Annotated in this window: 57 protein-coding genes, 1 tRNA gene, 1 pseudogene and 1 riboswitch (1 of these 60 running past the window's edge); of the genes and pseudogenes, 32 read left to right on the top strand and 27 right to left on the bottom strand. The window is 73.1% G+C overall.

Annotated elements, in window-relative coordinates:
* The 4 genes from BLS21_RS22920 to BLS21_RS22905 form a co-directional block, all read left to right on the top strand.
* On the top strand, positions 1-320 hold the final stretch of the coding sequence (locus BLS21_RS22920; protein WP_091223888.1) for a beta-ketoacyl-ACP synthase III. The gene continues 649 nt to the left of window position 1, outside the view; the window shows 320 of its 969 coding nt (coding positions 650-969); the start codon falls outside the window, past its left edge; the stop codon is at positions 318-320.
* Between the two features lie 74 nt (positions 321-394).
* A complete protein-coding gene (locus tag BLS21_RS22915) occupies positions 395-634 on the top strand; it encodes an acyl carrier protein (RefSeq protein WP_012949533.1) in 240 nt (79 codons plus the stop codon).
* Positions 635-735: 101 nt separating this feature from the next.
* Entirely contained in the window at positions 736-1977 is a 1242-nt protein-coding gene (locus BLS21_RS22910) for a beta-ketoacyl-[acyl-carrier-protein] synthase family protein (RefSeq protein ID WP_091223886.1), read from the top strand.
* A 146-nt stretch (positions 1978-2123) separates the two neighbouring features.
* Positions 2124-3533, top strand: coding sequence for an acyl-CoA carboxylase subunit beta (locus BLS21_RS22905; protein WP_091223884.1), 1410 nt, complete (start codon positions 2124-2126; stop codon positions 3531-3533).
* Between the two features lie 182 nt (positions 3534-3715).
* Here the strand turns inward: BLS21_RS22905 and BLS21_RS22900 are convergent, their stop codons facing one another.
* Positions 3716-4216, bottom strand: coding sequence for a DUF3145 domain-containing protein (locus BLS21_RS22900; protein ID WP_091223883.1), 501 nt, complete (start codon positions 4214-4216; stop codon positions 3716-3718).
* A gap of 321 nt (positions 4217-4537) precedes the next feature.
* Positions 4538-5626 carry a GGDEF domain-containing protein gene (locus BLS21_RS22895; RefSeq protein WP_139177265.1) on the bottom strand — a complete coding sequence of 363 codons (1089 nt, stop codon included), beginning with the start codon at positions 5624-5626 and terminating at the stop codon, positions 4538-4540.
* 188 nt (positions 5627-5814) lie between these two features.
* On the opposite strand from BLS21_RS22895, the gene BLS21_RS22890 reads away from it, so the two are divergent.
* A complete protein-coding gene (locus BLS21_RS22890; protein ID WP_091223879.1) occupies positions 5815-6714 on the top strand; it encodes a maleylpyruvate isomerase N-terminal domain-containing protein in 900 nt (299 codons plus the stop codon).
* 173 nt (positions 6715-6887) lie between these two features.
* On the opposite strand, the gene BLS21_RS22885 is transcribed toward BLS21_RS22890, so the two are convergent.
* Positions 6888-8009 (bottom strand): M23 family metallopeptidase, encoded by a 1122-nt coding sequence (locus BLS21_RS22885; RefSeq protein WP_245700695.1) that lies wholly within the window; start codon positions 8007-8009, stop codon positions 6888-6890.
* Positions 8010-8119: 110 nt separating this feature from the next.
* Positions 8120-8270, bottom strand: a riboswitch (cyclic di-AMP (ydaO/yuaA leader).
* 466 nt (positions 8271-8736) lie between these two features.
* Here BLS21_RS22885 and pstS point away from each other — a divergent pair.
* Positions 8737-9837 (top strand): phosphate ABC transporter substrate-binding protein PstS, encoded by a 1101-nt coding sequence (pstS, locus tag BLS21_RS22880; RefSeq protein ID WP_091223875.1) that lies wholly within the window; start codon positions 8737-8739, stop codon positions 9835-9837.
* A 291-nt stretch (positions 9838-10128) separates the two neighbouring features.
* Positions 10129-10866 (top strand): hypothetical protein, encoded by a 738-nt coding sequence (locus BLS21_RS22875; RefSeq protein ID WP_175479713.1) that lies wholly within the window; start codon positions 10129-10131, stop codon positions 10864-10866.
* A 132-nt stretch (positions 10867-10998) separates the two neighbouring features.
* On the opposite strand, the gene BLS21_RS22870 is transcribed toward BLS21_RS22875, so the two are convergent.
* The 4 genes from BLS21_RS22870 to BLS21_RS22855 all read right to left on the bottom strand — a co-directional run bounded on the left by BLS21_RS22870 (position 10999) and on the right by BLS21_RS22855 (position 12445).
* Positions 10999-11262 (bottom strand): hypothetical protein, encoded by a 264-nt coding sequence (locus tag BLS21_RS22870; protein WP_139177263.1) that lies wholly within the window; start codon positions 11260-11262, stop codon positions 10999-11001.
* A complete protein-coding gene (locus tag BLS21_RS22865) occupies positions 11259-11510 on the bottom strand; it encodes a hypothetical protein (RefSeq protein WP_091223870.1) in 252 nt (83 codons plus the stop codon). The genes BLS21_RS22870 and BLS21_RS22865 overlap by 4 nt, the downstream gene beginning before the upstream one ends.
* A 224-nt stretch (positions 11511-11734) precedes the next feature.
* Positions 11735-11899, bottom strand: a complete 165-nt coding sequence (locus BLS21_RS26070; RefSeq protein ID WP_245700694.1) for a C40 family peptidase — start codon at positions 11897-11899, stop codon at positions 11735-11737.
* Positions 11900-12241: 342 nt separating this feature from the next.
* Positions 12242-12445, bottom strand: coding sequence for a hypothetical protein (locus tag BLS21_RS22855; protein ID WP_091223868.1), 204 nt, complete (start codon positions 12443-12445; stop codon positions 12242-12244).
* 195 nt (positions 12446-12640) lie between these two features.
* On the opposite strand from BLS21_RS22855, the gene BLS21_RS22850 reads away from it, so the two are divergent.
* Positions 12641-12979, top strand: a complete 339-nt coding sequence (locus BLS21_RS22850) for a hypothetical protein (protein WP_091223866.1) — start codon at positions 12641-12643, stop codon at positions 12977-12979.
* Between the two features lie 147 nt (positions 12980-13126).
* Here BLS21_RS22850 and BLS21_RS26320 read toward each other — a convergent pair whose 3' ends face one another.
* Both BLS21_RS26320 and BLS21_RS22845 read right to left on the bottom strand, forming a co-directional pair.
* The gene (locus tag BLS21_RS26320) at positions 13127-13252 is read right to left on the bottom strand and encodes a hypothetical protein (protein WP_281241969.1); all 126 of its coding nucleotides are present in this window, start codon (positions 13250-13252) and stop codon (positions 13127-13129) included.
* A gap of 58 nt (positions 13253-13310) precedes the next feature.
* Positions 13311-14162, bottom strand: a complete 852-nt coding sequence (locus BLS21_RS22845; RefSeq protein ID WP_091223864.1) for a hypothetical protein — start codon at positions 14160-14162, stop codon at positions 13311-13313.
* Positions 14163-14413: 251 nt separating this feature from the next.
* On the opposite strand from BLS21_RS22845, the gene BLS21_RS22840 reads away from it, so the two are divergent.
* Complete coding sequence (locus BLS21_RS22840; protein WP_091223862.1) at positions 14414-14596, top strand: hypothetical protein; 183 nt, start codon at positions 14414-14416, stop codon at positions 14594-14596.
* 65 nt (positions 14597-14661) lie between these two features.
* Here BLS21_RS22840 and BLS21_RS25665 read toward each other — a convergent pair whose 3' ends face one another.
* Complete coding sequence (locus BLS21_RS25665) at positions 14662-14808, bottom strand: hypothetical protein (RefSeq protein ID WP_217636252.1); 147 nt, start codon at positions 14806-14808, stop codon at positions 14662-14664.
* Positions 14809-14985: 177 nt separating this feature from the next.
* Here BLS21_RS25665 and BLS21_RS26315 point away from each other — a divergent pair, with 177 nt between their 5' ends.
* Positions 14986-15222 carry an endonuclease domain-containing protein gene (locus BLS21_RS26315; RefSeq protein WP_175479712.1) on the top strand — a complete coding sequence of 79 codons (237 nt, stop codon included), beginning with the start codon at positions 14986-14988 and terminating at the stop codon, positions 15220-15222.
* A 116-nt stretch (positions 15223-15338) separates the two neighbouring features.
* The gene (locus BLS21_RS22830) at positions 15339-15542 is read left to right on the top strand and encodes a hypothetical protein (RefSeq protein WP_091223858.1); all 204 of its coding nucleotides are present in this window, start codon (positions 15339-15341) and stop codon (positions 15540-15542) included.
* Here BLS21_RS22830 and BLS21_RS22825 read toward each other — a convergent pair.
* The 3 genes from BLS21_RS22825 to BLS21_RS22815 all read right to left on the bottom strand — a co-directional run bounded on the left by BLS21_RS22825 (position 15539) and on the right by BLS21_RS22815 (position 17925).
* Positions 15539-16045 (bottom strand): hypothetical protein, encoded by a 507-nt coding sequence (locus BLS21_RS22825; protein WP_091223856.1) that lies wholly within the window; start codon positions 16043-16045, stop codon positions 15539-15541. The genes BLS21_RS22830 and BLS21_RS22825 overlap by 4 nt on opposite strands.
* 812 nt (positions 16046-16857) lie before the next feature.
* A complete protein-coding gene (locus tag BLS21_RS22820) occupies positions 16858-17295 on the bottom strand; it encodes a hypothetical protein (RefSeq protein ID WP_139177262.1) in 438 nt (145 codons plus the stop codon).
* Between the two features lie 219 nt (positions 17296-17514).
* Entirely contained in the window at positions 17515-17925 is a 411-nt protein-coding gene (locus tag BLS21_RS22815; RefSeq protein ID WP_091223852.1) for an HNH endonuclease signature motif containing protein, read from the bottom strand.
* Between the two features lie 141 nt (positions 17926-18066).
* On the opposite strand from BLS21_RS22815, the gene BLS21_RS22810 reads away from it, so the two are divergent.
* The 3 genes from BLS21_RS22810 (at position 18067) to BLS21_RS22800 (ending at position 20093) form a co-directional block, all read left to right on the top strand.
* Positions 18067-18140: transfer RNA gene (locus BLS21_RS22810), tRNA-Ile, on the top strand.
* A gap of 603 nt (positions 18141-18743) precedes the next feature.
* Positions 18744-19361, top strand: coding sequence for a hypothetical protein (locus BLS21_RS22805; protein WP_139177261.1), 618 nt, complete (start codon positions 18744-18746; stop codon positions 19359-19361).
* 213 nt (positions 19362-19574) lie between these two features.
* Positions 19575-20093, top strand: coding sequence for a hypothetical protein (locus BLS21_RS22800; RefSeq protein ID WP_139177260.1), 519 nt, complete (start codon positions 19575-19577; stop codon positions 20091-20093).
* Positions 20094-20896: 803 nt separating this feature from the next.
* On the opposite strand, the gene BLS21_RS22795 is transcribed toward BLS21_RS22800, so the two are convergent.
* Positions 20897-23686: an IPT/TIG domain-containing protein gene (locus BLS21_RS22795; RefSeq protein ID WP_091223846.1), complete on the bottom strand. Its 2790-nt coding sequence runs from the start codon at positions 23684-23686 to the stop codon at positions 20897-20899.
* 472 nt (positions 23687-24158) lie between these two features.
* The gene (locus tag BLS21_RS22790) at positions 24159-24704 is read right to left on the bottom strand and encodes a CAP domain-containing protein (RefSeq protein ID WP_175479711.1); all 546 of its coding nucleotides are present in this window, start codon (positions 24702-24704) and stop codon (positions 24159-24161) included.
* Between the two features lie 525 nt (positions 24705-25229).
* On the opposite strand from BLS21_RS22790, the gene BLS21_RS22785 reads away from it, so the two are divergent.
* Positions 25230-26063, top strand: coding sequence for a DUF5602 domain-containing protein (locus BLS21_RS22785; protein ID WP_091223842.1), 834 nt, complete (start codon positions 25230-25232; stop codon positions 26061-26063).
* Between the two features lie 46 nt (positions 26064-26109).
* Here BLS21_RS22785 and BLS21_RS22780 read toward each other — a convergent pair whose 3' ends face one another.
* From BLS21_RS22780 to BLS21_RS22755, 6 genes are read right to left on the bottom strand one after another with little or no spacing between them, the layout of a single operon-like run.
* Positions 26110-27624 (bottom strand): mannitol dehydrogenase family protein, encoded by a 1515-nt coding sequence (locus tag BLS21_RS22780; protein WP_091223840.1) that lies wholly within the window; start codon positions 27622-27624, stop codon positions 26110-26112.
* A 22-nt stretch (positions 27625-27646) separates the two neighbouring features.
* Positions 27647-28759, bottom strand: coding sequence for an ABC transporter ATP-binding protein (locus BLS21_RS22775; RefSeq protein ID WP_091223838.1), 1113 nt, complete (start codon positions 28757-28759; stop codon positions 27647-27649).
* 37 nt (positions 28760-28796) lie between these two features.
* Positions 28797-29867 carry an NAD(P)-dependent alcohol dehydrogenase gene (locus BLS21_RS22770; RefSeq protein ID WP_217636250.1) on the bottom strand — a complete coding sequence of 357 codons (1071 nt, stop codon included), beginning with the start codon at positions 29865-29867 and terminating at the stop codon, positions 28797-28799.
* Positions 29864-30757: a carbohydrate ABC transporter permease gene (locus BLS21_RS22765; RefSeq protein WP_091223836.1), complete on the bottom strand. Its 894-nt coding sequence runs from the start codon at positions 30755-30757 to the stop codon at positions 29864-29866. The genes BLS21_RS22770 and BLS21_RS22765 overlap by 4 nt, the downstream gene beginning before the upstream one ends.
* Positions 30754-31740, bottom strand: coding sequence for a carbohydrate ABC transporter permease (locus tag BLS21_RS22760; protein ID WP_091223834.1), 987 nt, complete (start codon positions 31738-31740; stop codon positions 30754-30756). Before BLS21_RS22760 ends, BLS21_RS22765 begins: the two co-directional genes overlap by 4 nt.
* Positions 31741-31777: 37 nt before the next feature.
* Complete coding sequence (locus BLS21_RS22755) at positions 31778-33133, bottom strand: ABC transporter substrate-binding protein (protein WP_091223832.1); 1356 nt, start codon at positions 33131-33133, stop codon at positions 31778-31780.
* Positions 33134-33296: 163 nt separating this feature from the next.
* Between BLS21_RS22755 and BLS21_RS22750 the strand changes: the two genes are divergently transcribed.
* The 6 genes from BLS21_RS22750 to BLS21_RS22730 all read left to right on the top strand — a co-directional run bounded on the left by BLS21_RS22750 (position 33297) and on the right by BLS21_RS22730 (position 40556).
* Complete coding sequence (locus BLS21_RS22750; RefSeq protein ID WP_091223831.1) at positions 33297-34244, top strand: sugar-binding transcriptional regulator; 948 nt, start codon at positions 33297-33299, stop codon at positions 34242-34244.
* Positions 34245-34284: 40 nt separating this feature from the next.
* Positions 34285-35079: a phosphotransferase gene (locus BLS21_RS22745; RefSeq protein WP_091223829.1), complete on the top strand. Its 795-nt coding sequence runs from the start codon at positions 34285-34287 to the stop codon at positions 35077-35079.
* 178 nt (positions 35080-35257) lie between these two features.
* On the top strand, positions 35258-37405 hold the full coding sequence (helR, locus tag BLS21_RS22740; RefSeq protein ID WP_091223827.1) for an RNA polymerase recycling motor ATPase HelR: 2148 nt from the start codon (positions 35258-35260) through the stop codon (positions 37403-37405).
* Positions 37406-37412: 7 nt separating this feature from the next.
* Positions 37413-39749, top strand: a complete 2337-nt coding sequence (locus BLS21_RS22735; RefSeq protein WP_091223825.1) for a M28 family peptidase — start codon at positions 37413-37415, stop codon at positions 39747-39749.
* Positions 39750-39848: 99 nt separating this feature from the next.
* Positions 39849-40025 (top strand): hypothetical protein, encoded by a 177-nt coding sequence (locus tag BLS21_RS25410; protein ID WP_175479710.1) that lies wholly within the window; start codon positions 39849-39851, stop codon positions 40023-40025.
* Positions 40026-40139: 114 nt separating this feature from the next.
* Positions 40140-40556: a PaaI family thioesterase gene (locus tag BLS21_RS22730; RefSeq protein ID WP_091223823.1), complete on the top strand. Its 417-nt coding sequence runs from the start codon at positions 40140-40142 to the stop codon at positions 40554-40556.
* Here the strand turns inward: BLS21_RS22730 and BLS21_RS22725 are convergent, their stop codons facing one another.
* Positions 40557-41846: a hydroxyacid-oxoacid transhydrogenase gene (locus BLS21_RS22725; protein ID WP_091223821.1), complete on the bottom strand. Its 1290-nt coding sequence runs from the start codon at positions 41844-41846 to the stop codon at positions 40557-40559.
* Positions 41847-41992: 146 nt separating this feature from the next.
* Here BLS21_RS22725 and BLS21_RS22720 point away from each other — a divergent pair, with 146 nt between their 5' ends.
* The 6 genes from BLS21_RS22720 to BLS21_RS25405 all read left to right on the top strand — a co-directional run bounded on the left by BLS21_RS22720 (position 41993) and on the right by BLS21_RS25405 (position 47760).
* Positions 41993-42958: a cyclase family protein gene (locus BLS21_RS22720; protein ID WP_091223819.1), complete on the top strand. Its 966-nt coding sequence runs from the start codon at positions 41993-41995 to the stop codon at positions 42956-42958.
* Positions 42959-42968: 10 nt separating this feature from the next.
* A complete protein-coding gene (locus tag BLS21_RS22715) occupies positions 42969-44621 on the top strand; it encodes an AMP-binding protein (protein ID WP_091223818.1) in 1653 nt (550 codons plus the stop codon).
* A 29-nt stretch (positions 44622-44650) separates the two neighbouring features.
* Positions 44651-46111 (top strand): amino acid permease, encoded by a 1461-nt coding sequence (locus BLS21_RS22710; protein ID WP_091223816.1) that lies wholly within the window; start codon positions 44651-44653, stop codon positions 46109-46111.
* Positions 46108-46917: a phosphotransferase family protein gene (locus BLS21_RS22705; protein ID WP_175479709.1), complete on the top strand. Its 810-nt coding sequence runs from the start codon at positions 46108-46110 to the stop codon at positions 46915-46917. The genes BLS21_RS22710 and BLS21_RS22705 overlap by 4 nt, the downstream gene beginning before the upstream one ends.
* Positions 46914-47117, top strand: coding sequence for an HAD-IA family hydrolase (locus tag BLS21_RS22700; RefSeq protein ID WP_091223812.1), 204 nt, complete (start codon positions 46914-46916; stop codon positions 47115-47117). The genes BLS21_RS22705 and BLS21_RS22700 overlap by 4 nt, the downstream gene beginning before the upstream one ends.
* A gap of 217 nt (positions 47118-47334) precedes the next feature.
* Complete coding sequence (locus tag BLS21_RS25405; RefSeq protein ID WP_091223810.1) at positions 47335-47760, top strand: DUF6069 family protein; 426 nt, start codon at positions 47335-47337, stop codon at positions 47758-47760.
* 158 nt (positions 47761-47918) lie between these two features.
* On the opposite strand, the gene BLS21_RS24800 is transcribed toward BLS21_RS25405, so the two are convergent.
* Positions 47919-48206: a VOC family protein gene (locus tag BLS21_RS24800; protein ID WP_245700697.1), complete on the bottom strand. Its 288-nt coding sequence runs from the start codon at positions 48204-48206 to the stop codon at positions 47919-47921.
* A 157-nt stretch (positions 48207-48363) separates the two neighbouring features.
* On the opposite strand from BLS21_RS24800, the gene BLS21_RS22690 reads away from it, so the two are divergent.
* Entirely contained in the window at positions 48364-48864 is a 501-nt protein-coding gene (locus BLS21_RS22690) for a DUF2505 domain-containing protein (RefSeq protein ID WP_175479708.1), read from the top strand.
* Positions 48865-48928: 64 nt separating this feature from the next.
* Here BLS21_RS22690 and BLS21_RS22685 read toward each other — a convergent pair whose 3' ends face one another.
* Entirely contained in the window at positions 48929-49507 is a 579-nt protein-coding gene (locus BLS21_RS22685) for a universal stress protein (protein ID WP_091223908.1), read from the bottom strand.
* A 153-nt stretch (positions 49508-49660) separates the two neighbouring features.
* On the opposite strand from BLS21_RS22685, the gene BLS21_RS22680 reads away from it, so the two are divergent.
* Genes BLS21_RS22680 through BLS21_RS22675 form a run of 3 tightly spaced genes read left to right on the top strand, consistent with a single transcriptional unit; the run spans position 49661 to position 51604 of the window.
* Positions 49661-50911, top strand: coding sequence for a serine/threonine-protein kinase (locus tag BLS21_RS22680; RefSeq protein WP_091223807.1), 1251 nt, complete (start codon positions 49661-49663; stop codon positions 50909-50911).
* Between the two features lie 34 nt (positions 50912-50945).
* A complete protein-coding gene (locus tag BLS21_RS26310; protein ID WP_281241968.1) occupies positions 50946-51068 on the top strand; it encodes a hypothetical protein in 123 nt (40 codons plus the stop codon).
* 29 nt (positions 51069-51097) lie between these two features.
* Positions 51098-51604 carry a mycothiol transferase gene (locus BLS21_RS22675; RefSeq protein WP_091223907.1) on the top strand — a complete coding sequence of 169 codons (507 nt, stop codon included), beginning with the start codon at positions 51098-51100 and terminating at the stop codon, positions 51602-51604.
* 3 nt (positions 51605-51607) lie between these two features.
* Here the strand turns inward: BLS21_RS22675 and BLS21_RS22670 are convergent, their stop codons facing one another.
* From BLS21_RS22670 to BLS21_RS22660, 3 genes are all read right to left on the bottom strand, one after another.
* Positions 51608-52645, bottom strand: a complete 1038-nt coding sequence (locus BLS21_RS22670) for an ion channel (protein WP_091223805.1) — start codon at positions 52643-52645, stop codon at positions 51608-51610.
* Positions 52646-52760: 115 nt separating this feature from the next.
* Entirely contained in the window at positions 52761-53363 is a 603-nt protein-coding gene (locus BLS21_RS22665; RefSeq protein ID WP_139177257.1) for a TetR/AcrR family transcriptional regulator, read from the bottom strand.
* Positions 53363-54775, bottom strand: a complete 1413-nt coding sequence (locus BLS21_RS22660; RefSeq protein ID WP_217636248.1) for an amidase — start codon at positions 54773-54775, stop codon at positions 53363-53365. The genes BLS21_RS22665 and BLS21_RS22660 overlap by 1 nt, the downstream gene beginning before the upstream one ends.
* 269 nt (positions 54776-55044) lie before the next feature.
* Here BLS21_RS22660 and BLS21_RS22655 point away from each other — a divergent pair.
* Positions 55045-55529 (top strand): annotated as a pseudogene (locus BLS21_RS22655) (DUF222 domain-containing protein); the annotation flags it as partial.

Genomic DNA, 55529 nt, shown 5'->3' with positions numbered 1-55529 from the left:
GCTGGGCCACCACCCGGCTCACCGCCACCCTGGTGACGGCCATGGAGCGCGCCGGCGTCGGCCCCGAGGACATCGACGTCTTCGCCCCCCACCAGGCCAACCTGCGCATCGTCGAGCTGATGGCCAAGCGCCTCGGGCTGCCCGAGAGCACCGTCATCGCCCGCGACATCGTCCGGTCGGGCAACACCTCCTCCGCCTCGGTCCCGCTGGCGCTCTCGGCGCTGCTGGAGTCCGGGGAGGCCAGGAGTGGTGACCTCGCCCTGATCCTGGGGTACGGGGCGGGCCTCACCTTCGCCGGCCAGGTCGTCGTCCTGCCCTGACCGGCCCCACAGACCCCGGGCCACAGGGGCCCGACGGCGGGAGTCCCCCGCCCCACCGAGAGAGAGGACCGCGCGTGAGCGAGGACATCCAGACCGGTCTGGCCGAGATCCTGGAGGAGGTCGCGGGCGTGGCGCCCGCCGACGCCACCCCGGAGAAGTCGTTCACCGAGGACCTCGACGTCGACTCGCTGTCGATGGTCGAGATCGCCACCGCGGTCGAGGACAAGTTCGGCGTCGCCATCCCCGACGACGAGCTGGCCAACATCAAGACCGTCGGCGACGCCATGAGCTACATCCAGAAGAACAAGGCCTGAAGAAGGACCCCCCTGCCCCCCACCGCTCGCAGGCTCGCGGCGGGACCCTGCAGGGGGGCCACACCCCCGGCCCCCGGCCGAACGTCCAGGAGGAACCCGTCATGAGCACGTCCGTCGGCGACGTCGTCGTCACCGGTCTCGGTGCCACCACGCCGCTCGGGAGCGACGTCGCCAGCACGTGGGACGCGCTGCTGGCCGGGCGGTCGGGGGTCAGCCGGATCACCGACGACTGGGTGAAGGAATTCCCCGCCCAGCTCGTCGCCCGGCTGGCCGCCGACCCGGCCGGGCAGCTCGACCGCGTCCGCGCCCGCCGGCTGGACCGCAGCCAGCAGGTGGCCGCGGTCGCCGCCGAGGAGGCCTGGCGCGACTCGGGGGCCGCCGACGCCGGCGTCGCCCCGGAGCGGGTCGCCGTCGTCTTCGGCACCGGCATCGGCGGCGCGCTGACCCTGCTCGGCCAGGACGACGTCCTGGAGGAGAAGGGCCCCAAGCGCGTCTCGCCCTTCACCATCCCGATGCTCATGCCCAACGGCCCGGCCGCCGCCGTCGGGCTGGCCATCGGCGCCCGGGGCGGCGTGCACGCCCCCGTGAGCGCCTGCGCCTCCGGCGCCGAGGCGATCCGCTGGGGCCTGGACCTGCTGCGCTTCGACCGCGCGGACGTCGTGCTGGTCGGCGGCGCGGAGGCCTGCGTGCACCCGCTGCCGATGGCCGGCTTCGCGGCGATGCGCGCGATGAGCACCCGCAACGACGAGCCCGAGCGCGCCTCCCGTCCGTTCGACAAGGCCCGCGACGGCTTCGTGCTCGGCGAGGGTGCGGCCGCGCTGGTGCTCGAGCGCGGCGACGCGGCCCGCGCCCGCGGCGCGCGCATCCACGCCCGGCTGGCCGGCGCCGGCGGCACCGCCGACGGCTACGACCTGGTCGCCCCGCACCCCGAGGGTGAGGGCGCCGGCCGGGCGATCGCCGCCGCCGTCCGCGACGCGGGGCTGGCCCCCACCGACATCGGCCACGTCAACGCGCACGCCACCTCGACGCCGGTCGGCGACACCGCGGAGGCCGCGGCCATCCGCAACACCATCGGCGAGCACGCCCTGGTGACGGCGACGAAGAGCCAGACCGGCCACCTGCTCGGCGCGGCCGGGGCGCTGGAGTCGGTCTTCACCATCCTCGCGCTGCGCGAGCAGGTCGTCCCCGCGACGGCCAACCTCGACGACCCCGACGACGACCCGGCCGTGCAGGCCCTCGACATCGTCCGACGGGAGCCGCGCAAGGCGTCCCTCACCGCCGCGGTCAACGACTCCTTCGGCTTCGGCGGCCACAACATCGCGCTGGTGTTCACCACCGCCTGACCGAGGACCCGAGAAGGACCCCGCTGCCCCCGCCACTCGCGAGCTCGCGGCGGGGCGCTGCAGCGGGGCCAGCACGCCGCCCGGGCAGGCGCGTGAGCCTGCCCGGGCCGTCCCCCGCACGCCCGCGTCCGGCCCGTGGAGGTCCCGTGACCACGCTCCAAGCCGCTCCTGAGACCGCCACCGACCCGCGCGACCCCGAGGACCGCCTGGCGCGGTTCTTCGACACCGGCTCGATGTCCCTGCTGGCGCCGCGCGACACCTCCGGGGTGGTGGCGGCCCGGGGCACGGTGTCGGGCACCCGCGCGGTCGCCTTCTGCACCGATGCCACCGTGATGGGCGGCGCCATGGGGCTCGACGGGTGCCGGCACATCGTCGACACCATCGACACCGCCCTGCGCGAGCGCCTGCCGGTCGTCGGCGTCTGGCACTCCGGCGGCGCCCGGCTGGCCGAGGGCGTCACGGCGCTGCACGCGGTCGGCGAGGTCTTCGAGGCGATGGTGCGGGCCTCCGGACGCGTGCCGCAGATCTCGGTGGTCCTCGGCCCGGCCGCCGGCGGCGCCGCGTACGGCCCGGCGCTCACCGACCTGGTGATCATGGGCCCGGCGGGCCGGGTGTTCGTCACCGGCCCGGACGTCGTCCGCTCGGTCACCGGCGAGGACGTCGACATGGAGAGCCTCGGCGGACCGGACACCCACGGCCGGCGCAGCGGGGTGGTGCACGTGGTGACCGACTCCGAGCCGGCGGCGCTGGAGACCGCCCGGCAGGCCGTCGACCTGCTGGCCGCACAGGGCTCCTTCGCCGCGGCCGCGGGCGAGCCGGACGTCGACCTCGGAGCGCTGCTGCCCGAGCAGGCCAACCGCGCCTACGACGTCAAGCCCCTCGTGGCCGCCGTCCTCGACGGCCCGGCCCTGGAGCTGCACCCGCGCTGGGCGCCCAACATCGTCACCGCGCTGGGCCGGCTGGCCGGCCGCACGGTCGGCGTGATCGCCAACAACCCGCTGCGGCTGGGCGGCTGCCTGGACTCGGCCTCGGCGGAGAAGGCGGCCCGCTTCGTGCGGATGTGCGACGCCTTCGGCGTCCCGCTGGTCGTGCTGGTCGACGTCCCCGGCTACCTGCCCGGCGTCGGCCAGGAGTGGGACGGCGTGGTCCGCCGCGGCGCCAAGCTGCTGCACGCCTTCGCCGAGGCCGTGGTGCCCCGGGTGACGCTGGTGACCCGGAAGTCCTACGGCGGGGCCTACATCGCGATGAACGCCCGCTCGCTCGGCGCGACGGCGGTCTTCGCCTGGCCGGGGGCCGAGGTCGCGGTCATGGGCGCCAAGGCCGCCGTCGGCATCCTGCACCGCAAGAAGCTGGCCGCCGTCCCGCCCGGCGAGCGCGAGGCGCTGCACGCGCAGCTGGCCGCGGAGCACGAGCGGATCGCCGGTGGCGTGAACCGGGCCCTGCAGATCGGTGTGGTCGACGAGGTCGTCGACCCCGCGCGGACCAGGCAGCGACTGGTGGCCGCCCTGGCAGCGGCGCCGTCCGGCCGCGGGGCGCACGGCAACATCCCGCTGTGAGCGCACGCGACCGGGCCCGGCACCTCCGCGGAGGTGCCGGGCCCGGCGGTGGAGCGGGTGCTGGTCGTCCGGACGCCGCTTCCCCGACGACGTCCGGACGACCGGTCTGAGCCTACGACGAGAGGTGCGGGGGCGCCGCCCCGTCGTGGCCGGTTCGTGATGCAGGACCCCTGCGGCGGGGCCTAGACCACCTGGTGCAGCCAGGTGACCGGGCTGCCGTCGCCGGCGTGCCGGTAGACCTCGAGGTCGGCGTCCCAGGCGGCGCCGAGCAGTTCGTCGACGCCGTGCCGGAACGCCTCGATGGACGTGGCGTTGGCCGCGAGGTTGCGCAGCTGCTGCTCGCTGACGACGAGGTCGCCGTTGGCGCTCGTGGGTGCGCGGAAGACGCCGTGGCCGGGCACGTACGACATGCGCTCACCGTCGTTGCCGTAGCTGGCCTCCTCGGTGACCTCGAAGCGCAGCATCGGCCACGCGCGGAGCGCAGCGACCAGCTTGGCGCCCGTACCGGGAGCCCCGGTCCAGGCGACCTCGGCACGGTAGGCACCGTGCGCCGCGGGCTGGTCGGCCCACGACAGGGAGACCGGCGCGCCGATGACGCGCTCGAGCGCCCACTCGACGTGCTGGCAGAGCGCCTTCGGGCACGCGTGCACGAAGACGACACCCTGGGTAGACCGTCGCTGCACGGGGCACCTCCATCGACTCGATCGGTCTCGTCTTCCCCAACGGACGATCGATTCGGTGACAGGCTGTGTTCGACGATCTCGGACCCGGGGTCCTGGTGACAGTGTGCACGATGGTCACCCGATCGCGCCAGTGCGGACGGGACAGTTGCGTCCGGTGTGACGGGACGGTTCTGCGCTCAGCGCCTACGTGCTGGTCAGTGGCGTACTGGCGAGTTGCGGCCGGGAATCCCCGATCCACCGACACCCCACACGCCGTCCACAGGATCTCCCCCGCGGGTCCACAGGAGGTCACGGTACGAACGGGAACGCGCCGGAATCCGCTCACGCTCGGTAGCTGCGATCCGCGGGCAGGACCTGCGTCGGTTCAGAGACGAACGCGGTGACCCGGTTGCCGCCGGCGCCCTTGGCCCGGTACATGGCCTGGTCGGCGCGGCCGAGGACCTCGTGCCCCTCGTCGCCGGGCCGGACGTCGGTGACGCCGACGCTCGCGCTGACGCCGGTGCCGGCACCGATCCGGGCCACGGCGTCCCGCAGCCGGGCGGCCAGGGCCTGACTCCCGCCGGGGTCCACCTCCGCGAGGACGGCGAACTCGTCGCCGCCGAGCCGGGCCACCGTGTCGCTCCCCCGCACCACGCCGCTCAGTGCGGCCGTGACCGCCCGCAGGACGGCGTCCCCGGCGGCGTGGCCGCTGCGGTCGTTGACGCCCTTGAAGCCGTCCAGGTCGACCAGGCAGACCACCCACCCCTCCTCGGCGCCGGCCGCGACACGGTCGAGCCGGTCGAGGAACGCGCGACGGTTGAGGCAGCCGGTCAGCGCATCGGTGGCCGCCAGCACGGCGGACGTGCGCAGCAGCAGCTGCTGCCGCTCGTAGGACTCCCACTGGTTGGCCGAGGCCATCGCGCAGAGCACCGTGTAGGCGGCCATGACGACCGCGATGAAGGACCCCGAGGAGTCCAGGTCACCGCCGGCCACGCAGACCAGGTAGGCCCCGGTCATCACGGCGCCCACGGCGACGACGCCCCATGGCGGGTAGGCCACCGCCAGGAAGCCGAGGGTGATGAACAGCAGCGCGTACAGCGGGCTGCCCGCCCCGCCGTCCACCTGGGTGCCGGCAGTGACCAGCCCGGTGACCGCGAGGCTCCAGCCGTAGAACAGCAGGCTGCCGCGGCGGTCGCGGACCATCGCGGCCACCGGGAGCACCAGCAGCAGCGGCGCCGCCAGGACCGCGGTGCCCGCGAGCGCCAGGAGGACGGCGGTGCGCGTGGCGGTGCCCGGGGTCAGGAGCGCGTAGCCGATCACCGCCAGGGCGCTGACCTCGGTGAGCCAGACGCCCAGGCGCACATGACGCACCCAGTAGGCGGCGCGGTCGTCGTCGGCAGCCAGCTGCCGGTAGAGCGCGGCACGCAGCACGGCCCGGCGACCGCGCCCCCCGCTCCCACGGGGAGAGCGGCGGTCCGGGACCGGCCTGTCGTCCATGGCCCCAGCATCGACGCGGGGTGGCTGCCCCTTGACCGACCTCACCCCCGGAGGGTGGCTCACCGGACGGCGGCGAGACCCACGCCACGCCTGCCGCCGTCCCCCCGGGGTAGGAGGCGGCCATGCAGCCGACCCAGCACCGGGGCATGGCCGACGCCGGCCGCGACACCGTCGGGCCGATGGTGCTCGGCGCGTGGGACGCCTTCCTCGAGCAGGCGGCGGAGGTCGACCTCGGGCGGCCGACCCGGCTGCCCGGCTGGCGCGCACACGAGGTGTGCGTGCACCTGGGCCTGTGGGACGACCACGCCGCGCTGCCCGACCTCATCGTCTCGGCGCGGGCCGGCGGGGTGGGGACGCCGCCGGACGTCGACGCCACGAACGCGCGGGTGACCGCCGCCCACCGGGACGCCTCCCGGGAGGAGGTGCTGGCCGCGCTGCGCCGCAACCGGGAGGCCACCGCCCGGTACCTCGCCGAGGAGCCGGCGGAGCTCGACACCGCACCGGCGGTGGCCGTCGTCGGCCGGCTGCCGCTGCTCAGCGTCGTCCTCGGGCAGGCCTACGAGCTCGCGGTGCACGGCCTGGACCTGGTGCCCTGCGGCGCAGCCCCTCCGCCGCCCACGGTCCTGCAGTCCGGGCTGGCCGCGCTGGCCGACGTGACCGGCGCGCTGGCGGCCCGCGAGGGGGTCCGCGGCGGCGCGACGCTGGCGACGCCGGAGGGCGGCTGGGCCTTCGCCGCCGACGGCTCCGGCTGGACGGTGCGCCCGACCCCCGCCGGCGACGTCCGCGGCACCGCGGTGGAGGCGCCGGCGGACCTGCTCCTGGAGGCAGCCTCGGGCCGGGTCAACCCGGTGGCGGCGCTGGCCCGGCGACGGCTGCGGGTGCACGAGCTGGGCGGCCTGCTGGCCCTGGCGCCGATCGTGCAGTCGGCGCCGGGCATCCCCGGCGGCCCGATCCTGGCGCTGGCGGCGCAGACTCTCGGCGGCGTGGGCGGCCTCGTCGGCCGGCTGCGCGGACGCCGCTGAGAGAGCCCCCCGGGCCCACACCAGGCCCCGTCCAGGGGCTCGCCGCCGGTGCCGCCCGGGGGTCGGCCCCGTCCATGGGCTCGTCCCGAGCGTGCGAGCGAGGAGGACGGGGTCCTTCTCCGAGGGGTGGGGAGGACCGGGTTCTCCCACGGTGTGGAGGACGGGGTCCCCCCTCAGCAGGCGCCGCCCAGCGCGATGCCGTGCGACTGGAGCCACGGCATCGGGTTGACCCGGCTGGCGTAGAGCCCGCCCTGGTGCACCTCGAAGTGCAGGTGCGGCCCGGTGGACTGGCCCTTGTTGCCGACGTCGGCGATGTGGTCCCCGGCCTGCACGACCTGACCGGCGCCGACGTAGAACTGGTTCACGTGCCCGTAGAGGGTGATCTGCCCGTCGCCGTGCTGCACGTACACGGCCTGGCCGAAGCCGCTGGCCGCGCCGGCCTGCAGGACGACGCCGTCCTCGGGCACGTAGATCGGGGTGCCGATGGGGGCGGCGATGTCCACGCCCTGGTGCATGGTCCCCCAGCGCGGGCCGTAGCAGGACGTCACCCGGCCGGCGGTCGGCATGCCGGACGTGCCCGAGGCGCTGGCCAGCGTCTGCTGCTGCTGGGCCTGGCGAGCGCTCCACGCGGCCGCGGCGTCGGCAGCGCCCTGCGCGGCGAGCAGCCGCTCGCCGGCCAGGCGGAGCTCCTCGTCGAGGCGGGCCTTCTCCGCTGCGCGGGCGTCGTAGTCGGCCTGGGCCCGGGCGAGGTGCTCGTTCGCCGCGCGCTCGGCCTCGTCGGCCTTGCGGGCGAGCTCGCCGAGCTGCGCGACGGCGGCCCGGGCGGCGCGGTCGGCCTCCTCGACCCGCGCCTGGACGGTGAGGAACTCCTGCAGCCGGTCGGCACGGTGGTCGCCGAGCTGCTCCATGGTGGCGGCCTGCTGCAACAACTCGGTCGGGCTCTGCGCGTCGAGGATGAGCTCGAGGTCGCCGTAGCGCTCCTCGGCGCCCATGTAGGCCTCGCGGCCCAGCTGGGCGATGTCCTCCTCGGCCCCGGCGACGTCGGCCTGGGCGGCGGCCAGCTCGGCGGCGGTCCGCTCGGCCTCGGCCTGGCCCTGGGCCAGCTGGGCGCGGGCGACGAGCGCGGCGTCCGCGGCGGCCTCGGCCTCGATGGTCATCCGCTGGAGCTGCTCCTCCGCGGCCTTGACCTGCGCCTCGAGGGCGGCGACCTGCTCCTCGAGCGAGGCCTGCTCCGAGGCGGCGGGGGCGGGTGCGGCCCCGGCGACGACGGGCGTGCCGGCCAGGAGCCCGGCCACCGCGGTGGCGACGAGGACGGCTCGACGCGGACCACGCGAGCGACTCCGGGATGAGGTGGCGCAGCGGACCACGGCGTTCAGGCGGTGCAGGGTCGCCAAGGCGACGGTTCTCCCATCCTCGCTACCGCCTACCGAGTTAGCTGACGGGTTCGGGCCGGACGGCGCCCTACCTGCCTGCGCAGCACCTGCGCAGGCAGGACTCACCCCAGGTGTTCGGTGGGTCCCCGGTCCACCTCGGCCCCGGATCGGGACGTCGGCGGTTCGGCGGGGCCGTGCCGAGGCCCTCGGTTCCCGAGGAGCTGAGCCCGGCAGGGCCGTCGGGGAACCTACACGGATCCGGGCCTCGGGTCACGATCGGGTAACGGAGCCGGGGCGCCGGCTTGCCGCTGGAGCACCGTCTCCACTACGCGGCGTCAGCGCGCAACCGCGGATCGGTGACCGGTGATGCAGGCGTGACGCGCGAGGCGACCAGCACGAACGCCGGAATCCCGCGGATTCCCGGCTCGACCGGCTCCCACACCCCGCTTTCAGTGTGATCTCGACCACGGGGCCACCCGATCGGGGGGCTGTGGACGTCGCCCCGGCATGGTCCACAGCCCTCGCCGCCGGGTGCGCAACCCGTGTAGTGGCGCCTCCGGGTGCCGATCAGTCGGGGACAGGAACGCCGCCTAGGGTCGTGTCCGGACGCCCGGCGCGCGGTGCGGGGCCGGATGGCAGGAGGACGCGGGTGTCGGCCCGGAGGAAGGTCGCCGCTGCCGTCGGGGTCGCCGCGGTGGCCGGGGCAGCGGTGGCGCTGTCGCAGTACGTGCCCCCCAACGAGCGCGGCCAGGGCGCGGGAGCCGCCGGTGACCTCAGCGGCTCCCTCGTGGGCGCCGGGGCGAGCAGCCAGCAGGCGGCGATGCAGGGCTGGACGGCCGGGTACTCGGCCGTCCAGCCGGGCGTCACCGTGGACTACGACCCGGTCGGCTCCGGAGGTGGCCGGGAGCAGTTCGTCGCCGGAGGCATCGACTTCGCCGGCTCGGACGCGCCGCTCGACGAGGAGGAGCTCGTCGCGGCACGGGAGCGCTGCGGCGGCGAGGTGTTCGAGCTGCCGAACTACATCTCGCCGATCGCTGTGGTCTACAACCTCCCGGCGGTGGCGGAGCTGGCCCTCTCCCCCGAGGTCCTGGCCGGGGTCTTCGCCCGGCAGATCACCCGCTGGGACGACCCGGCGATCGCTGCGGACAACCCCGGCGTCGCGCTGCCTCCTCTGCCGATCACCCCCGTGAACCGCTCCGACGAGTCCGGGACGACGGAGAACTTCACCGAGTACCTGGCCGCCGCGGCACCCGGGGCCTGGGCGTTCGAGCCCGACGGCGAGTGGCCCGTGGAGGGCGGCGAGTCGGCCCAGGGCAACTCCGGCGTGGTCGCCGCCGTCGCCGGCGGGCAGGGGACCATCGGCTACGCCGACCTCTCCCAGGCCGGCGACCTGGGCGTGGCCCGCATCGGCGTCGGCGGCGAGTTCGTCGCGCCGACGCCCGAGGCCGCGGCCGCCGTCGTGGAGGGGTCCGAACCGCTGCCCGGCCGCGGTCCGTACGACTTCGCCCTGGAGCTCGAGCGGACGACGGCCGAGTCCGGCAGCTACCCGATCGTCCTGGTCAGCTACCACCTGGGCTGCATCGCGTACGCGGACCAGCTGACCGCCGACCTGGTCGCGGACTTCATGACGTACGTGACCAGCGAGGAGGGCCAGGACGCGGCTGCCGAGGTGGCCGGCTCCGCGCCGATCTCCGACACGTTGCGGGCGGAGGCGCGGACGGCGATCGACGCCATCACCACCGCGTCCTGAGACGGCCCGCGCATCTGGCAGGCTGGACACCGCGGGGCGGTAGCTCAGCCGGTCAGAGCATGGGACTCATAATCCCCCGACGCTTCCGCATCTGCCTGGGCCTTTTGGTCAGTGCTGGCTGGTGGTTCGCCACGTGTTCAACTCCGTCCACCACGGTCCAGGAAGTTCTATCCGGTGTTCGGATCGTGTTCGGACGGGCGGTCCGGACGGACCACCCCGTTACCGTGTCCAGGACTAGACACCTTCGACGTTGGGGGACGCGAGATGCGTACGAGGATGCGAGGCCTGGCCGTGGCGCTGGTGACCGCCGGGCTGCTGGCCGGCTGCGGCGGCGACGACGGCGGCGACGGCGACCAGGCCGAGCCCGAGGCCACCGAGGCTGCCGGGCTGCCCGAGCCCACGAGCCCGGAGGAGATCCGCGAGGGCGTGAGCGCCGCCGACTGCGAGAACCCGGACGTGGCGCTCACCCAGGCCGAGTGGACCGAGTTCTGCTCCCCCGAGGGGCCGGTCAGCGAGCCCCACCAGTGGGACAACGGGATCGCCGCGCAGGTGGTGTCCGTGACCACCGAGGCGGACCCCGAGTACGACAACCCGTACAACGACACCCACGCCCTGGTGACGGTGCGCTTCACGAACAACGGCACCGCCGCCTTTGACTGGGGCGGCGACCCGAACGTCATCATGGAGGGCGGCCCGGACGGCGACCTGCTGTACGGGGCCAACCGGTACCCGGCCAGCGGCTATATGTACGACGGGGACAACGACCTGCCCCTGCAGCTGCGGCCCGGCACCAGCGCCGACAAGATCTTCAGCGCCTACCTGCCTGGTGCCGAGCTGGGCACGCTGGCGTTCCAGGTGACCCCGGTGTGGAACGGGCCGATGACGCCGTGGACGTTCACCGACGTCCAGACGCTGCTGACCGACGCCCCGCCTCCGCGGCCGGCCGACGAGTGCATCGGCTACGGGTGCAGCCCCGAGCAGGACGAGGCGATCAACGAGGCCGAGAGGGAGGCCAACGCCGGGAACTGACCGTCACCCCCGCCCGGTAAGCCCCGGGCATGAGGAAAGGCCCCCCACACCTGCTGGTGTGGGGGGCCTTCTCTCAGGCGGGGTCGCAGCCGGGGCCGAAGCGCCCGGCCAGGTCCGAGGAGCGGCCGCCGGTCAGGCGGTCCCCCCGGCGGCCCCGCGCACGACGGCGGTCAGGTGCACCGCCCCGGGCGGCTGCTGCGCCAGCCACGCCCGGATCTCCGGGGTGGCCTCCTCGACCTCCAGGAGCACCACGTGCCGCCCGTCGGCGACCTGCGCCTCGCCGGCGGCAACCAGCGGCCAGTCCTCGGGCACGCTGTCCAGAATCGCCGCGGCCTGCTCCGGGGTGACTCCGGCCATGCTGCCGTCCATGCGCTCTCCTTCGGTCGTGCTCGTCATGCGGACTCCAACAGGTAGAGCTTCCACCCGCCGTCCTCCTGCTTGTAGCACTTGTACGCGACGACCCCGACGGACTCCCGCATGAGCCGCCGGCCCTCGGCCTCGCACTTCGCCTTGGTCGGGTACCAGCCGTAGGGCAGCCACACCGGGACGCAGCACTGCTCCTGCGCCGTGGTGGCCGACTCCTGCGCCGCGGCGACCGGGGCGGCCTGCGGCGTCGAGGCGACCAGTCGTGTCCGCACCTCCATCGGTTCCCCCTCCGAGGGCCCAAGGGGGACGCCCGCCGTACCCCCGTGCGCCGGGATGGTGCTCGGGGGGGGGGTACGACAGGATCCCATGCTCAGGCGGGCCGCTTGAACCCCACCGGGCTGCCGGCCTAGTCGATGGCGGTCACGTGCACTGGGTAGCGCGAGCTGGACGCGTGCACCACCTGGCCGTTGCCGATGTAGATGGCGACGTGGCTGACCGGCGATTAGTAGAACACCAGGTCACCGGGCTGCAGGTTGGCGCGGGACACCGACGTCCCGAACGTCGACTGAGCCTTCGACGTGCGGGGAAGGTTGACCCCTGCCTGCTTCCACGCCGCGACGGTGAGACCCGAGCAGTCCCACGCGTTCGGGCCGTTGCCGCCGTACACGTACCGGTCGCCACGCTGGGCGAGCGCGAACGCTACAGCCGCTGCACCCTTCCCCGAGGACGGCACAGCCGCCGGGGCCGGCGCGGGCGCGGGGCCGGGGACGACGGGACCGGGGAGACCACGCCCGGGGCCGGGCCCGACCCGGACAGGGTCAGCACCTGGCCGACCCGGATGACGTAGGGCGCGCGGATGCCGTTGGCGTCGGCGATCGACCGCCAGCCCGGTCGGGTGGCGGCGCGTGGACTGGGAGACGCACTGGCGGATGAAGTGGGACCGGGAGGATCGGGAGCGGCTATCGGCCGCCTCGACGCCGCCGGTCAGTCGGCGGGATCGTCCGCTCGGTCACGACTTCGGCTTCAGTGCGTCGAACACGGTCTGCCGGGCCAGCCCGGACAGGGCGATCAGCTCCTTGCGGGTAAACTCCCCGGTGGCGTCCGCCTCCCGGAGCCCCTCCTGCAGCTCATGCAGAGCCGCGTCGCGGGCGGCCTGCGCCTTGGCGAACTTCGCCGCAAGGCGCTCGACCTTCCTGCGGGACTGGCTGGCCACGGGGGTCCTCCTGGGGTGCGGGTGCCTGGCGGCAGCGAGTCTAGAGCTAGGGAGAGCCCCACCAGGTCGGATGGTGGGGGCCCTCGGTAAAGCGTGTCAGGCGCGGCGGCGGACGGTGACGGGGGCGATGGGGAGCAGGAAGTAGACCCGGGGGTGCCCGGCGTCCTGGTCGCGAACCGAGGTCCAGGCGGCCACGTGGCGGTCAATGTTCGAGTCGTACTCGACGTCGAACGCGGCCCACAGCCGGTCGCCCTCGTCGTCGAGGACGACGTCGCCGATCGCCAGCTCGCCGGCCGGGATGGTCTCGACGACCTCGGAGGGCTCCCCGACGGTGGACTCCGGGAGGCCACCGACCTCGCCGCGCTCGCCGAACCCCTCGACCTTGCTCTAGATCTCCGGGTGCTGCTCGAAGGTGTGGTCGCGCAGGCGGGGCCGGTGGCGGGGGCCTCGGTGTCGATCGCGCCGATGAGGCGGACGCCGCACAGGCTGTGCTCGTCCCCGGCGATGGCGACGTGGACGACGTGGCGCAGGTAGACGGTGGTCCGGGCGGTGGTGGCGGTGTTCATCATGGCTTGAATCTAGTTCTAGACGGCATCAGGCCGCAACACCTGCGGGTCTACTTCTGGACATAGATTGGTCCCGCCCGTCAAGGGTGCCGGACGGGGCCGCGAGGGAAGGGGGTCAGTCCTTGGACCTGCGCTCCTTGCTCTTGGCGTGCCGGATGCCGCCGGACACCGCGGCCGTGATCAGCGCGTAGAGGAGGGCGAGGCCGATGGCGGACAGGATGATCCACGACAGGAAGGTCACGGTGACTCCTAGCTCAGATGAGGGACACGACACCGGGCGGGTTGGCGGTGGGGAGGGGTCAGGCGGTGGCCACGCGGACGTTCGTGCTCGACCACATCTCCCGGACCCCGGGCTCCCCGTCGGCGTCGAGGTAGGCCACCTCCAGGCGGCCCGCGCCCATCTTGGACGCCCCATCCACGGTGACCACTCCGACATTCCAAAGGACGAGGCGAGAGCCCTTGACCAGCTTCCCGGCCCGGCTGGGCTCGGTGGCGACCTTCGGGGCGGCCGGCTTCTTGGCCTTCGGGGCCTTCGGTGCCGGGGCCTCGGTGGACTCCGCGGCCGGGGCGACCTGCTCGAGCACCTCGGCCCGGTAGTGGCTCGTCGTGCCGTACCGCTCCTCGGTGACGGTGCCGTCCTCGAACACCAGGACGTACAGCGTGCCCGGCATCTCGTTCCCGGTGGCCTTCCGGGTGGTGACCTCGGCGACGGTGCGGACCGTGCCGTCGGTGAACCGGCAGGAGACGGCGCGGCCGTGCTCGTCCAGCTCGGTGACGAGGCGGTCCCCGACAGACACCCGGGCCAGGGTCGAGCGCAGGTGCTTGGGGATCGCGACCCGCTCGACCGGGGCGGCCGGGGCCTCGACCACCGGAGCCTCCTCGACCGGGGCCTCCTCGACCGGGGCGGGCTCGGGCTCGGTGGCCTCCACCTCGAGGTCCCCGGCGGCCTCGGCGGCCAGGGCCGCGTCCTGCTCACCGTGGGCCCGCCTGGCGGCCTCCTCGTTGCGCCGGTGGGCCTCGGGGCGCGCCCACTCGCGGCTAGAGCACTCGGCCACGGGCTCGCGGCCGGCGTCGGTGACCCGCAGGACGGCCCAGGTGCCGTCGATGCGGTCGGTGGTGTAGCGGACGGGGGTGGCGGTGGGAGCGGTCACGGTGTCCTCCGGGGTGTGCGATGGGTGAGTGAGGGGTGGGGGCCCCGGCTGTTGCGAGCGGCCGGGACTCCCGGGGTGGTCCGGTCAGGCGTTGGCGATGGCGAGGTAGACGGAGCCCTGCGTGATGACCCACTGCACGTCCGCGCCGGCCTCGACCTGCTCGGCGTGCCAGGCCGATGGCGTCCTGCCAGCGGGCGGCGCGGCCCAGGGCCGGGCCCTCCTCGCGGATGCGGCGGAGATACTCCAGGCAGATGTGCGCCGGCACCGGCTCGCCGCGGTGGGCGACGATGTGGGCGTTGACCGGCTGGGCCAGCTCGTGGATCCAGGCGGTCCGGCGCTCGGTGGCGGAGAGCTTCGGGGTGGTGGTCGTCGTCATGTCACACAGTCTAGATCTAGACGAACGGCGCTGCATAGACCTGCGCGTCTACTTCTAGATTTGACGTGCGGAACCCCCCACCCCGAGCGAACACGGGGCGGAGGGTTCGTTGCGTGACGCTGCTCAGGGGGTGGGCTCGATCCTGCGGGCGCGACCGGGGCCGGGGCCCATGACCTCCTGCCCCTCCCGGTCCACCTCAGCCAGGCACAGGATCCGCCGGCAGTCGAGGCACAGGTCGGCGAACACCGACCGGCGAGGTAGCGATGTCACACCAGCCGGATACGACTACTCCATGCCACCCGTTGACCACACTTGCGACGGAACCGACAAGCAACGCTGCGGCTGCGGCAAGCGGAAGTCGAGCCGGATCCGTCGGGACAACCTCCGGCGCGCATACGGCATCACGCCAGAGGAGTACGACGCGCTCCGCAAGGCCCAGGGCTACCGGTGCGCGATCTGCCGGCGGCACGAGGACGAGCTGCCGGTGCGCACGGGGGCCGGCCGCGGCGGGACGGCAGCCCGGCCGCGCCGAGTGCGAAGCTGGTCGTGGACCACTGCCACGAAGGCGGGGGGAACCGCGGGCTGCTGTGCGTCGACTGCAACTGGGGGCTGGGCAACTTCGCCGACGACGTCGCCGGGCTGCGGGCCGCGGTCCGCTACCTACAGCGGCACGCCGACGACTAGGTAGTGCTCATCGGAGCCCTTCGGGGGGTGGTGTGGTGGGGCGGGGAGTGGAGCCCGCCCCGAGGTCGGATCGGTGCGGGCTCCCTGCCGGGTCAGGCGGAGGCGGACCTCACGGCATGCCCGTCCCCGACCGCCACCGGTTCGACCCAGCCCGCCCGGTGTGGGCCCTCCACGACGACGGCCGGTGGTACGAGGCGTTCCAGACCTGGTGGATCCGGCAGGACGACGGCTCGTGGCGGGCGCACGTCTCCTACACCGTGGCCCCGGGCTCGACGTTCCTGCGGGCCGTCGACGCCGACCAGGTCCGCCCCAGGGACTAGCCGGCGGCCCGGTCCTCCTGGCGCTCCGCCTGGCGGATCTCCGCATCCATGTCCGACCTCTCGGCCGCCCGGCGCTTGCGCCCGTCGGCCGCGGCGGACGCGGCGGACGCGGCGACGGTGAGCACCCCACCCGTGGTCACGCCGATGAAGGCCCAGAAGGCCAGCGACATTTCGTCGAACCGCTCCCCCGCCGAGGTCAGCGCGGAATCCAGGAACGACACCAGCCAGATCACCCCGAAGACGGCGGCCAGGAGGAGCACCGTCAGCCCCACCCGCCGGGCGTTGAGCCACCAGTCCACCCGGCGGTCCAGCCGCCGCCGGTCCCGCTCGGCCAGGCTGCGCACCTCGGTCAGCAGCAGGGCCTGCAGCTCCTTGGCCGCGTCCGGGGGCAGCTCCTTGACCAGCGCGGCGTGGTCCCGGATGCGTTTGCCCAGGGTGGGCCAGCGGGCCGCAGACACCAGGGCCACCAGCAGCGGCACCAGTGCCGTCACCCACGCCGTCACGCGCCGGAGCCTAAGCGGGGTCACCCAGCGCGGCCGGGACACCCCTCGGGGTGTCCTTTTCTCTCCCCCGGCCCGGGGGGTGGGGGGTCAGCGGAGGCCGGCGGACGCCGCAAGCTGCTCGGCGATGGCGGCGTCGGCGAGCGCTTCGCCACCTCGGCTAGTGCGGTGCGTCGTCGCTGTTTCGCCGCAGGTTGCGACCCGGGTCCGTCGAAATACTCGGGTCTTGCCTCAACTTCCGACTCATGGGTCAAGATCACACTCTGTCACACCGGCCGGAAGGTTACGGTGTGACGCTTCTGGAGACCTCGGGCATGGGTGGCGCTCTCGACATGACCCGCCGCCAGAGCTACCCGCGGTGCGGCTCTCCTATGACCAGTAATTGATCACATACCGCGCCGATGTTCGACAGTACCTGGCTAAGACCATGAACGTGATGCTAGTTGCGTTATCTTTATGAATCGTCGGGTTCTCAAGATTCTCTTGGTCAAGGTCGAAGTTCTCCGTCTCTCCGTTGCTGACTACCTGCGTTATTCCGCACTTGGCCCAATTTAGCGTAACGGCGCGCCTAGTCCAGGTCCAGGATCGATGTACGTAATAAGTGCGATTTCTGCGAAGATGTTACGGCCGGGATTGATCCGAATCATCCACGATTCGGCGGCAACACCGTCGTTCATGACGACGGTCAGCCAGCCAGAGGACTGCTCTATCAAGGGCATGGCCAATGCGCTCCCGCCATCCGTACCAAGCCAGTGGATCGGCCACTCTCGGGATCTGACGCTTAGCTAGTCTCCCCGGGTCGCGTCACGTTTACGTCACCCACGCGTCACCGCGCACGTTCCTCCACCCGGTCGGCCGGGGCCGGCGGACCCGGCCAATTGCTCGGCGATGGCGGCATGCAGCTCCCGCAGCGCGTCCACGTCGCACCGATTCCGCCGCCACGCCAGGTACAGGCGGTCGATCTGCCCGGCCTGCCGCTGCCGCTCCGAGGTCGGTTCGCCGGGGTCGCCGTTGACCAGGAGCGCGGTGGTTACCCCGCCCTGCCGCAGCCCGGTCCGGCGGTCGTACCGCTCCACCGACGGGCGGCCACCGCGAGGGTTGGCGATCTTGACCAGGAGGCCCGAGGCGGCGACCCGGGCGACTGTGCCGGTGCAGCGCCGGGTGCGGGAGAACCCCTCCCGGTGGGACTCGATGGTCACCGGGTCACCTGGGGCCAGGGCGGTCAGCTGCTCGACGGTCAGCCTCTCGGCCACGACCTGCACTCCTCCCCTGCGATCCGGTCGCCGTCGCCGCTCGGGGAAGAAGTGGCACACCGATGGTAGGCGGCTCGGGGCGGCGGATCACCCCGCGCGGCCCCCTCGGCTGCCCCCCCCCCCCGCGGGCGGCCGGATGACCACTCCGACGACCCGGCGCGAGTTCGGCAGCGGGGACCGTTAGGTGCGAGTCCGGCGTGTCGGTTTCGCGCCGACGTGTCAGATGACCGCGGCCGAACAATCGACGGTGCGGGCCAGCCGCTTCCTTCGATTCGCGGCGGCCAGCTGCACCATGCGGTGCGTGCCGTGGCGGACGGAGTCCAGCCGGTTCTGGCTGGGCGTGCCCCACCGGAGGTTGTCCGCCCGGTTGTTCTGCGAGTCCCCGTCCAGGTGGCGGGCCTCGTGGCCCCTCGGGCGCGGGCCGTGGAACGCCTCGCAGACCAGGGTGTGCACCGTCCGGCAGGTCTTGCCGGCGTCCGTGCACAGCCACACGTGCCGATAGCCGTTGGTGTCCGAGATCCAGCCGGCCAGGACGACCGGCTCCCGGGACCGGCGGCGCGAGCGCACACGGCCCAGGTTCGACACGTTGTAGGCCGGGACACCCCGGACTGGCTTCCACTGTTCCCGCATCCGCGGACCCCCTCAGCGCGCCGTTGGCCGCAGAGTAGGTCCACCTGGCGACAGGTACGCTCCGAACACCTCGGGGCCCGTGCACGGATGGGGTTCGGATGCGGACACCGGGGGACCTGCGGCAGAGCGTTTCCGCAGGTGGGGGCGGTAGCTCAGCCGGTCAGAGCAAGGGACTCATAATCCCTGGGTCGTGGGTTCGAGCCCCACCCGCCCCACAAGCGGCCTCCTACCTGTGAAAACAGAAGGAGGAACATAGGAGAGACTCCCGCACAGCGCTCGTACAGCGGAGCGCAATTCTCATACGGCGGGACACCACGCCTCCGCGGTGGCTGTCGGTAGAATCCAGTCCCTGGTCGAGGACTCGCGACGAGACCTGCATGCCAAGAACCGCAGCCCAGCAATGATCGACTCCTACCCCACCATCGGTCGAGCGTCCGGGACCGTCTGATTCAGCACGGCATGCCGACGTGATCGCCCGGGGGTGCGTCGAGGCACGCCTCGTCGACCTGATTGAACCCCTCCCCCTGCGGCTGGCTGCGAAGCACTACCGCTGAACGCCTGCTCGCCTATCCGGTGATGCAATGGTGACGTTCGGGTGACGTCCGTGGCGGCAGCATCTGTGGACGGGGACCACCAGCGGTACCTCTGGACGTAGGACCACGATCATGCCTGCATTTTCTGCAGCGGCCTCCGCTGGAGCCTTGGCCGCTTTTCCCTGCGATTCTGCAGATCGCTCGCCACTTCGCGGATCAGAGGGCGGGCCCAAGACCTTGCGATGCCGAAACCGGCATCGCCGGCTGAGAATGCGCCTGGTCGCCGTGGCCGCTGGGCTGCTCGCTTCGCTGACATTCGCAGCGCCGGCCCAGGCCGACGCCTTCGGGCTCGACCTGCCGAACGACCTTGTCGGCGGTGTCGGGGGCATTCCGGACAACTTCACCCACACGTACTGCTTCGACGGCAGCGGGTGGACGAGCGAGTGGCAGAACCTCGTGCACGGCCGGATGGCCAACCTGGACACCCAGACTTCGTACACCGACCTGTTCCCGCAACCGGGCCCCTGTGCGAACATCACGGACGTCTGGTTCCAGCTGAGCACGACGATGGGCACCTCCACCCGCGGTGATTACGAGTGCCGCCTGTGGAACAACGGGCCGGACGGGAAGCCCGACTCCGGCGACGAGCGGTGCGAAAGCGCCATCATCCGCATCAACTCCAGGGCGGGCGTCCTGACTGATGACCAAGAGCGGCGCAAGACAATTTGCCATGAGATCGGGCACTCCGTCGGACTGAAGCACGGCAACAACCCGGCCAATAACACGAATCATGAATACAACGACTGTATGAAAAATGGTACGGTGCCTGACGGCAACATTTGGCGGCAGTACAATGACCACCACGTCGATCACGCCAACTCCCGAACCCCCAGCGAGAGCTAGTTGGTGAAACCAATGAGTCAGCACAAGAGAACCGTGGAGTCCTCTTGGTCGTTTCCGGCACCGGTCTCCCGGCCGGCGCCGGAAACGCGGCGGCTTCGAAGGAAGGCGGGATTGCTGCTGCTGTGCTCGTTGCTCCTCGGCGGGGTGTCCGCCTGTGCACCAGCGGACCGCTTCGAGGCTTCGGCCCCAGCGGCGACGCAGAGTCGGCAAGATGTGCGCGAGTTCCTCGCACGGCTGGGCAGCTACTCGGCCGACTACGAGCCCGGCACAACCCCCGCCGACCTCGCCGCCCGCTCCGACGCCGTCGCGGTGGCGCGGCTGACCGGAATCCGGGAGGGGCGGGTACTGGGTTCCTCCCGCTCTGACCCGGGACGCACGGACAACCTGGTGTTCGTGTTCGAGCTCGAACGAGCCCACCGGGGAAACGTCCCGGGGACGCTGTACGTCGAGGTGCCCAAGCCGGGGCAGGACCCGGCAGCGACGTTCGACGCGAGGACTCCGCGTGGAGCCAGGGCCCTGCTGTTCTTAGAGCTCGTGCCCGCGGCGGCAGACGAGCCGGTGGTTCCCGCGGAACCCCCCCTTCCCTCGGGCGCGCCGCTGTGGTGGTTCACCACCCCCCAGGGTTTCCTGTTGGAGCTCGACGGAGAGGTGACGGCGCCGTTGGAGGCCGAGCGGCCGATCTTCCCCGCTGGTGATCCAGACCCGGCCGACCTGCTCGCGTGGTTGCCATGACGCTATTAGGAAAACAATCGGGTCGCGGCACGGAGGCCGTCCAGGGGTGACACCACTCCAGAGTGAGCGCATGATGGACGATTCAACAGACGTACGGCCGAGGTTCTCCAGTCGGCGCCCCGCGCATGACCTAGCTGTAGTGATCAGGTAGTTCATTGACACGGCGGATTGGCGGTTGGCCATCACGGGCGGTGTGGGTTCGGTGATGGCTGCAGGTGTGCAGCCATCCAGGGGAGGCCGCTCGGCGGTCGGCCGCGCTACTGACGCTGAGCGGAGGCCCATCCGGCGGTCATGGTGCGGTTACAGCGTTTGACTTTTCAGGCGGCCCAGGGTGATGGGCCGGCCCCTTCGGCGGCGATGCCGAATGGGCGCAGGCGACGGCCCAATCCCGCCTGCGGAGCAGCCGCCGTTGTCGGGAGCACCCGCTGGGCGATGATGCCGCAGGCGGCCACCTGAGGGGAGCCCAGCGCCGCACCGCATCGGCGGTCGGGCCAGCCTCGTCATCGTGGATTGGGCGTAGGCGAGTCGGCCGTGGTCTCGAGGACGACGTGGCTGAGGCCGTGCCGCAATGATGCGTCGTGATGCTGGCTGCCGCTACGCCCGTCACCAGTAGCTCCGGCCCGGTCGACCGAGAGTGGGACACGTCATGAGGCTGTCTGCTTAACCCGAGTACTCGACCTCTTACGCTTAACGCCGACCCGTATCGACGCAGCCGAGCACAGCGCTCAGTGCGTGAGTACTCATAATCCCTGGGTCATGGGCTCGAGCCCACCCGCTTCGCAACGAGTCGAGCATCGGCAGGACTACCCCTCGAGCTCCACGTGGACCGGCGGGGACTCTGTGTCGGCCACAAGCTCGTGCGCCTGCACGAACGCCTGCACGACGTAGCCGCCGGGCTCGAGCTCGAGCTGCGCCCTGCGCGAGTGCCAGGTGAAGCGCCCGCGCTCGTCGGTCTCGACCGGGTGGACCTGTGATCGGCCGTCCTCGTCGGTCAGCTCGATCACGACCGGCACCCCGCCGAACGCCGGCCTCAGTTCGCCGCGTACGGAGACGGCGCCGTGCCCGGCGTCGTCGTCGGCCTGGAGCGACAGGTCGGCGCGCCGGCGCGCCTGCGCGAGCACGTGGATCCCCCCGATCGCCTCGAGGTGCTCGGCCCGCATCTCCGTATTCGGACCCTCCTCGTAGTCGCGGTAGACGGCTCCGGTGACGCGCACCCTGACCTCCTTCGGAATTTCGTGGTCCTCGCGGTTCCCGTCGTCCTCTCCGGACCAGCGGCCGCGATCGGTGACCAGCGCGACCCGCATCTCCTTCGTCCCTCGCGGGGGCAGCCACAGCCAGCTGTGCTCGAGGGTCAGCTCCCAGCCCGGCTCGACGCCCTCGCCGCGCAGGTGCACGAGTGCCCACTCCTTGAGGGGGTTCTGCACACTGACCGGGAAGTAGATCGGCTCGTGCGGGCTGGAACCGACCGTGTTGAACATGAACACGTTCTCCTGCGCGGTGTTGTCCCCGATGTCGATCTCGCCGAGCTGGGTCTCCACCGCGACCCTGAGGCACGTGTGCTCCCCGGCGCGGGGATACCAGTCCGCCGAGACCCGGCGTCGGTCGTTGCCCGGCAGCGACGCGATCGAGTGCACGCGCAGCGGGACCCACGTCCCGGCGTCACCGATCGCCGGTGGGCTGTTCGTGTAGAAGGTGACCTCGACGTCGGACGCCGCGACCGGACCGGTGTTCGCCACGCTCGCGTAGACGCGGTTCCAGTGGTTGACCCACGGCCGGTCGCCGTTGCCGGTCGGGTTGCTGGTCCCGGCTTCGAGCGCGCCTTCGTAGGTGTCCCACCCGTTCGCCTCGCTGTCGACCCAGATGTCGTTGGTCTGCCAGCTCGAGTCCCACGGGCGCAGCCGCAGGTTGACTTTGCCGTTCGGGTCCGCGGTCACGTCGTCGGTCCACTGGACACGCACGCTGTAGGTCAGCGGCCGGTCCTGGACCTTGGACTCGACCGAGATGCGGATCCGCCGGGCCGCGTCGACGACGTCATCGCCGACCTGCATGAGTTCCGGGGACAGCAGCGTGATCTGGCGATAGTTCTGGTTGAGGTTGTTGGTGCTGTCGACCGCCTTGGTGACGATCACGCCGCCCTTGTGCGCCGGCTCGGCCCCAGGGAACTCGACGTGCGTGTCGAACAGCAGCTGGGCCGGGTTGGCCTGCGCCGCCGTGACGGCGGGCCCGAGCACCGCCCGGCTGTCCGACGACGTGTCGAGGTCCGCGGGAAGCACGGCCGGCTCCTGGCGGACCTCGACGTAGTAGACGAGCCCGGGGAACACCTGCAGCCGGATGATGTGGAAGCTGTTGTCGGCGGTGTCCTCCGTGGCGTCGTGCGCGCGCACCGTGTAGACCTGGTTGTGGTCGGTCGTCCCGGACCACGTCAACGCCTTGACGTTGGCCTGACTCGGATCGGCCACGTCGGACTCGCGCTTGTACCAGCCGAGCCGCTCGACCATGTTGTGACCGGAGAACAGCGGCATCCGGTTGTGCTCGCCCATCATGTCCCAGAGCACGCCGTCGTGGATGAAGCCGGTGGCGCTGTACAGGTCGCCGGATGCGATGGCGTGGCCGATCTCGTGCGTTCGCCGGCCCCAGTGGGCGTCCCAGTGGATCACCCACAGGTAGGTGTTGGCCGCGAGGTTCACCGTGTGACCGCTGTTGTCGGTCACCTGGTTCCAGGTCCCCGTCGCCTGCCCGCGCAGGAAGTCGGTGGCGAGGCAGAGCATGATCCCGCCGTAACTCGCGAGAGTCCATCCGGCGTCGGCGGCGCGCTTGAGCCCGTCGTGGAACAGCTCCCTCGTCTCCTGCATGAGCGCCTGGCCGTCCTGCGCGGCCTGCAGCGCCGCCTCGGCCGCCGGGCGGTTGGGATCGTTGGGCGGCAGGGCGTTCAGCGCGTTCTGGGCCGCCGTGATGTCCGACTGGCGCCAGAAGTAGAAGTCGTCGGTCTCCGGGAGCGCGAGCCAGTCCGTGTAGTCGAAGTCGAAGTCCGTCCGGTTGAACGACATCTGCCGGAACGCCGGATTGACCAGGTGCTCGAAGGAGTCGATCTGGCGCCGGCGTTCCTCGGCGGCCGTCATGCCGGGCGACGTCGGGCTCTTGTCGCTCGGATGGCAGAAGACGACCAGGATGCGCTGCCCGCGGCCGCTGCTCGTGAGCCCGGCCCCGGCGGTTCCGCCACCGGCGAGCACGAGCGGCGGCCCTTCATCGCCGACGTACCCCTCCCGCGGCTCCGGCGCCGGTCGCAGCGACCGCCGGTAGGAAACGCCACGGTCGAGCACCTCCAGCCGCAGCCCCTCGAGATCGAAGCCAGGCTCGGCCGGCATGCGCACCGTCACCTTGTGCGGCGTGACCTCGATGACGCGGATCTCTTGGTCACCGAGGAACGCGCGGACGTCGTTGTAGGCGTGGCCGAGGCCGGTGCCGTGGATCTGGACGAAGCTCCCGGGGAGCACCGAACGCGGTGTGACCCGGGCGATCGCCGGCTCCTCGTCGAGCTCGAGGCCGGTGGCTCTGTCGGATTCCGGCTGCACGTCGAGCTTGGCATCGCTCATGGCTGTCTCCTGCCTGGTGGGAGAAGGACTCGCTGGAGGGGCCACGCCCCCTCTCCCACCGAGAACTGTCCTGGGGGTGAGCTGGGGAGGCGTCGTCTGAGCACGTTGCTGATGCCCGGTGGGGTCTTTTCTGCCGGGTAGTGACTCGGACACCTCTGCGTGCGACGCGGCGGTGTCACATCAGCGTCTCTGTGCAGCGTCACCGGTCTGTCACCGATACATCACAATGAGCTCAAGAGGCAGCATGACCTGGAACCATCTACCCCAGAGCCTGGCTGGCCGCTCCGGGATGAGCTGCGGCGGCGCTGGGCTGTGGCGAGGCGCGTCAACACCCCGTTCCGGGAGTGGAGAAAGAACCGCGCCGTCGTTTCGTGAGCAGTGACCGGCTGCAGGCCGGCGGCGGTGACCCTCTCAGGACGCTGGAGATCCTGCGGACGTGGCCCGAAACGAGGGCCACGTCCGCAGGACGACCTCAGTACGGCTTCTGACCGATGATGTTGCCTGCCGGGTCGTAACGGCACACGACAACGGTGTCCCATCGACCGTTCTGGAACCCGCTGGCAGCGCCGCAGCCGACCTTCGTGGTGTTCCGCCACACCATCTGTGAGTAGTGGCCCCACTTCTGGACGGGGTTTGCCACCGGTTCGGGCTTCGCGTCGTACAAGGCCTTCTCCGCGTACCAGGAGGCCATGGCGTTGAGGGGGTCGGGTGCCGTCGCTCCGCTTCCCGAACGCCAGGCGTAGTAGAGGTTCTCCCCGTACGGGGTGTTGGGGTCGTGGACCAGGCCTTGGCTCTGCACGGTGGGCAGCAGCTTGTCGGCGTAGGCCTGTGCCGTTGCGGCGACGGTGTTGTCCCAGGCCAGCGACGGGGTGCCCACTTCGGCGCGGTACTGGTTGTGCTGTGCCACGAACGCGTCCTTCTGGCCGGTGTTCAGACCAGCCGACGCCGTACCGGGCAGACCGAGCACAACGGCCGCGCTGACCCCGATCGCCCCGAGGGACCTGGCTGCCTTGTTCATCGTTGCTCCTCTCGCGTTGCCGGCCATGCGCGCCCTCGCGGGCCTGGTAGCCGCTGGGCCACGCATCTCGGCATCAGGGGGTAGCACCGCAGTCACGGTGCGACGTCCCGAACCTGCTCGGCGAGCGTCATCGGAGCATCACCCCCGCATCACTGCTCCGGGAGCGGGCAGCTCCGGACCTGGCCGCGAGATCCGACAACCCCGGCTCCTCCTCGGGAGGCGGGGAGAGCTGGTGCGTCGTGGCACCACCCGAGTGCTCGGTGACCCACGCTCCGAGCGACCTGCGCCCGAGAGGTCAGCACGGGCCCCCGCACAGCCCGGGAGTGATGCCCCCGTGATGCCGCAGTGACGTCCCTTCCCTAGCGTGCCGGCGAGTGGATCACCCGAACGCCGGGCGACCAGGCGCGTCGACGACCGGCCCACCGCCAGCTCCTCGAGGCCACCTCACGTGCTCCGGGGTCTCCTCCGAGCCGGCGCGATCCGCGGGTCCCGCGGTCTGGGCCGCCCTCAGGAAAGGAGAGGACCATGCGGGTCCATCGACCCCTCCGGAACGCGGTACTGACCGCCGCGGTCACCTGTTCGGCACTGTCCGTCCTCACCGGTTGCCGCGCCGAGAGCGCGCGGTCCGACACCCCCGTGCCGGCCAGCGCCGGCGACACGGTCGTCGGCCCCTCCCAGGGGCTCGGGAACGGCCACGCCAGGACCTACGTCACCCTGGACGGCGACGGGCGACCCACCGAAGTGGGCGTGCGACTGTCGAGCACCGCCCTGGAGGGACTGCCCGAGTCGGGGAGCATGCTGATGCTCGACCTCCCCGATCAGGCCGCCACCACCGCGTTCGACCACGTCATGCTCAACTGGAACCCCCAGGGACACCACCCCGTCGAGCTGTTCGGCAAGCCGCACTTCGACTTCCACTTCGACATGGTCGACATGGCGGCCATGCACGGCATCACCCCGGACGACCCCGGCTACGCCGCCAAGGCCGAACACCTGCCCGAGGCCAGGTACATGCCGGAGGACTACGAGGTCCCGAAGGACGTGCCCGTCGCTGCCCAGGCCGTACCGGGCATGGGCGTGCACTGGTTCGACGCCAGCGACACCAGCCTCGTCCCCGGCACCTACGACTTCCAGCACATCGTCCTCAACGGCAGCTGGGACGGCCGCCGCACCTTCGACGAGCCCATGATCACCAAGGAGTTCCTCATGAGTGGGCCCGACGTCGAGCTGCCGCTCAAGCAGCCGCAGGCCTTCCAGAAGAGCGCCTACTACCCGACCACCTACGCCATCGACGTCGACGAGCAGACCGGGGACTACGTCGTCTCGCTCGCCGGCATGACGGCCCGCACCGCGTCGTAGTCGGCGTCCACCACCTCGCCGGCGCGGACGGCGACGCGCCCCGGCGTCAGGACCCGGTGCTGCCCAGCGCGGTCGACGGCGTCCGCCCCCGGTCGACCAACTCCTCGAGGGTGGCCCGGGCACCGCGCTCGTACAGCGAGGTCAGCGCCGCGAGGTAGGGGCCGGTGAACCGCTCGTCGTCGACCAGGTCCCCGAACAGCTCCCGGTCGGCGATGAAGGCGAGCGGGTCCTCCCGCTGGCGGAGGGCGGCGGACCGGAGCGACTCCCGCCTCCGGTCGGCGATCTCGATCGGCTCGCCCTGCTCGTCCACGCCCTCGGAGTACCGCGCCCAGCCGGCGACGACCGCGGCCGAGCGGCGCACCTCCCCGCCGCGGGCGAGCTGGTCCCGGACGACCGGGAGCAGCCACTTCGTCAGCCGCTCGGAGCCGTCGAAGGCCAGCCGCGCGAGGGTGTCGCGGATGGCGGGGTTGGAGAAGCGGGCGATGAGCTCCCGCCGGTAGTCGTCGAGGTCGATGCCGGGGACCGGGAGCAGGGTCGGGGTCGCCTCCTCCTCCATGTAGCCGAGCAGGAACGCCTGGAAGAGCGGGTCCTGCGCCGCGTCGTGGACCAGCCGGTAGCCGGCGAGGCGGCCGAGGTAGGCCAGCCCCTGGTGGCTGGCGTTGAGCAGCCGCAGCTTCATCCGCTCGTAGGGGTCCACGTCGTCGACGACCTGGACGCCGGCGTCCTCCAGCGGCGGGCGCCCGAGGCTGAAGCGGTCCTCGAGGACCCACTGGGTGAAGGGTTCGCAGACCACCGGCCACCCGTCGTCGACACCGAACCGCCGGGCCACCTCGGCCCGGTCGTCGTCGGTGGTCGCGGGGGTGATCCGGTCGACCATGGAGTTCGGGAACGGCACCTCCCGCTCGACCCACGCGCCGAGCTCCGGGTCCCGCAGCCGGGCGAAGGCGGCGAAGCTGCGGCGGGCGACGTCCCCGTTGTGCTGGATGTTGTCGCAGGACACCACGGTGAACGGGGCCAGCCCGCGGTCGCGCCGGCGCACCAGCGCTTCGGTGACCAGGCCGAACGACGTCCGCAGCGCGGCGCCCGGCCGGAGGTCGGAGACGACGTCGGGATGGGTCGCGTCGAACTCACCGGTGACCGCGGCGATGTTGTACCCACCCTCGGTAACCGTCAGCGACACGATCCGGGTCGTCTCGGCCGCCATCTTCTCGACGACCGCCTCGGGGTCGTCGGGCGCGAGGAGGTACTCGACGATCGATCCCACGACCCGCGGCTCCATGGCGCCGTCGGGGTGCTTGACGACGAGCGTGTAGAGGCAGTCCTGGGCGGCCATCACCTCGGCCATCCGGCGGTCGGAGGGCAGCACCCCGACGCCGCAGATGCCCCAGTCCCGCGCCTGTCCCTGCTCCAGGAGCCGGTCGACGTACATGGCCTGGTGCGACCGGTGGAAGGCGCCCACCCCCAGGTGCACGATCCCGGTCCGCAGCTGCGTCCGGTCGTAGGACGGCACGGGCAGCGAGCCGCCGAGGGACGCCAGGGTCGCGGTGCTGAGCTGTTGCACGGTGAGTCCTCCCGCCCGGCTCTCAGGCCGTGATCCGGCGCCCGGTCGACGGGGAGAAGAGGTGCTCCTTGCCCGGCTGGATGCGCAGGTGCACCCGCTCCCCCTTCGCGGGCGGCCGGGCGGGGTCGACCCGCGCGACGATGCTGTCGGCGAGCGGGCCCGAGGGCTCGCGGAGCTCGGGCAGCGTCCCGTGCAGGAACGCGTCGGAGCCGAGCTCCTCCACCACCCCGACGTCCACGGGGAAGGCGCCGACGTCGCCCTCCGTGGCGAGGTCGAGGGACTCCGGCCGGAAGCCGACGACGACGCGGTCGGCCCCCTCCGCCGACAGCGCGCTCAGGGCCGTGGTGGGCAGCGGCAGGCGCGCCCGCCCGAGCACCGCGTGCCCGTCGTCCAGCCGGAACTCCGCGATGTTCATGCCGGGGGACCCGATGAACCCGGCGACGAAGACGTTGGCCGGCTCCTGGTAGAGCCGCAGGGGCGTGTCGCACTGCTCGAGGACGCCGGCCCGCAGCACCGCCACGCGGTCCCCCATCGTCATCGCCTCGACCTGGTCGTGGGTGACGTAGACCGTCGTGGTCCCCAGCCGACGCTGCAGCGCGGCGATCTGCGTGCGGGTCTGCACCCGCAGCTTGGCGTCGAGGTTGGACAGCGGCTCGTCCATGAGGAACACCTGCGGCGAGCGCACGATCGCCCGGCCCATGGCGACGCGCTGGCGCTGCCCGCCGGAGAGGGCCTTGGGCTTGCGGTCGAGGAAGGTCTCGAGGTCGAGGATCTTCGCCGCCTCCCGGACGCGCTGGGCGATCTCGTCCTTGCCCACCCCGGCGATCTTGAGCGCGAAGCCCATGTTGTCCGCGACGGTCATGTGCGGGTACAGCGCGTAGCTCTGGAACACCATGGCGATGTCCCGGTCCTTGGACTTCAGGTGCGTGACGTCGCGGTCCCCGATGCGGATCGCCCCGTCGTCGACGTCCTCCAGACCGGCGAGCATCCGGAGGCTGGTCGACTTGCCGCAGCCGGAGGGGCCGACCAGGACGAGGAACTCGCCGTCGGCGATCTCGAGGTCGAGGGCGTCGACCGCGGGCTTCTCGGCGCCCGGGTAGATGCGGGTCGCCCGGTCGTAGGTGACGGAGGCCATGGGATCTCTCCTCGCTGGAGCCAGAGGTCAGGGGGCGTCAGGTCTGGGGGTGGACTACGACCTTCACCGACCGCGGGTCGCGGCGACCGGCCGTCAGCGCGTCCTCGGCCTGGTCCAGGCGGTAGGTGCCGGTGACCAGGCGGTCGAGGTCGATCCGCCCGGCGGCGACCAGCGCGATCGCCGTCGGCCAGGTCCCGGCGTAGCGGAAGGTGCCGGTCACCTCGAGCTCGCGCTCCTGCACCACCGACAGCGGCAGGGCCAGCTCGTCCCCGCCCATGCCGACGAGCACCGCCCGGCCCGCGCGGTCGAGAGCGCGGATCGCGTCAGCGGTCGCGACCGGGTGCCCCGAGCACTCGAGCAGCACCTCGGGCGGGCGCGGCAGGTCGGTGACGCGCGAGGTCCGGGCGTCGACGACCTCGGTGGCCCCGAGGTCACGGGCCAGGGCCAGCCGGGCGGGGTTGACGTCGGACACCACGACCTCGGTGGCGCCGAAGGCCAGCGCCGCCTGGACGCTCACCAGCCCGATCGGTCCGGCACCGGTGACCAGCACCCGGGAGCCGGCGCCCACCCGGCCTCTGCGGCAGGCCCAGATGCCGACCGACAGGGGTTCCAGCAGTGCGGCGGCGTCGTCGCTGATCGTCTCGGGCACCGGGTGGGCGAAGGCCGCGTGGACGACGACGTACTCGGCGAAGGCGCCGTCGATCGGCGGGGTCGCGAAGAAGCGCATGCCCGGGCACAGGTTGTAGCGCCCGGCCAGGCACTGCGGACAGGTCAGGTCCGGCACCCCCGGCTCGACCGACACCCGCTGCCCGACCGACAGCGTGGCGACGCCGGGGCCGAGGGCGGCCACCTCCCCCGCCGCCTCGTGGCCCAGCACGAGCGGGGACTCGACGACGAACCGGCCGATGCGCCCGTGGTCGTAGTAGTGCGTGTCCGATCCGCAGACCCCGACCGAGGAGACGCGGACGACCACCTCACCGGGCCCCGGCTGCGGGACGGCCCGCTCCTCCACGGCCACGTCCCCGGGGCCGCGCAGGACCGAGGCCCGCATCGTGGCCGCCGGACCGAGGTCGCCGGTCCCCGGCACCGTCCCGGTCGCGGCGCTCACTTGACCGCTCCGAGCGAGAGCCCCTGGACCAGCTTGTCCTGGGCGGCGAAGCCGGCGACGAGCACCGGCAGCGACACCACGAACGCGGCCGCGCAGACCTGCGCGAGGAAGAGCCCCTGGCTGGTGACGAAGCCGGTCAGGTAGACCGGCGCGGTGCCGGCCACGGTGCCGGTCAGGGTCCGGGCCAGCAGCAGCTCGTTCCAGCTGAAGATGAAGCAGATCAGCGAGGTGGCGGCGATGCCCGGCAGGACGATGGGCGCCACCACCTGGCGGAGGGTGAGCAGCAGCCCCGCGCCGTCCATCGAGGCCGCCTCGAGGATCTCGACGGGGACCTCGGCGAGGAACGAGCGCATCATCCAGACCGCGATCGGCAGGTTCATGGCCGTGTACAGGACGATGAGCAGCCAGATGTTGTCCAGCAGACCGCTCCACTGGGCGAACAGGTAGATCGGGAGCAACCCGGCGACGATCGGCAGCATGCGCGTGGACAGGAAGAAGAACATCACGTCGGTCCACTTGCGCACCGGCCTGATCGACAGCGCGTAGGCGGCCGGGATGGCCAGCAGCAGCACGATGATCGTCGAGACCACGCTGGCGGTCAGCGAGTTGAGCAGCGACGGCCAGGGGCTGGTGCCGGTGCCGACGCCGAAGAACTCCCGGTAGCCGGCGACGGTCAGCGGCGCGAAGAGCGAGGGCGGGTTGGTGGCCGCGGCCTCCTCGCTGTGGAACGACGTCAGCACCATCCACAGCACGGGCACGACGAACAGGAAGCCGATCAACCAGGCGGCGAGCCCCAGCAGGGCACCGGACCGCGGCTTGCGCGGCCGGCGGGGCCGGCCCTCGGGCGTGCGGGTGGCGGCGACCGGTGCGACGTCGGTGACGGAGCTCATCGCGCGTTCTCCTCCTGGAACAGCGTCGACACCGTCCGCAGCGCCAGCGTGGCGATGACGATCGTGCCGATGACGACGACGACGCCGGCTGCCGAGGCCCGGCCGTAGTCGTGGGCCTGGTAGAAGGTCTGGTAGATCACGTACGGGAGGTTCGCCGTGCCCAGGCCGCCCGAGGTGATCGTGAAGACCGCGTCGAAGTTCTGCACGATGTAGATCGACCCCAGCAGCCCGCCCAGCTCCAGGTAGCGGCGCAGGTGCGGGAAGGTCATGTAGCGGAAGATCTGCCAGCTGCTCGCGCCGTCGATCCGCGCGGCCTCGATGACGTCCAGCGGCCGGCTCTGCAGGCCGGCCAGCAGGATCAGCATCATGAACGGCGTCCACTGCCAGATGAGGGCGACCTCGACCGACACCAGCGGCGCCGCGGTGATCCAGTCCGGCTGCGGCGCGTCGTCGGAGCCGAACAGCCGCCAGATCGCGGTGAGCGTCCCGTTGAGCAGGCCGTACTCGGGGTTGAACAGCGCGTGCTTCCACAGCAGCGCCGCGGCCACCGGGACGATGAGGAACGGCGTGATCATCATGGTGCGCACCACGCCCCGGCCGCGGAACTGCCGGTCCAGCAGCAGGGCGATGACCATGCCGAGCAGCAGGCTGACCAGGACGACGACCGCGGTCAGGATGACCGTGGTGACGATCGCCTGGCGCATGTTGACGTCGGTCAGCACGCTCGCGTAGTTGCCGAACCCGGCGAAGCCGCGCTCGTCCGGGTAGTACGCGTTCCAGTCCATGAACGAGACGATCAACGTGACCACGAACGGCAGCTGGGTGACGACGATCGTGAACACCAGCGCGGGCAGCAGCGGCGCCCGGCGGGCCCAGTCGGCGGACCGGCGGAGCGCTCCGCCCGGCGAGGGCGACGGCGGTGCCGGCGGCGGTGTCGGCGGTTGCTGACCGCGCCCGCGGCTGGTCTCGAGAGCGGTGCTCATCCCGCTGCCTCCCCCTGGGATCGTCCTGCCGGCTCGGTCACTTCGACTCCCGCTCCTGGTAGCGCTCGGCGACGTCCTCGGCGAGCTGCTGCCCCCGTTCGAGCGCCTCGTCCACGGTCGTCCGGCCGGCGATCGCGGAGCTGACGTCCTGCGACACCTGGGTGGCCAGGTCCGGGAACTCCGGGATCCCCATGAACTGGATGCCGGGTGCGGGGCGGGGCTGCACGCCGGGGTCGTTCGGGTCGGCGGACTCGATGGCCGCCAGCGTGGGCTCGGCGAAGGCGGACGCCTCCGCGAGGTAGTCCGGGTTGGAGTAGGTCGACGCCCGCTTGCCGGCGGGGACCTTGGACCAGCCGAGCTCCTCGCCCACGAGCTGCTCGTACTCCGCACTGGAGGCCCAGGAGATGAACTCCCACGCCGCGTCCTTCTTCGCACTGGCCTGCTGGATGCTCCAGGACCACGCGTAGAGCCAGCCCGAGCTGTCGGTCTCGACCACCGGCGCGGCGACGTACCCCATCTTGCCCTTGACCGGCGAGTCGGCGGCCTCCAGCGACCCGGCGGCCGAGGTCGCGTCGTACCACATCGCCGCGTTGCCCTGGACCACGTTGTTGAGGCACTCGGTGAAGCCGGCCTGCGGTGCACCGACCTCGCCGTGCTCCCGGACGAGGTCCACGTAGAACTGGGTGGCCGTCCGGAACTCCTCGCTGTCGACCTGCGGCTGCCAGTCCTCGGTGAACCAGGTGCCGCCGAAGGTGTTCACCACCGTGGTCAGCGGCGCGAACAGCTGACCCCAGCCGGGCTGGCCGCGCAGGCAGATCCCGGCCATCCCGGGCTCGATGCCGTCGACCTCGGCCGCGATGTCGGCGACCTCCTGCCAGGTCGGGTTCGCCGGCATCTGGATGCCGGCCCCGTCGAGGACGTCCTTGCGGTACATGAGGAACGAGGACTCGCCGTAGAAGGGCTCGCCGTACAGCCGGCCGTCGTCACCGGACAGCGACGCCGTGAGCGGGCCGAGGACGTCGTCCTGGTCGAACTCCGCGTCGGCCGCGACGTACTCGTCCAGCGGGGCGATCCACTCACTCCGGGCGTAGATGGGGATCTCGAAGTTGCTCAGGGTGGCGACGTCGTACTGCCCCGCCTGGCTGGAGAACTCCTGGCTGATCTTGTCCCGGACGTCGTTCTCCGGCAGCACCGTGTAGTTGACCGTGATGCCGGTCTCCGCGGTGAAGTACTCGGCGGTGAGCTGCTGCAGGTCGACCATCTGCGGGTTGTTGACCATCAGCACGTTGATGCTGTTGGCCCCGCCGGCGGCGGGACCCCCGCCCCAGCCGGCACACCCGCCCACCCCCACGGCCAGTGCGGTCGCCGTCGCAGCGGCGAGTGCAGGTCGCACGTGTCTGTGCACGGTGCAGTCCTCCCCGGGCCGACCACGCGCTCGCTCATGTGAGCAGAGGGGGTCTCAGATGTGTGTGGGGTGAGTCTCATCACACGATCGGGTGACGTCAAGGGGTGTGCCATAGTGAGCACCGGAACGCTCACATGAGCAGGAGACGCGCATGGCAGAGGCGCACGACGGCCCGGCCCGGGTCGTCCTCACCGCATCCGTCGCACGCCGGTACTACCTCGACGGCCGGTCGAAGGTCGAGATCGCCGAGGAGTTCGGCCTGAGCCGCTTCAAGGTCGCCCGGCTGCTCGACGCGGCCCGCGCGAGCGGGCTGGTGCGCATCGAGATCCGCCACCAGGGCGAGATCGACGTCGACCTGTCCGCGCGGCTGCAGGACCGGTTCGGGTTGCAGCACTCGGTCGTCATCGACACGCCCGACGACGACGCCGACTCGCTCCGGGGGCACCTCGGGCGGGCGGCGGCCCGGCTGCTCGCGGAGATCATCACGCCGCAGGACGTGCTCGGTCTGGCGTGGGCCCGGGCGGTGAGCGCGATGGCCCGGGCGCTGCCGCCACTGCCCGGGACCCCGGTCGTCCAGCTCACCGGGGCGCTCTCGCTGCCGGACGGACCCGACACGTCGGTGGACGTCGTCCGGGAGGTGGCCAGCGCATCGGGCGGCGCGGCGCACGTCTTCTACGCGCCCTTCACGGTCCCCGACGCGGCCACCGCGCGGGCTCTCCGGCGTCAGCCCGAGGTGGCGCGCGCCTTCGCCCAGCTGCCCCTCGTGACCAAGGCCGTGGCCGGGGTCGGTCTCTGGAAGCCCGGCCAGTCCACCCTGTACGACGCCCTGTCCGAGGACGACCGCGCGGCACTGCACCGCCTGGGGGTCTGCGCCGACGTGTCCGGCGTCTTCCTCTCGGCCGAGGGCGAGGCGATCCGGACGGAGCTGTCCGAGCGGATGATCGGCATCGACGCGGAGCAGATGCGGGCCATCCCCGAGGTGGTCGTCGTCCCCTACGGCGAGTCGAAGAGCCCCGCCGTCCGCGCCGCGCTCCGCAGCGGGCTCATCGGTGGCATCGTGACGCACACGGCCCTGGCCCACGCCGTCCTCGAGGAGTGAGCGCCTGCGCCGACCGGCCGTGGACGACCTGAGGAGGCCGATGCCGGGCGAGACCGAGTCCGAGGTCCTCCTCCTGGGCGGCACCGCCAACCGCGGACAGGTGGTGCGCGTCGGCGACACCGTCCGGCGGCCCCAGCGCGCCACGAGTCCGGCCACCCACGCCCTGCTGCGCCACCTCGCCGACGTCGGGTTCGACGGCGCTCCCCGGTTCCTCGGCGTGGACGAGCAGGGGCGGGAGGTCCTCTCCTACGTCCCCGGGACGGCCATCACGCCGCCCTACCCCGCCTGGGCCCTCAGCGACGAGGCGCTCGTCAGCGTCGCCCACCTGCTGCGCGACTACCACCGGGCGGTCAGCACCTTCTCCCCGGTGCCGCACCTGTGGCCGCCGTCGCCGCCCCCACCCTTCGCCGGGCAGCTCATCAGCCACAACGACGTCAACCTGGACAACGTCGTCTTCCGCGACGGGCGGGCCGTCGCGCTGATCGACTTCGACCTCGCCAGCCCGGGCTGCCGGGTGTGGGACGTCGCCTGTGCCACGCGACTGTGGGCCCCGCTGCGGCCGGACCGCTACATCGACGACAGCAGGCGCGGCCGGGCGCTCGACCGCCTCCGGCTCTTCGCGGACAGCTACGGCCTGGACCGGGGTGACCGGGAGGCCCTCGTCCCCGCGGTCCTGCACAACCACCAGTGGCTGTACGACATCGTCGGGACGGCGGCCGCGAACGGCCACCCCGCCTTCTCGGAGTACCTGGCCGGCGGGGCGATGCGACGGGCCGAACGGACGCGCCGCTGGTACCTCGACAACGTCGACGTGCTGCAGCAGGCGCTCGCCTGAGAGGCGGGGCAGGTCATGTCCCTCCACACCAACGTATAGCGCGCGGGGGGACTTGCGGCAAGACCCGGGACGGGCCGGAGAATCGCCGGCCGAGGCCCGGACCTGCGGGAACGGGAGTCGCGAGGTGCCTGTGCCGTCGTCGACCCACGAGTCGCGGGGGAATCCGATCGGAGCTGACGTGACCTCTCTGACCACCAGCGTGTTCGCCCTCCCCGACCGGTCCCCCAAGGCCGACCCCACGCTGATCGCCGGTGACGAGCAGCACTTCACGGCCGTCGCGGAGAGCCTCCAGCGGTCGATCGCCGACCTGTCCGACCGCCTCGACGCCGAGCGCAGGGCGCCCGGCGGCACCGGCCAGGCGGCGCTGGACCGGGACCTGGAGGTCCACCGGCTGACCGCCCGCCTGCGCGCCCTGCGCCGCTTCGGCCTGGACCTGTGCCTGGGGCACGTCGTTCGCACGGACGACCCCGAGCCCGTGTACGTCGGACGGCTCGGTCTCACGGACAGCACGGGCCGTCGGCTGCTGGTGGACTGGCGCTCCCCCGCGGCCGAGCCGTTCTTCGGAGCGACCCACGCCGACCCGATGGGTCTGGTCAGCCGCCGCAGGTACCGCTGGACCCGCGGCCGGATCACCGACTACTGGGACGAGGTGTTCACCGCCGACGGGTTCGACGGGCACGCCGCCGCGCTCGACGACCAATCCGCCTTCATCGCCAGCCTGGGCAGCAGCCGGTCACCCCGGATGCGGGACGTGCTCGGCACCATCCAGGCCGACCAGGACGCCATCATCCGCGCGGGGTCCCGCGGCGCCCTCGTCGTCGACGGCGGTCCGGGCACGGGGAAGACCGTCGTGGCGCTGCACCGCACCGCCTACCTCCTGTACTCCGACCCGCGCCTCGGGCACCACCGGGGCGGCGTGCTGTTCGTCGGTCCGCACCAGCCCTACCTCTCCTACGTCGCGGACGTCCTCCCCAGCCTCGGCGAGGAGGGCGTGCTCACCTGCACGCTGCGCGACCTCGTCCCGGAAGGAGCCGCCGCCGGCGTGGAGGCCGACCCGGAGGTGGCCCGCCTGAAGTCGTCCGCGGAGATGGGGACGGCGATCGAGGCGGCCGTCCGGTTCCACGAGGAGCCGCCCCGCGAGGGGATCACGGTCGAGACCCCCTGGTCCGACGTGGAGCTCGGTCCCGACGACTGGGCCGAGGCGTTCGACGCCCGCGAACCCGGGACGCCGCACAACGAGGCGCGCGAGCAGGTGTGGGAGGCGCTGCTGTCGATCGTGGTGGACGCGCACGACGGCGAGGTGGACGACGACGTCGTCCGCAGCGCGCTGGCGCGGGACCGGGAGCTGCGCACGGCGTTCGAGCGCGCCTGGCCGCTGCTGGAGGCGACCGACCTCGTCGGGGACCTGTGGTCCGTGCCGGCCTACCTGCGGAGGTGCGCGCCCTGGCTCAGCCCTCACGAGGTCCGGGCCCTGCAGCGTGGGGATCCCCGGGCCTGGACGGTGTCGGACCTGCCGCTGCTGGACGCGGCCCGGCAGCGGCTCGGCGACCCGGGGGCGTCGCGGCGGAAGCGCCGGCAGGACGCCGTGGTCGCCGCCGAACGCGAGCGCATGGCCGGCGTCATCGACGAGCTGATCGCGGCCGACGACTCCGAGCTGCTGCTGATGACGAGCCTGCGCCACCAGGACCTGCAGGACGCCCTGGTCGACGACGCCGCCCTGCCCACCGCCGACCGGGACGCGCTCGCCGGCCCGTTCGCGCACGTCGTCGTGGACGAGGCCCAGGAGCTGACCGACGCGGAGTGGCAGGTGCTGCTGCGCCGCTGCCCGTCGCGGAGCCTCACCATCGTCGGCGACCGCGCGCAGGCGCGGCACGGGTTCCCGGAGTCGTGGCGGGAGCGGCTCGCACGGATCGGGCTCGACGACGTCACCCTGGCCTCCCTGACCGTCAACTACCGGACGCCGGCGGAGGTCATGGCGGAGGCCGAGCCGGTCATCCGGGCCGTGCTCCCGGACGCCAACGTGCCGACGTCCATCCGCAGCACCGGCGTCCCCGTCGTCCACGGGTCCACCTCCGGGCTGGGCGCGGTGCTGGACACCTGGCTCGCCGCGCACCCCGAGGGGACCGCCTGCGTCATCGGCGACCCCACGGTCGCGGAGAGGCCGCGCGTCCGGTCGCTGAGCCCGGAGCTGGCGAAGGGGCTCGAGTTCGACCTCGTCGTCCTCGTCGACCCCCAGGCCTTCGGCGAGGGCATCGAGGGAGCGGTCGACCGCTACGTCGCGATGACCCGGGCCACCCAGCGACTCGTCGTCCTCACGAGCCCCTGACGCCGGCATGACGACTCCTCCGGGACTCCGGGCACCCCGGCCGGCCGGCGTCCTCGCGCTCGTCGGGGTCCTGACCGTCGCCGTCGTGTCGGTGCTGGTCCTCGCTCCCGCCGCGCCACGGGGCTCCGGGGCTCCGGCAGAGGAGTTCAGTGCCGCCCGGGCGATGGACGAGCTCGGGCAGGTCGCCGTCGCCCCGCGTCCGGTCGGGTCGGTCGAGCACGCCCGGGTGCGCGACCGCCTGCTGGCCGTCCTCGACGCCCGGGGGTGGCGCACCGAGGTGCACCAGGCCGTCGGGGCCACCGACCTCGGCCGGCCCGGCACGCAACCGGTGGCGCTCGTGCGCAACGTCGTGGCGTCCCTGCCGGGTTCCGACCCCACCGGGACCGTGCTGCTCGCCGCCCACTACGACACGGTCGCCGCCTCACCGGGAGCCGGCGACGACGGCCTGGGGATGGGAGTGCTGCTCGAGATCGCCCGGGCCCTGACCGCCGAGAGGGTCCCACCACCCCGCAACGACGTCGTGGTCCTGTTCACCGACGCCGAGGAGGCGGGGCTGCTGGGCGCCGAGGCCTTCACCCGCGAACGGGCTGCCTCCCTCGGGACCACCGTGGTCCTCAACCACGAGGCGCGCGGGGCCTGGGGCACGCCGGCGACCTTCCGGACGACGTCGCCCAACAGCGCCCTGCTCGACGCCCTCGCCGGCTCCCCCGGGGCCATGGCGGAGTCCGCCGCGGAAGCGGCCTTCGAGGCCCTGCCCAACGACAGCGACCTCACCCCCTTCGCCGCGGCCGGGCTGCACGGGCTCGACACGGCCATCTCGGCCGGCGGAGCGCACTACCACTCCCCCGTCGACGACCTCGAGCACCTGAGCCCCGCCTCCGTGCAGCAGATGGGCGAGGTCAGCCTCGCGGTGACCCGGCACCTCACCGCCGCCGACCTGGCGGCGGTCCCCCGCGGCACCGAGCAGGTCGTGACCACCCTGCCGTGGGGGCTGCTGCGCTACCCGCAGGGGCTCGAGGTCCCGCTCGCCCTCGGCGCTCTCGTCCTCGCCGTCGTGGTGCTGGTCATCCGCCGGGGGCAGCGCGCGCTGACGCTGCCCCGCACCGCACTCGGCGCTCTCGGGGCGGTCGCGGCGCTCGCCGTCGCCGGCCTGGCCGGGTGGGGTGTGTGGCAGGCAGCGCTCGCCATCGACCCCGGGCAGGCCTCCGCGGTGGTCGGGGAGCCGTACCGCCCGGTGCTCTACCAGGCGGCGGTGCTGTTGGCCGCGGCCGGTGCGGTGCTGGCGGTGGTGGGGCTGCTGCGCCGCTGGACGGGGCCCGACGCCACAACCGTCGGCGCCCTGGCCGTCCTCGCGGTCACCGGGGTCCTGGTCGTACTCACCGTCCCGGGCGTCTCCGGGGTGCTGGTCCTGCCCACCCTGTGCGCGGCGGCCGGGGCCGTCGTGCACGACCTCGTGCCACGGCGGTGGGCCGGTCTGCGCGCCGCGGCCGTGTTCTTCGCGTCCGCCGGCGTCGCCGTGCTGCTGGGTCCCGGCGCCTGGCTCGGCTTCGACGTCGGCCTGGGGCTGGGCGGGCCGTTCAGCGCGGTGCTCGCCGGGCTGCTCGTCCTCCTGGTGCTGCCGGTGGTGCGCTCCGCCCGGCTGCCAGGGGCCGACCGGCGGGGGGCCGGACGAGGGGGCTGGCGGACGGCGGGGACGCCGGTGGCAGCGCTGGTCCTCGCGGCGGCGCTCACCGGAGCCGGACTGGTCGTCAACCGCGAGGGCGCGACGCCACCACGGCAGGAGCGGCTGCTCTACGGCCTCGACGCCGACACCGGACGGGCGACGTGGGCCTCCCTGCGCCCACCACCCAGTGCCTGGAGCGCCGCGCTGCTGACCGAGCCGACCGCCGCGCTCGACGACGTCCTCCCCCACACCGACGGGCGGGTGCTCGCGCACGGGCCGGCACCGGCCGTGGACCTGCCGCCCCCCGAGGTCGCCGTCCTGTCCGACACGCGGCGAGGCACGGAGCGCGAGCTCGTCCTCCGCCTGCGCTCGGCCCGCGGCGCGCCCGCGGTGGGCCTGTGGGTGGACGCCGCCGGCGCCTCCGTGCGCCAGGCCCGCGTCGCCGGGCGCGACCTCGCGGTGCACGGGCCCCGTGGGCCCTGGGACCTCGGGTTCGTCCTGGCGGCGGTGCCGGCGGACGGCGTGGAGGTGCGCCTGGTGCTCGACCAGCGCGCCGACACGCTCACCCTCCGGCTCGGCGACCGCAGCACCGATCTCGGCGTCGTACCCGGGTCCACGCCGCCGCACGGGCGCGTGCTCGTCACCCCGGAGCTGTGGGTGACGCGGACGGCCCGGCTCTGAGGACGACCCGCAGCCCGACGACGTCGTCGTGCCGGCCGCCCGTCGACGCACCCACGGTGGATCGGCACGGGCAGGCTCCACTCGTGCCAGGCTCCGGGGATGGCCTTCGACCTCTACCGAGCCGATGGTGAAGTGATGCGCTTCGGTGACGACGCCCGCTTCAGCTTCACCGCCACCGGTCACCTCGTCGTGTACGACGCCCAGGGCAACAAGACCCTGTTCAGCCACCACAGCTGGAACTGGCTCGAGGAGCCGGTCCCCCCGCCCGCGGGGTGATCGACCTCGTCGGTCAGCCGCCCCCGCGCCCCGGCGCAGACACCGGGTGGGGCCAGGCGGCTGACGACCGGCGCGTGCGAGGCTCGGCGGGTCCCCCGACGAGAGGTGGCCCGCATGCCGTCCGAGACCGAGACCGCCGCCCGCGTGCAGGCCGTCCTCGACATCCCGCTCAACCGCTTCCTGGGCATGCAGCTGCGCGACCCGGCCGACCCCGCCGCCGGCCTGTGGTTCCCGGTCGGCCGCTCGGCGCAGAACCAGGCGGCGGTGCTGCACGGCGGCGTGGTGACGACGCTGCTCGACACGGCGAGCTACCTCGCGCTGCTCCCCCGGCTGTCCGACGCCGAGCACGCGGTGACCCACGACCAGACCGTGTCGCTGCTGCGTCCGGTGGCCGCCGACAAGCGGGTGGACGTCACCGCCACCGTGCTGCGCCGCGGCCGCGCGGTCGCGTTCATGCGCGCCGAGGCCGTGGTGGACGGCGAGCTGGTCGCCACCGCCCAGGTCACCAAGAGCGTCGTCCGCCTCGGCTGATCACCACAGCGACATGGACCGGCGGAAGATGCCGGCGATGTCGTCCTCGGTGACCTCGCGGGGGCAGGTCGCCAGCAGCCGCTGCTGCTTCATCGTGCCCTCGACCAGGTCCGGGATGTCGCCCTCGCCGAAGCCGACCGCGCCCACGCCGTTGGGGATGTCGATGTCGCGCATGAGGTCGGTCAGGACCATGGGCAGGAAGTCGACCGCCTCGGTCGGGATCCCCGCGTTGGGCGCCAGCAGCTGGGCCGCCCGCACGTGCCGCTCCGGCGAGGCCTCGAAGGTGAAGCGGAAGGCCTCCGGCGCGGTCAGCGCGACCGACATCCCGTGCGGGACCATCGGCTCGTCCGCCGGGTAGTCCTTGGGGTGGAAGTCCTTCACCTGCCCGGCGATCGGGTAGGCGTTGGCGTGCGGGATGTGCACCCCCGCGTTGCCGAAGCCCATGCCCGCGAAGGTCGCCGCCATCGACATGTCGGTGCGTGCCTGCACGTCGTCCCCGTGCCGCACCGCCCGCCGGAAGGAGCCGGCCAGCAGGGTGAGCGCCTTCTCCGACCACATGTCCGAGATGGGGTTCGAGCCGCAGTAGGGCACCCGCTGCTCGGGCGTCTTGTGCTCGTAGGTCGTGTACCAGCGCGCGGTGTAGCTCTCCAGGGCGTGGCACAGGATGTCCATGCCCGACGCCGCGGTCACCCCGGGCGGCTGGGTGAGCGTGAGGTCCGGGTCGATCACGGCCAGGGTCGGGCGCAGCATCGCGTGGCTGATCCCGGTCTTCACCCGCGCCGCGATCACGTCCATCACGCAGATGGTGGTGCTCTCCGAGCCGGTGCCGGTGGTCGTCGGGACGGCGATCAGCGGCTTGAGGGGCTTCGACGGCGCCTGACCCTTCCCGACCGGCACGTTGACGTAGTCCATCAGCTCGCCGGGGTTGGTGGTCAGCAGGTCGATCGCCTTGGCCGTGTCGATGCAGGAGCCCCCGCCGACGGCGACGAAGGCGTCCCAGGGCCCGGTCGAGCGGGCCTCCTCGATCGCGGCGACCAGGCTGACGTCGGTCGGCTCGACGTGGACGCCGTCGTACACGTGCGCCTCGATGCCGAACTGCGCCATCTGGTCGGCCACGCGCTGCGGGATGCCGGTGGCCGCGAGACCCGCGTCGGTGACCACCAGCACCCGCCGGACGCCGTACCTGCTCAGGTCGTGGCCGATCTCGTCGGAGGCCCCGCTCCCGAACTTCAGCTGCGGCGCCCCGTAGGTGAAGACGGACTCGGGGTGGGCGGGCGCGACGGTGCTCATGACGTCCCTCTCTGCGGTCGGGGTGCGGCTGGGTGGCGTTGCGCCGAATGTTGCACGTGGTTGTGGTCCGCACCACACCGACGGGATAGTCCACGACACCGATCCGTCCGCCACCCGGCGGCCCGCTCCCAGCCCAGGAGGTACCCGTGACCGACGCGCCCCCCACCGTCCCCGCCCTCGACGACCTGCTCGCCGACGCGCCGACGAACTGGGGCAAGTGGGGCCCGGACGACGAGGTCGGATCGCTGAACTACCTCGGCCCGGAGCAGGTGCTCGCCGCCGCCCGGCTGGTCCGCTCCGGCAAGGTCTTCACCCTGCAGCGGCTGATCGGCGACCCGAAGGGCGACCCGGTGTGGCCCGGGCGCACGCCCGCCGAGCGGACCCAGATCCTCGACGAGTCGACCTGGGACTCGCCCGACGCGCCGCAGTACCCCGGCGGCCTGCACTACGCCGACGACAAGATCAACGCCTTCCTCCAGGGCTCGACGCAGTACGACGGGCTGGGCCACGTCTGGTACGGCGGGAAGATCTGGAACGGCTACGACGCCCGCACCACCATCGGCGGTCTGGACAAGGCCAGCGTCGAGCCGATCGCCCAGCGCGGCGTCGTCGGCCGGGCGGTCCTGCTCGACATGGCCCGCTTCCGCGGCAAGGAGACCCTCGACAAGGGCGAGACCTTCACGCACGAGGACCTGGTGGCCTGCGCGCAGGCCCAGGGCGTGGAGATCCAGAAGCGGGACATCCTGATCATCCGGACCAACTTCCTGCAGCTGTTCTTCGAGCAGGGCGAGGCCTTCTACGAGGGCTTCAACGAGCCCGGCCTGGTGTACAGCCCCGAGCTCGTGCGGTGGTTCCAGGACATGGAGATCCCCAACCTGGTCACCGACACCATCGCCAACGAGGTGACCACCGACCCCAACACGGGCGTCGCCCTGGTCCTGCACAACGCGCTGATGCGCAACCTCGGCGTCACGCTCACCGAGATCGCCGACCTCGAGCAGCTGGCCGCCGACTGCGCCGGGGACGGCCAGTACGCCTTCCTCTACGTCGCCGCCCCGCTCAAGGTCGCCAAGGGCAGCGGCTCCCCCGTCAACCCCGTCGTCATCAAGTAGGGCTGCCACCGTGAGCGACTACGACGAACGACCCTGGCTGGCGCGCTACGGCGATCAGCCGGCCGACTACGAGATCGAGTTCGGCGACGCCCTGAGCATGTTCCGCGCGGGGCTGGCCCGGGACCCCTCGGGCGACGCGCTGCGGTACTTCGACGGCGTCGTCAGCCGCCGGGAGCTCGACGAGCTCAGCGACGCCCTGGCCAGCGGCCTGCTCGCCAACGGCTTCGCCCCCGGTGACCGGCTGGCCGTCTACCTGCAGAACGTGCCCCAGTTCGTCATCGCGATGGTGGCGGCCTGGAAGGCCGGCGGGATCATGGTCTCGATCAACCCGATGAGCCGGGCCCGTGAGCTCTCCTACCTGCTCCAGGACTCCGGAGCCACGGTGCTGGTGTCCCTGGAGTCGCTGTACGACCAGGTCGCCCGCGACGTCGTGCCCGGCACCGACGTCCGGCTGGTGCTCACGACCAGCGAGCTGGAGTTCCAGACCCGCGACGACGAGCGGTTGTTCGCCGGGGTGAGCCGGCAGCGCCACGAGGGGACGACGGACCTCGGCGAGTTCCTGGCCGAGCACCGCGGGCAGACTCCGCCCCCGGTGCAGCTGGGCCCGGACGACGTCGCGTTCCTGACCTACACCTCGGGGACGACGGGGGTGCCCAAGGGCGCCATGAACACCCACCGCAACGTCGTCTTCACCGCGCAGGTCTACCGCGACTGGGTGCACGCCGGGCGGGACGGCGCGATCTTCGGCATCGCCCCGCTGTTCCACATCACCGGGTTGATCGGGCACATCGCGGTCAGCATGCTGGTGCCGGCGCCGCTGGTGCTGGCCTACCGGTTCGAGCCGCAGGTCGTCCTCGACGCCTTCCTCGAGCACCGGCCGGCGTTCACCATCGGCGCGATCACCGCGTTCAGCGCCCTGCTCAACGCGCCCGGGGTCAGCCGGGACCACTTCTCGTCGTTCACGTCGATCTACTCCGGCGGCGCGCCGATCTCGCCGGCCGCCGAACGACGGTTCCTCGAGGCCACCGGCAAGCAGGTGCACAACGCCTACGGCCTGACCGAGACGACCTCGCCGATGACGGTCACGCCGTTCGGCTCGCCGTCCCCCGTCGATCCCGAGTCGGGCGCGCTGTCGGTCGGCGTCCCGGCGCCGAGCACGGTCGTGCGCATCCAGGACGACGACGGCAAGGACCTCCCGCTCGGCGAGGTCGGCGAGATCGTCGCCGAGGGGCCGCAGGTGGTGGCCGGCTACTGGGGCAAGCCGGAGGAGACCGCCGCCAACCTGCCCGGCGGCGCGCTGAAGAGCGGTGACGTCGGCTTCATGACCCCCGAGGGCTGGGTGTTCATCGTCGACCGCAAGAAGGACATGATCAACGCGTCGGGCTACAAGGTGTGGCCGCGCGAGGTCGAGGACGTCCTCGCCGAGCACCCGGCGGTCCGCGAGTCCGCAGTCGTCGGCGTCCCCGACGAGAAGCGCGGGGAGACGGTGCGGGCCTTCGTCAGCCTCGTGCCCGGCGCCAGCGCGACGCCCGAGGAGCTCATCGCGCACTGCAAGGAGCGCATGGCGGCCTACAAGTACCCGCGCAGCGTGGTCCTCGTCGACGAACTGCCCAAGACCGTCACCGGCAAGATCCTCCGCCGGGAGTTGCGCGGAGGGTCCTGACCGGCCGATCCGACCCGCGAGGGGAACGCGTGAGCACGCAGGCGAGGCACTCCATCTGGCGGCGCATGCCGGTCGACCGGATGGAGGAACTGGAGGCGGAGAGCGGCGCCGGCGCGCTGACCAAGAGCCTCGGGCTCTGGCAGCTGACCGCCATCGGTGTCGGCGGCATCATCGGCGTCGGGATCTTCTCCCTCGCCGGGCTGGTGGCGCACGGCGACGCCGACAACCCCGGCGTCGGGCCGGCGGTGCTCATCGCGTTCCTCGTCGCGGGTCTGGCCTCGGCGGCCGCGGCGCTGTCCTACGCCGAGTTCGCCGGCATGATCCCGCGGGCCGGTTCCGCCTACACCTACGGCTACGTGGCCCTCGGCGAGGTCATCGGCTGGTTCATCGGCTGGGACCTGCTCCTGGAGTACATCGCGATCGTCGCGGTCGTGGCGATCGGCATCTCCGGTTACCTGGAGGCGTTCCTCGACGGCTTCGGGGTCGCCCTGCCGGCGGCGGTCACCGCGTCCGCCGAGGAGGGCGGGGTCGTCAACGTCCCCGCCGTCGTGATCTGCCTGCTCGTCACCGCCATCCTCAGCGCCGGGACCAGGACGTTCGGCCGGTTCGAGCTGATCGCGGTGGGGATCAAGATCCTGCTGATCCTGTTCATCATCGGGCTCGGCGTCTTCTACATCGACACCGCGAACTACGACCCGTTCATGCCCGCCGGCTTCGGCCCGGTGCTCACCGGTGCGGCCACCGTCTTCTTCGCCGTCTTCGGCTACGACGCCATGAGCACCGCCGCCGAGGAGGCCCAGGACGGCAGGCGGCACATGCCCAAGGCGATCGTCCTGTCGCTGGTCATCGCGATGGTGCTCTACGTCCTCGCCACGCTGGTGCTCACCGGGATGCAGGACTACCGGGAGATCGACCCGACCGCGGGCTTCGCCTCTGCGTTCACCAACGCCGGCCTGCCGGTGATCGCCAGCATCATCTCGGTGTTCGCGGTGCTGTCCATCCTGACCGTGATGCTCACCTTCCTGCTCGGCGTCACCCGGGTGTGGTTCTCCATGAGCCGCGACGGGCTGCTGCCCCCGTGGTTCGCCCGCACCGACCGCCACGGCACCCCGCAGCGCGTCACCTGGATCGCCGGCATCGGGTCGGCCGTGCTCGCCGGCGTCTTCCCGATCCGCGCCGTCGCGGACCTGACGAACATCGGCATCCTGTCGGCGTTCGTCGTCGTGTGCGTCGCCGTCATCCTGTTCCGCTACACCCGGCCCGACGCGCCGCGCTCGTTCCGCCTGCCGCTGATGCCCGTCGTCCCCGCGTTCGGCGTCCTGGCGTCGCTGTTCCTCATCGCCCAGCTGCACTGGGAGACCTGGCTGCGCTTCGGCGTCTGGCTCCTCATCGGGCTGGTCCTCTACTTCACCTACGGCCGCCGGCACTCGCTGCTGAACCCGGACAGCCCGCTGCACCGGCGCGCGGTGGCCGCCCCGCCCCGCGAGTGACCGCCGGCGGAGGGGACGCCGGGCCGGCTGCGGCCCGCGCCGCCCGGGCGCTCCGGACGCACGCTCCCGAGCTCGCCGACCTGCCGCTGCGCGAGCTGGGCCGCGGGCTGGACAACACGGCCTTCGCCGCGGGGGAGCTGGTCCTCCGGGTGGCCGACGGTCACGACGTGCAGCGCGAGGCGGGCCTGCTGGGAGTCCTCGCGCCGCGGCTGCCGCTGGCCGTCCCCGTCCCCGTGTTCGCCGACGCGGACGCCGGGGTCCTCGGCCACCGGCTGCTGCCGGGACGGTCGCTGCTCGGCCGGACGCCGGCGCCGGGCACCGCCGCCGTGCTCGGCCGGTTCCTGCGCGACCTGCACGCCACCGACCCGGACACGGTGCGCGGGTTCGTCGACGAGGACGACGCCGACCCCGCCGAGTGGCTGGCGGACCTCGACGGGCCCGCCGAGCTGCTGCGCGTGGTCCGGTCGAGCGTGCCGCGGCCGTCCGCACTGCGCGTGGTGGCCCACGCGGACCTCGGCGCCGAACACCTCCTCGCCGACGGGACGGGCCTCACCGGCGTGATCGACTGGTCGGACTGCGCGGTCACCGACCCGGCCCTGGACTTCGCCCGCCTCCACCGCGACTTCGGGCCCGCCTTCCTCGCCGAGGCCCTGCAGGCGTACGGCGGCCTGCCCGGCGCCGGCCCGCGGATCGAGTTCTTCGCGCGCTGCGCCGCCCTTGAGGACCTCGGGTACGGCCTGCGCACGGGCCGTGCGGAGTACGCCGCGGCCGCCCGCCGCAGCCTCGCGTGGCTCTTCCCCGCATGAGCCTGCGAGCCGCGGTGGCCAGGCCCGACCCGGAGGTGTCCGCCGCCGTCTGCTCGGCCCTCGGCCTGCCGCCGCACCGGTGCGTCTTCGTCGACGACCAGCAGGTCGACGTCGACGCCGCGGCGCGGGTGGGGCTCCGCGCCCACCTGTACCGCGGCCCCGGCGAGCCGGCCGCCCTCCTGCAGCACGGCTCCGGCTGACCGGCGCCGACGACGGGCTCCAGGACGGCGGCGTGCCCGTGCCCGCCGCCACGCCGCGCCTCCCGCGCGGCGCGACGGGGGGCCTGCTCCGGCTGGCGGACCGGCGGCGGGGACGCCTCGGGAGGAATCCTCGGCGACCGTGTCGATCCGGGCCGCGGCCGTTCGACGTCCTGGTGAGAGGCCGGTACCGAGCCGGCCGTCGCCCTCGGAGGACGTCATGACCGGCACGCTGACCACCACCGCCACCACCCGCCGCGGCACCGGCTCGATCGCCGGCGCCGGCCTGGCCGCCACGGCGGTCGCCGCCCTCGCGACCACCACCGTCGCCGCCGCGGGCTCCGCCGCCGGGATCAGCCTCGACGTCAGCGGGGCGCCCATCCCGGTGTCCGGCTTCGCCGTGCTGACCGTCGTGTTCTCCCTGGTCGGCGTCGTGCTGGCCGCCGTGCTGGCCCGTCGCGCCCGCCGGCCGCGCAGCACCTTCGTGCGCACCACCGTGGTGCTCACCGCGCTGTCGCTGGTCCCCGACGTGGTCGCCGACGCCACGACCGACACCCGGGTGCTGCTGGTGGTCACCCACCTCGTGGCCGCGGCGATCGTCGTCCCGGCCGTCGCCCGTCGCCTGCCCACCACCCACCAGAGGTGAGGGGTCGGGGGACGGCTGACCGACGACCTGGTGACGATCGTGGCCACCCGCGCGGCCCGGGTCCGCGGCCGCCTGGCCGCGAGCAACCACTCCAGGACCACCCGCGGCGCCGACGGCGGGAAGCCCGTCCGGTGTGCGAGCGCCGCGGGGTGTCCTGGCTACCGGCTCGCCCCGGGCTCGTAGGTACCGAAGCTCCACTCCGTGCCGCCCGGGTCGAGCACGCGGGCGCGACGGGTGCCCCACCCGGTGTCCTCCGGCGCGAAGACCTCGGTGGCACCGGCGGCGAGCGCGCGGGCGTGGATCGCGTCGACGTCGTCCACCAGCAGGTGGAGGCCCTGCCCGGTGGACCGGCCGGCCAACGCCGGCTTCGTGTACGGGGCGTCGTCGCCGTCGTCGCCGTCCTGGCGACGGACCGTCGCGAATCCGACCGCCTCGAGCCAGAGCAGGGCGGCTGCGGCGTCGGGGTGGCTCAGGTACGCCTACGGCCTGGCCGGCACGGCGGGACCGTGGCGCCGGGAGGAGGCGCATGGGGGCCGGGTCGGCGTCCTCCTCCGGCGTTCCGCCTCGACGGGCGCGGACGCGCGGGCCGTCGCAGGATTGCACGTGCCCATCGACCACACCGCCACGTTCCCGGCCGCCCCGGACGACGTCCTCGCCGTCCTCACCGACGAGGCCTTCCTCCGCGACTACGCGCAGGCCCTCGGCGCGCGGCTCGAGTCGCTGGAGAGCACCCCGGACGGCGGCAGCCCACGCACCGTGCTGCGGCTCGTCGTCCCCACGCTGGGCGTCCCGGGGGTGTTCACCCGGTTCGTCGGCCGCGAGGTCACCGTCGCCGACCGGCGCAACTGGACGACCGACGGCGACGGGGGGCACCGGGCCGTCCTGCAGGTCGAGTCCCGCATCCTCGGCCGGACCGCGGCGGTGCGCGGCGAGCGGCGGCTGCGGCCGACCGCCCAGGGCACCCGGTCGACGGTCACCGGGGAGGCGGAGGTCGACGCGCCGGTGGTCGGACGGCAGGCCGAGGCGGCCGTCCGCGAGCTGGCGATGGTCGTGCTGCGCCGTGAGGACGACGTGCTGCGCCGCTGGCTGGGCTCCCCGGACTGAAGGAGGACCTCCCTGCCCCCACCACTCGCCAGCTCGCGGCGGGCCCCTGCAGGGAGGCCGTTCGTCAGGGGCCGCTGAAGTCGGCCGTGGCCCCACGGAAGCGCCTCCGCCGGGCCTGCACCCGCTCCCCGTCGTGGTGGCGCCGCAGGTGCAACCGCTCCCGGTGCGACTCGGGCGAGTGGACGACGGTCACCGGACACGACGCGTGCAGGGTGCACTGCATGCTCGTCGACCCGAGCAGCATGCTGGAGAACCCGCCGTGCCCCCGGCTGCCGACCACCAGCAGGTCCGCGCCGGCCGACTCCCGGATGAGGGCGTCCGCCGCCGAGCCGAGGACGGCCGTCACGTGGATCTCCGGGTGTGGCTCCGGGATGTCACGCAGCACCTCGGCGAGGAACCTCTCGGCACGCTGCACCGCCTCGGCCTCCGCCTCGGCGTAGGAGAACTCACCGATCGCGTCGAAGTCCATCCAGGCCTCGGGCGGGCGGTGGGCGATGACCGCCTCGACGGGCACGCCACGGCGGACGGCGTCCTCGATGGCGAACCGCAGCGCGGCCCGCGCTCCCGCCGAGCCGTCCACACCCACCACGACGCGTGGCCCTCGCGCCTGCGGCTGGTCGACGCTCTCGGCCTGCTCGGTCATGTCGGCCTCCTCCGACCGGCCGGCCGAGGGCCCCGGTGCCCACGGACGACCGGCACCGCCGAGCATGCGCGGCCTCCCGGGAGTCGACAAGGCCCTCGGTTCCCGCGCGCGATCGAGGGCGCAACGACGCCCGCCCCGGCGTACCGTCCGCCCATGACCGCGGAGCCGTCCGCCGATCGCCTGCTGGCCGGGCGTTACGCACTGCAGGAGGTCCTGGGCCGCGGCGGCATGGGCGTCGTCTGGTTGGCCACCGACCTGCGGCTGGATCGGCCGGTCGCCGTCAAGGAGGTCACCTTCGCCCTGCACCTGTCCGACGAGGAGCGCCGGGTGCTGCGCGAGCGCACGCTGCGCGAGGCCCGCACCGCCGCCCGGCTGGACCACCCGTCGGTCACCGCGGTCTACGACGTGGTCGAGGAGGACGGGCGGCCGTGGCTGGTGATGGAGCACGTCGAGTCCTGCAGCCTCCAGCAGGTCATCGACGGCCAGGGTCCGCTGCCGTGGCCGGCGGTCGCCCGCATCGGGCTGGACGTGCTGGCCGGGCTGACCGCCGCGCACGAGGCCGGGGTGGTGCACCGCGACGTCAAGCCGGCCAACGTGCTGGTCGCCCCCGACGGGCGGGCCTGCCTCACCGACTTCGGCATCGCGACCGCCACCGGCGACCCGACGCTGACCACCACCGGCGCGATCATCGGCTCGCCGTCCTACATGGCGCCCGAGCGTGCCCACGGCGAGCGGCCCGGCCCGGCCGCGGACCTGTGGTCGCTCGGCGCGACGCTCTGGACCGCGGTGGAGGGGCGCCCGGCCTTCGCGCGCGGCGAGCCCATGGCCACCCTCATGGCCGTCGTCGCCGAGGACCCCCCGCCGCCGACCCACGCCGGCCCGCTCGCGCCGGTGGTCCTCGGTCTGCTGGAGAAGGACCCGGCGCGGCGGATGACGGCCGAGCAGGCGCGCCGGGAGCTGCAGGCCGTCCTCGACGGGGCTCCCCGGACCGACCCCTGGTCCCCCGGGCCGGCCCCGCCACCGGCGGAGCCCGCGGCGGACGGCGACCGGCTGGAGCGGATCGACGCCGCGGACCTCAAGGCGCTGGCGGCCGCGTCGGCGACCGCGCTCGGGGCGGTGGCCCGCGACGCCCGCGACCAGGCGCGGCACCTCGCCGAGCGTCGGCGGGAGCGCAAGCGCCGGACGGGGACGTCGGAGACGGCCGCTCCCCCACCGGCCCCGCCCGTCGAGACGCCGCCACCTCCTGCCCCGCCGCCCGTCGCGACCCGGCCGAGGGAGCAGCGACCGCGGCGGCGCCGGTTCCGCCGCCGCTGGGTCGTCGTCCCTCTGCTCCTGCTCGCGCTCGTGCTGCTCGCCGTGGCGGTCGGCGTCGTCGTCCTGTTCGGCACCCTGTACGGCTGGTGACGCGAACCGGCCCCACCTCGGGCAGGCTCGAGCCATGACGACGCCGTCCCCGGACACCCCGCAACCGCGCGACATCGCCCTGGAGATGGAGACACCCGAGCAGGCCGCCGACCTGGAGGCGCAGAGCGAGCCCGAGGAGGGCCCGGACGGCGAGTGACCGGCCGGCCCGCGGGTAGCGGGCCGACCATGCGCAGCCGCGACGTCCTCACCTACGCCTACGAGCAGATCGAGGAGACGTTCACCCGCACCGTCGAGGGGCTGGAGCCCGACGACCTGAACCGCCGGGTGCAGCCCGGCGCCAACCCGATCGGCTGGCTGGCCTGGCACCTGCTGCGAGTGCAGGACGACCACGTCGCCGACGTCGCCGGCACCGAGCAGGTGTGGACCGCCGAGGGCTGGGCCGGCCGCTTCGGCCTCCCCGTGGACGACGCGGCGATCGGCTACGGGATGGGTGACGACGAGGTGGACGCCGTCCGGGTGCCCTCGGCCGACCTGCTGCTGGGCTACTCCCGTGCCGTGCACGCGCGGTCCGCGGAGTTCCTGCGCGGCCTCTCCGACGAGGACCTCGACCGGGTCGTCGACACCCGCTGGGACCCGCCGGTCACCCTCGGCGTGCGGCTGGTCAGCGTGCTGTCGGACGACCTGCAGCACCTGGGCCAGGCCGCCTACGTGCGCGGCCTGCTGGGGCGTTGAGGATCAACTGCCGGCGCGCAGCCGGTCGTCGTCGATGCGCCGACCGGCGACGTAGTAGAGCGTCGTGCCCTCGGGCACCGGGGTGCCCCAACCAGGGCTGACCACCAGTGGCCCGCCGTCGGTGCGCAGGGCCAGCACCGTGGCACCGAAGGTGCGGCCGAACCAGGTCTGGCAGTCGCCGAACGTGCGGTGCGCGAAGCCGCTCGGGACGCGGGTCGAGTACGTGTTGCCGTGCCCCCCGCTGGTCATCAGGTCGCTGTAGACCTGCGCGATGCCGGGGTCGGTGGCCTCCTCGGTCAGCAGGAAGGGCATGTGCCACTGCACCGCCTGGACGTCGGGGTGCACGTAGCGCAGCGTGTCCAGCCGGCCGAGGTCGCGGAGGGCGGCGACCAGGTGGATCCGCGGGTTGGCGTGGGTGACGGCGAGCGCGACGGCCAGGGCCTCGTTGTCGTCGCGGACGTCGACGACCGCCGTCCGGGCGCGGGCCACGCAGGCGCGGGCCATGACCTCCTCGGAGGTCAGGTCGCCGCGGACGAACTGCACGTCCAGCCGCTCGGGCAGCGGGTCCTCGGGGACGTCGTCGTCCCAGGCGCAGAGCACCACGCGCGCGCGGCCCTCGGCGCACAGCTCGGTGACGATGCGCGCCGTCCGCCCCGGCGTGTAGCCGAGCAGGACGACGTGGTCGGCGAGGTCCAGCTCGACCAGCCCCCTCAGTCTCTTGCCCCTCACCGACTGCAGCGCGGCGGACAGCTGCGTGAAGAGCAGGGTGAGCGTGACGATGCCGCCGACGATGACGTACGCGCCGACGACGCGGCCGCCGGGCGAGGCCGGGTAGACGTCGCCGTAGCCCACGGTGGCCGCGGTGACGACGAAGTACCACCAGTAGGTGCCCGGCGAGGCGATGCCGGTCCCGGCCGGCTCGACCACGGCCATGGCCGCCCAGCTGGTCAGGAAGACGACGACCGCGACGGCCAGCGGCAGCCGCCACCCGGGCAGCCTCACGCGCAGCAGGCGCGTCAGGCGCGCCAGCAGGAACGGCACCTGGGACCTCCCGACGACGACCGGGGCAACGTAGCGGACGTGATCACCGGTCGACGGCCGATCGCCGCGTGGGCTCACCCGTCGTGAGGTGACGTCGCCTTGCTGCTGGGCCGCCTCAGGAACCGGTGGCGTCCGCGCGGATGGCGGCCACGAGGCCGTCGAGCCCCGGGACCTGGTAGCTCCAGAAACCGGTGACGAGGGCGCGGGCGTGCTCGCGGTCCCCGGGGCTGCGCAGGATCCGCGCGAGGGCACGGCGGGTGTTGTCGAACACGAGGTCGAGCAGCTCCCGGTGCACCGCGCTCAGCGGGACGCCGAGGGACCGCTCGACGTGGGCGACGAGCCGCTGCACGAAGGCGGCCGGGTAGTCCGCGAACGGGGTGCCCTCGGCCCGGTCGAGCAGCACGACGACGGCCAGGCGGTGGTCGAGCCAGAACTCGAGCAGCTCGGCGGCCGCGGCGGCGCCACCCTCGGCTCCCCTCGCCAGTGCCTCGATCCGCACGTCGAGCAGCCGGTCGTGCCGGACGGGGAGGTCCGCGGGGACGACCGCGTCCAACAGGGCCGCCTTGGAGGGGAAGTACCGGTACACGTTGGCCGGCGCCGTCCCGGCCGCGGTGGCGATCCGGGCCACGGACGTGCCGCCGTACCCCGCGTCGGCGAAGCAGCGCAGGGCCGCCGCCTCGATCCCCGCCCGCACGGCCGGCTTGAGCACCTGCGCCATCAGGCCGCCCGCTCCAGCCAGCCGAGGTCCGGCCGGAGGTCCGCCCACGGAGCGGCCTCCTCGAGGGCGAGGGCGAGCTGCAGCAGCAGCCGGTCCGCGCCCGGGGCCGCCGCGAAGTGGATGCCGACCGGTACGCCGTCGAACCGGCCCAGCGGCACCGACATCGCTGGACACCCCGCCGTGTTGTGGATCGGCGTGTACCCGACCGCCTCCTCTGTGCGCCGTACCAGGACCCCACGGCCCGCTGCCGGCGCGAGGTGACCGAGCGGCCAGGGCAGCCGCGCGAGGGTGGGGCTGAGGATGACGTCGCAGCGCTCGAACAGGCCCAGGTACGCGCGGTTCGCCTGCACGAGGGCCCGGTCGCACTCCGCGTCCACCTCCGGTCCCAGCGTCCCGGCCCACGCCATGAGCTCCAGGGTGAACGGCTCGAGCTCGTCGGGGCCCGGTGGTCGGCCGAGCAGCGGGACGACCGACCGCGCCACCTCGGACATCGTCCGCGCCGCGGCCACGAAGAACGCCCGGCTGAGCGCCTCCCCGTCGACGCCCGGCCACTCCGCAGGGACGACGTCGTGCCCGAGGGCCTCGCACAGCGCGGCCGCCCGGTCCAGCTCCCGTCGGACGGCGGGCTCCGGCTCCTCACCCATGAGCGTCGGCACGAGCACCGCGATGCGGAGCCGGTCGTGGCCCGGGCGGTCGACCAGCCCGACCGGCGGGTGGATGGCGTCCGGGCCGGTGCGCTCCGTGGCGGCCAGCAGGTGGGCGCTGTCCCGCACGGACCTGCTGATGCAGTGGTCCACGACCAGTGCGCCCAGGCCGGGGACCTCGGGGCCGGTGGGTGCGCACCGGCGGTTCGACGGCTTGAAGCCGAACAGACCGGTGAGGGACGCCGGGACCCGCAGCGACCCGCCGGCGTCGTTGCCATGGGCCATCGGGACGACCCCCGCCGCGACGAGCGCCGCCGATCCTCCCGACGACCCGCCGGCCGACAACCCCTCTCCCCACGGGTTGAGCGTCGTGCCGTGCAACGCGGTCTCGGTGCTCCCGAGCAGCCCGAACTCCGAACTGGTGGTGGAACACAGGACCTGCAGCCCGGCATCCCGGATCGCGGCGGCGTACGGCGAGAAGCCGGGAGCGCGGTGACCGACCAGGAGCCGCGAGCCCATGGTCCACGGCAGGCCCGGCCAGCCCAGGAGTTCCTTGACCGCGAAGGGGACCCCGGCCAGCGGACCGGTGGCCCTCCCGGGGAGGTCGAGCCGCTCAGCGACGTCGGCCACGGCGTTCAGCGCAGGCACGCGGTCGAGGAGGTCCATCGCCGTCTCGGCCAGGTCGGCGGCGGTGAGCTCCCCGGCGCGGACGAGCCGGGCCATCTCCACGGCGTCCCAGCCGCGGTAGTCACGCTCGGCGATCAGCATGCGGGGAATCGTGAATGCAGCGCTCGCTTTTGTCCAGAGGTGGCACCGCCGCCCCTGATGGGCGCCCCTGGCCGGATGGCGCCAACGGCTCGCAGGCGGGCTCGGGCTTCTCCCCACGACCTCGCCGAGCCGTCGCGGCTGGGCGTAGACCTCACATGTCAAGGCGCGTCGCGATTCTGTGGACGAGCCGCTGAGCTGGGGATTCAGGCTGCGGCGACATCCTCGATCGGCTAGAATTCGAACATCTGATCGATCCGGTGGGAGGTGTCGTGGACGAGCTGCTCGCCTCCCTCGACGCCTTGGCCGCCGAGGACCTGGCACCGCTGTTCGGCCCGGCGCTGCTGGACCGGCTGGGCCCGCTGCTGGCCGCGCAGAACCGGCTCGCCGCCGAGGTCGCCCGCACGGTGCGGGAGGCCGAGGTGTCCGGTGCCGCGGAGGTCGACGGGCTGAGGTCCATGGCCTCCTGGCTGCGCGGGCACGGTCACCTGTCGTTTGGGGAGGCCGCGGGGGTGGTGCGCGCCGGCCGGGCGCTGGCGCACCTGCCGGGCCTGGCCGCCGCGTGCGCCGCCGGGCAGGTGACCGGTGAGCAGGCGGCGGTGATCGCCCGGGTGGCCGAGCCCGAGGCGCTCGCGCTGGCCGCTGGGCAGGACGTCGACCTGGCCGTGGTCGACCGACTGCTCACCGGGGTGGCCCGCGAGCGGCCACACGCCGACGTGGCCAAGGCGGTGGCCCACTACCTGGACCGGCTCGATGC

The organism is Geodermatophilus siccatus, from assembly GCF_900103785.1.
Taxonomy (GTDB): Bacteria; Actinomycetota; Actinomycetes; order Mycobacteriales; family Geodermatophilaceae; genus Geodermatophilus; species Geodermatophilus siccatus.
The sequence above is the reverse complement of the archived record's forward strand: the minus strand, read 5'-3'. Positions and strand labels throughout refer to the sequence as shown.

What these genes read in the sequence shown, in the direction of transcription:
- BLS21_RS22910 (WP_091223886.1), top strand. Translation starts at nt 736, where the DNA reads ATGAGCACGTCCGTCGGCGACGTCGTCGTCACCGGTCTCGGTGCCACC.
- BLS21_RS22735 (WP_091223825.1), top strand. Translation starts at nt 37,413, where the DNA reads ATGACGACTCCTCCGGGACTCCGGGCACCCCGGCCGGCCGGCGTCCTC.
- BLS21_RS22675 (WP_091223907.1), top strand. Translation starts at nt 51,098, where the DNA reads ATGCGCAGCCGCGACGTCCTCACCTACGCCTACGAGCAGATCGAGGAG.
- BLS21_RS22840 (WP_091223862.1), top strand. Translation starts at nt 14,414, where the DNA reads ATGTGCGCCGGCACCGGCTCGCCGCGGTGGGCGACGATGTGGGCGTTG.
- BLS21_RS22765 (WP_091223836.1), bottom strand. Translation starts at nt 30,757, where the DNA reads ATGAGCTCCGTCACCGACGTCGCACCGGTCGCCGCCACCCGCACGCCC.
- BLS21_RS22785 (WP_091223842.1), top strand. Translation starts at nt 25,230, where the DNA reads ATGCGGGTCCATCGACCCCTCCGGAACGCGGTACTGACCGCCGCGGTC.
- BLS21_RS22745 (WP_091223829.1), top strand. Translation starts at nt 34,285, where the DNA reads ATGCCGGGCGAGACCGAGTCCGAGGTCCTCCTCCTGGGCGGCACCGCC.
- BLS21_RS22680 (WP_091223807.1), top strand. Translation starts at nt 49,661, where the DNA reads ATGACCGCGGAGCCGTCCGCCGATCGCCTGCTGGCCGGGCGTTACGCA.
- BLS21_RS22760 (WP_091223834.1), bottom strand. Translation starts at nt 31,740, where the DNA reads ATGAGCACCGCTCTCGAGACCAGCCGCGGGCGCGGTCAGCAACCGCCG.
- BLS21_RS22730 (WP_091223823.1), top strand. Translation starts at nt 40,140, where the DNA reads ATGCCGTCCGAGACCGAGACCGCCGCCCGCGTGCAGGCCGTCCTCGAC.
- BLS21_RS22665 (WP_139177257.1), bottom strand. Translation starts at nt 53,363, where the DNA reads ATGGCGCAGGTGCTCAAGCCGGCCGTGCGGGCGGGGATCGAGGCGGCG.
- BLS21_RS22865 (WP_091223870.1), bottom strand. Translation starts at nt 11,510, where the DNA reads ATGGAGGTGCGGACACGACTGGTCGCCTCGACGCCGCAGGCCGCCCCG.
- BLS21_RS22790 (WP_175479711.1), bottom strand. Translation starts at nt 24,704, where the DNA reads ATGAACAAGGCAGCCAGGTCCCTCGGGGCGATCGGGGTCAGCGCGGCC.
- BLS21_RS22890 (WP_091223879.1), top strand. Translation starts at nt 5,815, where the DNA reads ATGCAGCCGACCCAGCACCGGGGCATGGCCGACGCCGGCCGCGACACC.
- BLS21_RS22750 (WP_091223831.1), top strand. Translation starts at nt 33,297, where the DNA reads ATGGCAGAGGCGCACGACGGCCCGGCCCGGGTCGTCCTCACCGCATCC.
- BLS21_RS25410 (WP_175479710.1), top strand. Translation starts at nt 39,849, where the DNA reads ATGGCCTTCGACCTCTACCGAGCCGATGGTGAAGTGATGCGCTTCGGT.
- BLS21_RS22775 (WP_091223838.1), bottom strand. Translation starts at nt 28,759, where the DNA reads ATGGCCTCCGTCACCTACGACCGGGCGACCCGCATCTACCCGGGCGCC.
- BLS21_RS25405 (WP_091223810.1), top strand. Translation starts at nt 47,335, where the DNA reads ATGACCGGCACGCTGACCACCACCGCCACCACCCGCCGCGGCACCGGC.
- BLS21_RS22815 (WP_091223852.1), bottom strand. Translation starts at nt 17,925, where the DNA reads ATGCGGGAACAGTGGAAGCCAGTCCGGGGTGTCCCGGCCTACAACGTG.
- BLS21_RS22795 (WP_091223846.1), bottom strand. Translation starts at nt 23,686, where the DNA reads ATGAGCGATGCCAAGCTCGACGTGCAGCCGGAATCCGACAGAGCCACC.
- BLS21_RS22830 (WP_091223858.1), top strand. Translation starts at nt 15,339, where the DNA reads ATGCCCGTCCCCGACCGCCACCGGTTCGACCCAGCCCGCCCGGTGTGG.
- BLS21_RS22870 (WP_139177263.1), bottom strand. Translation starts at nt 11,262, where the DNA reads ATGACGAGCACGACCGAAGGAGAGCGCATGGACGGCAGCATGGCCGGA.
- BLS21_RS22685 (WP_091223908.1), bottom strand. Translation starts at nt 49,507, where the DNA reads ATGACCGAGCAGGCCGAGAGCGTCGACCAGCCGCAGGCGCGAGGGCCA.
- BLS21_RS22700 (WP_091223812.1), top strand. Translation starts at nt 46,914, where the DNA reads ATGAGCCTGCGAGCCGCGGTGGCCAGGCCCGACCCGGAGGTGTCCGCC.
- BLS21_RS22660 (WP_217636248.1), bottom strand. Translation starts at nt 54,775, where the DNA reads ATGCTGATCGCCGAGCGTGACTACCGCGGCTGGGACGCCGTGGAGATG.
- BLS21_RS26310 (WP_281241968.1), top strand. Translation starts at nt 50,946, where the DNA reads ATGACGACGCCGTCCCCGGACACCCCGCAACCGCGCGACATCGCCCTG.
- BLS21_RS22725 (WP_091223821.1), bottom strand. Translation starts at nt 41,846, where the DNA reads ATGAGCACCGTCGCGCCCGCCCACCCCGAGTCCGTCTTCACCTACGGG.